We start from the raw sequence: 57,671 nt of genomic DNA on the forward strand, positions 1-57,671 counted from the left end.
ACCCGTCGCTGTCTCGAAGAACAGGAACACGCGCTCAACCTGGTTCCGAAACAGCATCAGAGCCTTGATAGCCTTCTGGGGTTAAACGGCAAGCTCAACCTGGTTCCGAAACAGCATCAGAGCCTTGATAGCCTTCTGGGGTTAAACGGCAAGCTAAGAGCTAGAGCAAGTACCAGAGCTAGAGCTAGTACCAGAGCTAGTGCCGCAGCAGGCAACGTTCGCCCCGTCGGCGCGCAACAATCGTCGTCGTGGATGACTCGACTCGTGACAGGCTCTCTCGTCTGTGGGACGAGCACCGACGTGCGCCCTTCCCTGCCCGGCTTCGCGGCAAGGACGTCGGCGAGATCGACTTCATCCTGGTGGACGCCGACATCGCCGGATGTGTCCAGACGCTGCTCTCGCGTGGGTTGCTGGGCGAGTGGCGTGAAGGCGTCCTGAACACTTGCATCGGGCATCTGTCCGTCGTACTTCCGCTGCTCGCCGATGCGGTCGAATTCGCGTACTACGAACGTCTGCGTGTCATGGCCGAGCTTGCGTTGAACTGGCAGCGCGAACAGACGAACCCGGCCTGATGGTGTTGAGGCCGGGTTCGGGCGGCGTTCGGTGGCGGCGAGCCAGGGTCGAGCACATGTAGGCAATCGCTGACGGCGAGGTGATACCCGAGCCCGGCGAGCCCGGCGTCGTGTTTCTGCCGGAGCTAGTACCAGAGCTAGAACCAGAGCCAGAGCCACAAAGTAGCGGCCCGCCATCGTCGTACGAAGGCGGGCCGCTGGCACTGCGGTGGGGTAACGGCCTCAGGGCGCGGTCATCGTCCGGGACTTGACCTCGGCGAGGACGCCGCTGAGGTCCGCCAGCAGTGCAGCCTGTTCGGCCCGGAGGTAGAAGTGCCCGCCGGGCATCACTACGAGCCGGAATGGGCCCCGGGTCAGCTCCGACCAGCGGTCCATCTGCTCCGGCGTTACCTCGGTGTCGACGTCGCCGGTGTAGCCGTAGATCGGGCAGTCCAGCAGGGGGCGCTCGCCGCCGTCGAAGGTGTCCACCAGGCGGTAGTCCGCTCGGATTGCGGGCAGCACGAGGTCGCGTAGGGCCTCGTCGGCGAAGACGGCGGCGCGGCTGTCGTCGAAGCCGACGATGTGGGCGATGATCTCCTCGTCGGTGCCGAAGATCAGCTTTCGGCCGGGTAGCAGGTGCGTCGGTCGGCGGCCGGACACGCACAGCGCCGCCGGCGGGTTCCCCTGTTCCTGGAGGCGCAGTGCGACCTCGTGTGCGACGGTGGCGCCCATGCTGTGGCCGAACAGGACCAGGCGGTAGGCGCTCAGGCCCTTGATGCCGTCGGCGATCTCGTCGGCGAGGTCCTCCAGGCGGGGCGGGATCGGATCGCGCAGGCGGTCCTCTCGGCCCGGGTATCGGACGGCGAGGAGGCCGACGTCTGATGGGAGTCCGCGGGCCCAGGTGTGGAAGGTGCTCGCGCCGGCGCCGGCGGGGGCGAAGCAGATCAGCTTCGTCGGGCAGCCGCCGTCGTCGCGGTAGCGGCGGATCAGTAGTTCGTCGTCCACTGGTGTCATCCTCCGAACTCGGCGAGGACCGGGCCCTGGGCGTCCTGTTCTGTGCGCCGGGCCACGATCGAGTCGATGATCTCTCCGCTGCGCAGTGCGATGTTCGACAGCAGGGAGGAGGCCAGGCCGTGGCTGTGCTCGGTGCCGCCTTGCAGGTAGATACCGCAGCCTAGCTCCGGAGTGGTGGCTATGCGGTAGTCGCGTTCCATCCGGTAGCGGCCCGAGTCGTCGCGCAGGCACAGCCGGTCCAGGTCGCCGAGCAGGCTCGAGGGGTTCATCGCGGCGTAGCCGGTCGCGCAGACCAGGGCGTCGACGTTGAGTTCGCGGATCTCGGCGCCGGGGCCTTCCTGGAGGGACACGCGGGTCTCGGCGCCGACCCGTTTGACGCCGGCGACCCGGGTCAGGTTGATGAACTCCAGGCGCTTGACGCCCTGGATCTCGTCGTCGTACCAGCGCTGGTACAGGGCCTTGATCACGTCCTCGTCGACGACCGAGTAGTTGGTGTTGCGGTGGTACCGCCAGAACGTGTCGCGCGTGCGGTCGCTGCCGAAGTAGTAGTCGTCGACGGCCTCGGGGTTGAAGACCTGGTTGGCGAACGGCGAGTCGTCCGAGATGGGGTAGCCGTACGCCGGGACGATCGCGTGCACCTGGGCGTGCGGCAGCTCGTCGTACAGGAACCGGACGATCTCCGCGGCGCTCTGGCCGGCTCCGGCGACCGCGACCCGGCGCAGTTCGCGCGGGTTCATCGTGCGGTACTTCTCCAGGAACTCCGAGCTGTGCCACACCCGCTCGTCCCGGCTCACGCCCTCGGGCATGCTGGGCACCAGGCCGGTCGAGATGACGACGTTGCGCGCCAGCACGGTCCGGCTGCCCCGGCCGCCGGTGTCGGCGACCTCCAGCTCCAGCACCGGCCGCTCCGGCGCGGCGTCCGGGGCCAGCCGGATCGACCGTACCTGCGAGCCGTAGGAGACCCGGTGCGCCACCCTGGCCTGGGCCCAGTCCAGGTACTGGTGGAACTCCTTGCGCGTGGGAAAGAAGTCCTGGTTGTTCACGAACTGCAGCAGCCGCCCCGACGCGTGCAGGAAGGAGATGAAGCTGAAGCTCGACGTCGGATTGCGGAAGGTCGCCAGATCCTTGAGGAAGGAAATCTGCATGGTGGTCGACGGCAACAGCATGTTGCGGTGCCATCCGAAAGCCGCCTGCCGTTCCAGGAAGAGACTGCTTATCCCATTCTCGGGACAATCCGTCCGCTGTTCCTCCAGGGCGATGGCAAGCGACAGGTTGGACGGACCGAAACCGACGCCGACCACGTCGTAGATAGCGTTTTCACTCTCACTCATCAAGAATTCTCCCGGTCGTCTGCCATGGGTTTTCCGCTCCCCGAAGGCTCAGATTAAGGCTGCCTGTTCAACTGTTCAAGAGTGCCGCGGATCCTTTCGCGGCATAGTCCCTCTCCCTATCATTGCCGGTGCGCTCGCATTGTTGCCCGGCCGATCGCTCGGCCGCCGTGGTGAGGAGATAAAAATGCACGCCCGACAACTCGATGTGGAAGGTGTCGTCGAGTTCTCCCCGGAGATCCACCGCGACGATCGCGGATTGTTCGTCTCCCCGTTCACCCGGGAGGCGCTCGCCGAGCACACCGGCCTGGGCGTCTTCTCCGTCACCCAGCTCAGCTACAGCACCTCGCAGCGCGGCACGATGCGCGGCATCCACTTCACCAAGTGCCCGCCGGGGAAGGCGAAGTTCGTGTGCTGTCTGGCCGGCGAGGCCCTGGATTTCGTCGTGGACCTGCGCAAGGGCTCACCCACGTTCGGCCGCTGGGACACCGCGGAGTTGAGCGGCGCCACCATGCGGGCGCTGTACGTGCCGGTCGGTGTGGGGCACGGCTTCGCCGCCCTCCGGGACGACACCCTCATCTCGTACATGATCGCCGGCGATTACGTCCCCTCCTTCGAGATCGCCCTTTCTCCGCTGGACCCGGACCTCGGCCTGCCGCTTCCGGCAGGGCTGGAGCTGCTGCTGTCCGACCGCGACCGCGCGGCACCCACCCTGAAGGAGCTCGACGAGCGGGGCCTGCTTCCCGACTACGCCGAGGCCCGGCGTCTCGACGCGTCGCTGTGATCCCCGCACCGGCGGTCAGCTGAGCCATGCGTCCGGAGCCGTCCCGCCGTTGCCGATCGGCGGGAACAGCTCCTCCAGAAGAGCGGTCTGCTCGTCCGACAGCGGCGATTCCAGTGCCTGGAGCGCGTCCTTGACGTGGTCGGGGGTGCGCGGCCCGATGACCGTGGACGTCACTCCGGGCCGGGCCGTTACCCAGGCCAGGCCGACCTGCGCCGGATCCCGTCCGAAGTCCGCGCACAGCTGCTCGTAGCGCTCGATCGTGCCGTGCATCCGCTCCAGCGCCGCGGCCGAGCGTCCCTGCCCCGACTTCACCGCCCGGCCTTCGGCGGTCTTGCGCAGGACGCCGCTGAGCAGTCCGCCGTGCAGCGGCGACCAGGGCATCACGGCCACTCCGTACGCGCGGGCCGCGGGGAGCAGTTCGAGTTCGGGATGGCGCACGGCGAGGTTGTAAAGACACTGCTCGGAGACGACGCCCACGAAGTGGCGCGCCTTCGCCGCCTCCTGGGCCGCGGCCAGATCCCACCCGGCGAAGTTCGACGAGCCCACGTAGCGGACCTTGCCCTGCCGCACCAGGATCTCCATGGCCTGCCACACCTCGTCCCAGCCGGCGTCCCGGTCGACGTGGTGCATCTGGAACAGGTCGATCCACTCGGTGCCCAGCCGGCGCAGCGAGGCCTCGCAGCCGGCGATGATGTGGCGGGCCGACAGCCCCCGGTCGTTGACGCCGCCGCCCATCGGGTTGCCCACCTTGGTGGCCAGCACCACCTGGTCGCGCAGCGCGGCCGAGGACACCAGCCACCTGCCGACGACCTCCTCGGTGTAGCCCTGGTACTCGCGCCAGCCGTACATGTCGGCGGTGTCCACGAAGTTGACGCCGCTGTCGACCGCGTGGTCCATCAGGGCCCTGGCTTCCGGCTCGGAGACCCGGCCGCCGAAGTTGACCGTGCCCAGGCAGATCCGGCTGACGCGCAGCGCGGTGCGGCCCAGCCGGGTGTGCAGTGTGTCGTCGGCGTGGACGGTGGTCACCGGTCGCCTCCGTCGTATCGGGACCGTAGGCAGGCCAGCACGCTGCGGGCCTGCATGTTGAGGTAGTGGCTGTGCTGGGCCAGGTCCTCCAGCTGGCCCGGGGTGAGCCAGCGGAACTCCGGCGGCTCCGGCTGCCACTCGGTCTCGACCACGAGGTGCCGGCTGCCGGTGTGGTAGAACCGGCCGCCCTCGTCGGACAGGACGGTGTCGAAGCGGATGTCGGCGGGCCGGGCGTTCTGGACCAGGTCCAGGAAGGGCGGCCGCTGCTCCGGCGGCAGGTGCGCGCAGTCGGCCGGGGTGCACTGCACGGTGGGCGCCAGCTCCGCGGTGTCCGTCAGCCCCGGCTCGATCCGCAGCTGCATCAGCACGTGGAGGACGCCGCGCAGCCGGGTGACGACGAGCGCCGCGAGCTCCGTGGACCGCGCGCGGATCATCGGCTGCCACCAGTGCCCCACCTCCCGGCCCACCGCCTCCACCTCGACCCCGATCACCTCGAAGTGCTTGCCGCCGCGGTGCCTGATGCGGCCGCCGGTGAACGCCCAGTCGGTCAGCGCGTCCAGCGGGACGGTGCGGGCGTGCAGCTCCGACAGCGTCCTGGTCTCGGTGATCCAGCTCAGGACGTCCACCAGCGGGTGCAGTGCCGGGCCGCCCGGGGCCAGGGATCGGGCCAGCGCGGTCGCGAAGCCGTCCTCCGCGGCGGCGTCGGTGTCCTCGCCCAGCGGCAGGCAGGCCAGCACCGACCGGGTGCTCATGTTCACCAGGTCGTCGACGGCCAGCAGCCGGTGCAGCTGTCCCAGCGTCAGCCACACGAAGCCGTCCCGCGCCGGGACCGGGTCCGAGGTCTCCACGATCATGTTCCGGTTGCGTTTGCGCAGGAACCTCGAGCCCTGCTCGGACTGGCGCACGTCGGCGATGACGTGCGCCGGCTCCTGGAAGTACTCCAGATACGGCACGGGCAGGCCGCCGTGGATGCCGGTGTAGTTGCTCCGGGTGGCCTGGACGGTGGGGGAGAGCTGCAGGCCGTTGCGATTGCCCGGTTCGGCCTTGAGCTGCATCAGGATGTGCAGGACCCCGTCGAACTCCTTCACCAGGAAGCCCAGGATCCCGGTCTCCGGCTGGTTGATGATGGGCTGTCCCCACGCCGCCGACGGGCTCTGCCGGCCGGCCCCGGGGCCCTGCTTGTCCACCTGGAGGCCCTCGATGGAGAAGAAGCGGCCGCTCTCGTGGGCGATGAAGCCGGTGCGGCGGTCGCGGTGCCAGCCGTGCAGGCGGTCCAGCGGCACCGTCTCGGTGATGGTGCGCACGTTCTCCTGGGTCCGCCCCACGAGCTTGTCGAACTCGGCCAGGCTCGGCGTCGTCCGTGCGGACTCGGCGAACCGCCGTGCCGCCGCCGAACGGGTGCGTGCTCCGGCCGTGGGCGCCGGTGGCCCAGCAGACGCAGTGCTCATGATGTCTCCTGTCTCGACCAGTGGCGGGGTCCGGCGCTGTGGGTGGAGCCGGAGCCGAATCGCCTTTTCGCTGAGCGGCGTGGGGGAATCCCGATCCGCGGGGCTTTTTCGGGGTGTCCGCCGAATGTCGTTCGCCGCGTTCCATCTCCGGTCCGCCGGAAATAAGTAATGGCTGGCTTCGGGTCAGAGAATTGAGAGACGGTGCGGTCTCCCATATGCATTGTCCGGGGCGGTTCTCATGCGGCATAGAGTGCGCTGTCCACTTGTCTGGCCTGTCCCGTCGGCGGGACACGAATGCCAGGCATGACAACGCGGGGCCGCCGGGCCGTCAGAGGTCTGCGATCAGGGACGTCGCCGCGGCCGGCGGCCGGCGCGCGGGCCGGGGCGGGCCCGGTGCGCCGGGCCTCGCGGGACCGTCGGGCACGATGGTGGAGCCGATCTCGCCGGGCAATCCACTAGATTCCACACGTCTGTCCGGCTGCTGTAAGTGTCGAACCCTTGACTGACTTATCGACACACAGCAGTTTTCCATGGTGTTTCGACAGCCTTGGCCCGGTCGAGAAGGGAAAACCACATGACCGATCCCGAGCACAAGAATCCACGGCTCCTGCCGCATGAGTCCGCGCAGGAGAAGGAGGTCCGCGAAAGGCTGACGAAACTCCTGACGGAGACGCCGATTCCGCCGGTGTATCTCATCGACAACCTTCCGGTCTATCTGCGCCGCCATCAGCTGGCCGACCTGCTGACGATGGACGCGCTCTACCGGATGCTGCCCGAGATCCCCGGCGTGATCATGGAGTTCGGCGTCCTGCACGGCCGCCACCTGGCCACCCTCGCCGCGCTGCGCGGAATCCACGAGCCCTACAACTCCTTCCGGCGGATCATCGGGTTCGACACCTTCACCGGATTTCCCGACGTCGCCGACATCGACCGGGTGAGCCCGAGCGCGACCCCGGGCCGGTTCGCGGTCCCCGCCGACGAGGTCGAGCACCTGCGCGAGGTGCTGGCCGCGCACGAGGCCGGCGATCCGATCCCGCACGTCCAGCGGACCTTCGTCGTGCAGGGCGACGTCCGCGAGACGGTTCCGCGGTACCTGGAGGAGAACCCGGAGACCGTCATCGGGATGGCCTTCTTCGACCTCGACCTCTACGCGCCGACCCGTGAAGTGCTCCAGGCGATCCGTCCGCACCTGGTGAAGGGCAGCATCGTCGCCTTCGACGAGCTCGGACATCCGAGGTGGCCGGGCGTGACCGCGGCGATCCGCGAGACGTTGGGCCTGGAGAACATGACGCTGCGCCAGCTGCCCTTCCGCGAGCAGCCCGTGATCTATGCGCGCTGGGGCGAGTGAGGGCGCCGGCTCGCGCGTGAAGCGGTCGTAACTAACGCCTTTCGCCCTCTCAGGGGTCGCCGACAGGCCGCCGACGGGCCGCCGACACGACGCGGCCCGTCGGGTGTGCGCCGGTACGCACCGGCGCGCGCCGACGGGCCGTCCGGGGTGCTGCTGACAGATGCCTGAGAAAAACCTGTGGATTTCCGTGGCATGTTCCGGCCACGAACTCGTACCAGCTTGTTCCGGTGGGAGCACTTAAGCCCTTTTGTCGGAATGTCCGGCCGACTACCGAGAGCCATCGGGCGGTCGCGCAGTCGTCGCAGGTCCCGGCCCGATTGCGGTTCCGCAGCGCGTCCGGCGGCACAGCGCAGCGTGACCGGATAACATCGGCCATTGACACGGTCCGCGTACCGGGGCGGTTCCTAAAGCCTTTTTGGTCATGCCTCCTTATGCTAGGTTGAATGTCAGTTCTCTGAGATGTATCTGCAGGTGAACCGAAACTGCAACCTAAGGAGACGCATGCTTCACGGGGACCCGTCTGTGCAGGACCGGAAAGACGTGGCCAGAGGCGACAGAGACCTCGGTGGTGCATTGGACACCTCGACGTTCATCACCAGAAGAGGTCTGCGGCTGCCCAGGCGGATGGCATTCGAAAAATGGGTGGGAATCGGCAACTACTTGTCCGGGGTGATGTCCGCCTCGTCGTGGTGCCTCGGGGATTGGCTGGTGTACGGGGAGGCGACTTTTACCGGTAGATACCGCGATGCCATCGAATTGACCTCGCTAGATTACCAGACGCTGCGGAATCACGCTTGGGTGGCCCGGAGTTTTCCGATGTCTCGTCGCCGGGACAGATTGAGTTTCACGCACCACGCCGAAGTGGCGGCCCTTCCTGAACCCGAACAGGACTTCTGGCTGCTGAAGGCCGAACAGCACGCGTGGTCGGTCAAGCGGCTGCGCCGCGAGGTGCGGGCCAGCCTGGTGGAACGGAACACCGGCGGCGAGAACCAGCTCTCCGAAGAAGCCCAGAACGTGCACCAGCTCCCGGTCCGGAGCGCGGAGTCGAAGGTCTCCACCTCGGTCGAGGACACCGTCTCGCTGAGCGTGTCGGTCCCCGCGGACTGCCTGGAGTTCTGTCGGGCCACGGCCACCAGACTCGGCCTCAACCTCGACGCGTGGGTGGCCCAGATCCTCGTGGCGGTCGCGGAATCCACCGGCGAGCGCAACGATCTGCATTTGCCGCAGATCGGCTGACCCACTCCACTTTTCCCGACCGGCCGTCGCCGGCCGTTCAGAGCCGCCCGCCTACTAGCACTATCAGTGGCGTGCGGCATCTTTTGTGATACCCGTGGTTCCGGCGCGCCGCTGTCTTGTCGGCGGGACGCCTATATGGCCCCACCTGCCAAGACGGCGGCGTCGGCCCGGGTAATGGAGTTCTCTTCGAAGAATGTGGTTTCTTGGCTGCCGGCAGCAATTCGCTTCTGGCAGCAATTTCGTTCCAGGGAACAGGGAGGGCACCGCCGTGAGGTTGACGCCCGGTACCGGCCAGGAAACCGACCTCGACCGCGTCGACTTGTTCGACCTGGACCTCTACAGCTCCGGCGATCCGCACCGCGTCTGGGACGTGATGCGCGCCGAGGCGCCGCTGCACCACCAGGTGCTGCCCGACGGCCGGGAGTTCTGGTCGGTGACCCGGTACGACGACGTCTGCCGCGTGCTCGGCGATCACCGCTTCTTCACCTCCGAACGCGGCACGGTGGTCACCCACCTCGGCGTGGACGACGTCGCCGCCGGCACGCTGCTGACCTCCACCGACCCGCCGCGGCACAGCCAGGTCCGCCGGGCCATCGGCACCGTGCTCACCGCGCGTGCCGTGGCGCCGTGGGAGGACCGGATCCGGGCCGCGGTCGTGCGCTTCCTGGAGCCGGCGCTCGACGGCGGCGTCTTCGACCTCGCCGAGCGGGCGCTGCGCCTGCCGATGATCGTTGCCGGCCCGGTGCTGGGCATCCCGGAGCCGGACTGGGACGAGCTGGTGCAGCTGACCGCGATGGTCACGGCGCCCTCGGACCCGCACTTCCAGCTCGGCACCGAGGCCGCGACGCTGGCCATCTCGCACCACGAGCTCGTCACCTACGTCACCGAGTGGGTCCGGGCGCGGCGCTCGGCCGGGGGCGGCCGGGACGGCAGTCTGCTGGACCACCTGACGAACGTCAGCGTGGGCGGCGTGCCGCTGACCGACGAGGAGATCGCGTTGGACGGCTACAGCATCCTGCTGGGCGCCAACGTGACCACCCCGCACACCGTCTCCGGCACGGTGCTCGCGCTGATCGAGCGCCCCGAGCAGTTCGCGAAGGTCAAGGCCGACCCCTCGCTGCTGCCCAACCTGGTCGAGGAAGGGCTGCGGTGGACGTCGGCCGCCTGTAACTTCATGCGGTACGCGGTGTCCGACACCCCGATCGGCGGGGGCGTGGTCCCGGCCCGCGGCGCGGTCGTCGCCTGGATCGGGTCGGCCAACCGGGACGAGTCGCAGTTCCCGGATCCGCACGAGTTCGACGCCACCCGCAACGCCGGCCGGCAGATCGCGTTCGGATTCGGCCCGCACTACTGCATCGGGGCCCCGCTGGCCCGGATGACCCTGCGGATCTTCTTCAGCGAGCTGTCGCGGAGGTTCGGATCCGTCGAGCTCGCCGGCGAGCCGGAGCACCTGCGCTCCTACTTCATCGCCGGCATGACCCACCTGCCCGTCGTCGCCAAGAAATGAATGACGTCATGACATCCGGTCCCACCCCCGCCCGGTCGCCGTGGTTCCTGCGGCCGCCGGCCCCGTCCGGCCTCGCCGCCCGGGTCTTCTGCTTCCCCCGGTCCGGAACCGGCGCCTCGGCCTTCAGTGCGTGGCCGGCCGCGATCGGCGCGGCGCAGGTCTGCCCGATCCAGTTCCCCGGCCGTGAGAACCGGCTGGCCGAGCCCCACTACGGCACGTACGAACAGCTCGCCGACAGCCTGGTCGAACCGCTGACGCCGCTGCTGGACCGTCCCTTCGCGTTCTTCGGCCACTGCGCCGGCGCGATGCCGGCCTTCGAGACCGTGCTCCGGCTCGCCGAGCGCTCGCTGCCCCTGCCGAGCTGCCTGATCGTGTCCGGCCAGCCGGCGCCGCGGTACGCCGGCAGCGACCGGATGCTCGCCCTGACCGAGGCCGAGCTGCGCGCCGAGCTGGAGGCGGTGGTCCGCGGCCGGGGGATCGAGCCGCGGCCCGACATGATCGATCTGGGCATGCTGACGCTGCGCGGCGACGTCGCGGCGGCGCGGGCCTACCGGCGGGACGAGCCGGTCGCGCTGGGCTGCCCCGTCGTGGTCCTGCAGTGGCGCGACGACCTCGACGTGCGCCCGGACCACATCCAGGAATGGCGGCGCTACGCGGACCCGGTCGAGATCCGGGTCGTCGACGGCGGTCCCCAGGACTTCGCGACACCGCCGGAAGAGCTGAGCAAGGTGCTGGCCGGATGGATGTGAGCGCCGCGCGCACCGATGTCGCCGTGGTCGGGATGGCGTGCCGGTTCCCCGGAGTGTCCGGCCTGGAGGAGTTCTGGAGGCTGCTCGTCGACGGCCGGTCGACCGTCGGGAGTTTTCCCGGGCAGCGCGGCGGCTTCCCGCAGAACACTGCCGATCCCGACGCCGCCACGCTGAGTTCGGGGTCGTTCTTCGAGGCCGTCGACGGGTTCGACGCGGGGTTCTTCGGAACCGGTCCGGCCGAGGCCGCCGCCATGGATCCGGTGCAGCGGCTGGGGTTGGAGCTGGCCTGGGAGGCTGTCGAGGACGCCCGGATGCCGGCGTCCGCGCTGGCCGGCCGCCAGGTCGACGTGGTGGTCGGCGCCGCGCCCTCCGGGTACGAGCAGCTGCGTGCGGCGTCCGGCAGCGACCGGGACGACCACTACGCCGCGCTCGGGTCCAGCGGCGCCCTGGTCGCCAACCGGATCTCGAACCTGTTCGACGTCCGGGGCATGAGCTTCTGCGCGGACTCCGGCCAGTCCTCCTCGCTGGTGGCGCTGGCGCTGGCGTGCGACCGGATCCGCGGCGGCGCGGTCGAGACGGTGCTCGCCGGCGGCGTGCAGTTGATCGTCGATCCGGCGTCCGGTGCCGGGCTGGCGAACCTGGGCGTCCTGTCGCCCGACGGCCGCTCCCACACTTTCGACGCGCGGGCCAACGGCTTCGTCCGGGGCGAGGGCGGGGCGTTCGTCGTGCTGAAGCGGCTCGACTTGGCGGTCGCCGACGGCGACCACGTCTACGCGGTGGTCCGCGGCTGGGGCGTCGGCGGGACCGGCGCCGCCGCGCGGATGCCGGATCCCAGCCCGAGTGCGCAGGCGGCAACCGTGCTGACGGCTCTGCGGAGCGCGGACGTCCCCTTCGACGGCGTCGACTATGTCGAGGCGCACGGCACCGGTACCCGGCGCGGCGATCCGGCGGAGATCGCCGGGCTGCGTGAGGTGTCCCGGCGCAGCGGCCGCGATCATGTGCTGGCGATCGGCTCGGTGAAGACGAACGTCGGGCACCTGGAGGCGGCCGCCGGGATCACCGGCTTCGTCAAGACGGCGCTGTGCCTGGACCGGGCGCGGCTGGTGCCGAGCCTGAACTTCGAGTCGCCGAACCCTGACATCCCGCGCTTGCTGGAGGACTTCGAGGTCGTCGTCCGCGCACGGCCCTGGCCCGGTGGGCCGGACCGGCCTCGGCGGGCCGGGGTGTCGTCGTTCGGGATGGGTGGTACGAACGCGCACGCGATCCTCGAACAGGCCCCGGAACCGCGGCGCACACCGGAATCCGACAGCGACAGCGCCACTGGCCCCGGCCCCGGCACCGGCCCCGACACCAGCGCCGAGCCGGTGCACGAGGCCGGCGGCGCTCCCGGGATGCTGCCGTGGGTGCTGTCGGCGCGGTCGGCGTCGGCGCTGCGGGAGCAGGCAGAGCGGCTGCGGGACTTCATGGCGGTCGAGTCCGCGCTGTCGGTGGCCGACATCGGGTACTCGCTGACGGCGACCCGTTCGTCGTTCGAGCATCGGGCGGTGGTGCTCGGCACGGACCGGGCCGAGTTGCTGGCCGGTCTCGACACTGTGGCCGCGGATCGCAATGCGGCGCGTTTGGTACGTGGTGTGGCCACGGCGCCGACCGGGCCGGTCGTCTTCGTGTTTCCGGGCCAGGGATCGCAGTGGCCTGGCATGGGGCGGCGGCTCTACGCCGAGTCGGAGGTCTTCGCGTCCTCGATCGACGAGTGCGCGCGGGCGCTGGCGCCGTGGGTGGACTGGTCGCTGGTCGACGTGGTGACCGGCGTGGAGTCCACGGCGTCGTTGGAAGGCCGCGACGACGTGATCCAGCCGGCGCTGTGGGCGATGATGGTGTCCCTGGCGCGGGTGTGGCAGTCGCTGGGGGTGGTCCCTCAGGCCGTGGTGGGGCACTCGCAGGGCGAGATCGCCGCGGCGTGCGTTTCCGGCGCGCTGTCCGTCGAGGACGCGGCGCGGGTCGTCGCCGTGCGCAGCAAGGCCCTGATCGAGCTGGCGGGCTCGGGCGGACTTCATGCGGTGGGCGCGTCCCGGGCCTGGGCCGAGGAGCGGCTGGAGCGGTGGCCGGGCCGGCTTTCCCTGGCCGCCGTCAACGGGCCGAGCTCGGTGCTGGTCTCCGGCGAGGTCGAGGCGCTGGAGGAATTCGCGGCCGGAGCCGAAGACGAAGGTGTTCGAGTACGGCGGGTCCGCGTGGACTACGCGGCGCATTCCCACCAGGTCGAGCGCATCCAGAAGCGGCTGTCGGCGGACACCGAGGGTCTGGACCCACGGCCGCCGACGGTGGAGTTCCACTCCACGGTGACCGGCGGACCGCTCGGTCCGCGCCTGCTCGACGGCTCCTACTGGTACGACAACCTGCGCTCGACGGTGCGCTTCGGCGAGGTGGCCGAGAACCTGATGCGGGCCGGAGCGGTGCTCGTCGAAGTCAGCCCGCATCCGGTGCTCGCCGTGGCGATGGCGGAGACGGCTGACGCGTCGCAGACCTCGCCGGTGCTGGCCGACACCCTGCACAAGGACGACGGGAGCGCCGGCCGGATCCTGGCGTCGCTGGCCGAGCTGCATGTGCGGGGCGTGCCGGTGGACTGGGACGCGGTGTTCGCCGCGCACCGGCCGCGCCGGGTCGCCCTGCCGACCTACGCGTTCCAACGCCAGAGGTTCTGGCTGACCGCCCCCGAGGCAACCGGCGATGCCGGTGCCAGCGGGTTCGCGGCTGCGGATCTGATCTCCGAGTCATCGGTCCTGGAGCTCGTGTGCGCCGAGGCCGCGGCGGTCCTGAACGAGCAGGACTCGGCGCTGACCGGCGGCGATCTGGCTTCCGGATCGACCCGGACGTTCAAGGACCTGGGCTTCGACTCCTCGATGGCGGTGCGGCTGCGCAACCGCCTCATCGCGGCCGGCGGAGTGCGGCTTCCGGCGACGGTGGCGTTCACCTATCCCACCCCGCATGCGCTCAGCCGGCACCTCTTCTCCGTTCTCGCACCGGCGGAACCCGCTGCTCCGGACCCGGTGGACACACCGTCGGAAGACCGCAGCGACGACGACATTTTCGAACTGATCGACCGCGGATACGTCTAGCCGCGCTTATTCGTTGGGGAGGTTCCGGTGGACGAAGTCGACAAGCTCCGGTCATATCTGCGCCGTGCCGTCGATGACGCGCAGGCCCTGCGCCGGCGTACCCAGGAGCTGGAGGAGGCGGCGCACGAGCCGCTGGCCATCGTGGGCATGGCGTGCCGCTACCCCGGAGACGTCCGCAGCCCGGAGGACCTGTGGCGGCTGGTCAGCGACGGCGTCGACGCCATCAGCGGCTTCCCGACCGACCGCGGCTGGGACCTGGCCAGGCTGCTGGATCCCGGTCCGGAGCGCTCCGGGACCTCCTCGGTGGCCGTCGGCGGCTTCCTGTCCGAGGCGGCGGCGTTCGACGCCGGCTTCTTCGGCATCAGCCCCCGCGAGGCGACGGCGATGGATCCGCAGCAGCGGGTGCTGCTGGAGACCGCCTGGGAGGCGTTCGAGCGGGCCGGCATCGACCCGGACGGACTGCGCGGCAGCAAGACGGGCGTCTTCGTCGGCGCCACGAATCTCGAGTACGGCGCGCGGCTGCAGGACGGCGCCGAGGGCTTCGACGGCTACCTGCTGACCGGCACCAGCGCCAGCGTCATCTCCGGGCGCGTCGCCTACACGCTCGGGTTGCAGGGCCCTGCGGTGACCGTGGACACCGCGTGCTCGTCGTCGCTGGTGGCGCTGCACCAGGCGGCGCAGGCGCTGCGGCGCGGGGAGTGCGATCTCGCGCTGGCCGGCGGGGTCGCGATCATGGCGACGCCGGGCATGTTCGTGGAGTTCAGCCGGCAGCACGGGCTGGCCGCCGACGGCCGGTGCAAGCCGTTCGCCGCGGCCGCGGACGGCACGGCGTGGGCCGAGGGCGCCGGGCTGCTCGTGCTGGAACGGCTCTCCGACGCCCGCGAGCGCGGGCACCGGGTGCTGGCCGTGATCCGCGGCTCGGCGATCAACCAGGACGGCGCCAGCAACGGTCTGACCGCGCCGAACGGGCTCGCGCAGGAGCAGGTGATCCGCGCGGCGCTGGCCGCCGCGGGGCTGTCTCCGGACGAGGTCGACGCGGTGGAGGCGCACGGCACCGGCACCACTCTCGGGGACCCGATCGAGGCGCAGGCGCTGATCGCCACGTATGGCCAGGACCGGCCCGAGGACCGGCCGCTGTGGCTGGGGTCGCTGAAGTCGAACATCGGCCACACCCAGGCCGCCTCCGGCGTCGGCGGCGTGATCAAGATGGTCATGGCCATGCGGCACGGCGTGTTGCCCCGGACCATCCACGTCGACGAGCCCTCGCCGCACGTCGACTGGGCTTCCGGGGCGGTGGAACTGCTCACCGAGGCGCAGACGTGGCCTGAGACAGGCCGTCCGCGTCGGGCCGGCATCTCGTCCTTCGGGATCAGCGGTACCAACGCCCACCTGATCGTCGAGTCGGCCCCGGACGCCGACGCTGGAGCAGACCCCGACATCTCGGCCCCGGACACGCCTGACGTGGTGCCGTGGGTAGTGTCCGCCACCGACCCGCAGGCGTTGCGCGCCCAAGCCGCGCGGTTGGCGTCGTGGGCCGCCGGCGACGTGCCGATCGGCGCGATCGGCGCGGCGTTGGCCGGCGGCCGGGCCACGCTGGAGCACCGCGCCGTGGTCGTCGGCGCCGACCGGGACGAGCTCATCGCGGGCCTGCGCGCGGTCGCCGAAGGCACAAGCGCTCCGGGCGTGGTCACCGGCAGCGGCACGGCCGGCCCGGTCGCGTTGCTGTTCGCGGGCCAGGGCAGCCAGCGCCCGGGCATGGGCGCCGGTCTGGCGGCGGCGTTCCCGGTGTTCGCCGAGGCGCTGGAGGAGATCTGCCGGGTCCTGGATCCCCTGCTGGAGCACCCGATCCGGCCGACCATGTTCAGCGACCCCGACGGCGTGCTCGACCAGACCGGGATGACGCAGCCCGCGCTGTTCGCCTTCGAGGTGGCCTTCCATCGGCTGCTCTCCTGGCTGGGCGTCGGCGGTGACGTGCTGGCCGGCCACTCAGTCGGCGAGATCGCGGCCGCGCACGTCGCCGGGGTGTTCTCGCTGACCGATGCCTGCACGCTGGTCGCCGCCCGGGCCCGGCTGATGCAGGCGCTGCCCGAAGGCGGGGCGATGCTCGCGGTCGAGGCGGCCGAGGCCGAGGTGCGATCGCTGCTCGCCGCGGGTCTGGACATCGCCGCCGTCAACGGCCCTTCGCAGGTCGTGGTCTCCGGGACGCAGGCCGCGGTCGAGGCGATGGCGGCGGACCTGGACGCCCGAGGCGTGCGGAACCGACGGCTGCGGGTCAGCCACGCGTTCCACTCGGAGCTGATGGAGCCGATGCTCGCGGAGTTCGCCTCGGTCGTCCGGGGCTTGACGGTCGCCGAGCCGCGGATCGCGCTGGTGTCGGCGTTGACCGGGCGTCCGGTGCGGGCCGGGGAGATGACCGACCCGGCGTACTGGGTGCGGCACGTGCGCGAGACCGTGCGGTTCGCCGACGCCGTGCAGGCGATGCGCGACGTCGGCGCGCGCACGTTCGTCGAGGTCGGGCCGAGCGGCGTGCTGACGGCCACGGCCACCGCCGCCGTCGAGCAGGACCCGGCCGCGGACGTGGCGTTGCTGGCGCTGCTGCGCGCGGACCAGGACGAGGCGCGGGCACTGGTGACCGGGCTGGGGCGGCTGCACGTCCGGGGCGTGCCGGTCGACTGGCGGAACTACCTGGCCGGCTGGGACGCGCATCGGGTCGAGCTGCCCACGTACGCCTTCCAGCACCGGCGCTACTGGCTGCCGACCCCGGCCGCCACCGACGCGGACGGACTGGGACAGAGCTCTGCAAAGCACGGCCTGTTGGGCGCCGCGGTCGCGCTCGCAGGCTCCGACGAGGTACTGCTGACCGGCCGGCTGTCGCTGGGCTCGCATGCCTGGCTCGGCGACCACCGGGTCGGCGGGGCGGCGGTGGTGCCGGGGACGGCGCTCGTGGAGCTGGCGATGCGAGCCGGCGACGAGGTCGGCGCCGCCGGGGTGGAGGAGTTGACGCTGCGGGCGCCGCTGGTGGTGCCGGAACGCGGCGGCGTGCAGATCCAGGTCGTGGTCGGGGCGCCGGACGAGTTGGGTCGCCGGGAGGTAAGCGTCCATTCGCAGCCCACGGGTTCCGCGGTGGGCGATCCGTGGATCCGGCACGCTGAGGGCACGCTGGCGCCCGAGCCGGTCGTGGGTGAGCCGGTCGTGCCCGAGCCGGTCGTCGGCGGGAGCCAGGGTCCTGATCTGAGCCAGTGGCCACCGGCGGGCGCCGTGCCGGTGGAGCCGGATGCGGAGTTCGAGGACCTGGCACCGGCCGGTCTGCACTACGGACCGGCGTTCCGCGGCCTGCGAGCGGTGTGGCGGCGCGACGGCGAGCTGTTCGCAGAGGTCGAACTGCCCGAGGACGTCGAACGCTCGGGCTTCGGTCTGCACCCCGCCCTGTTCGACGCCGCGCTGCACGCGATGTGGTTCGGCGACCTCGTGGCGCGCCCCGACGCTCCGCTGCTGCCGTTCTCCTGGCGCGGGGTCTCCCTGCTGGCCACGGGAGCCACGACACTGCGCGTGCGGCTGGCCGCGGCCGGCGCCGACACCATCAGCCTGGACATCGCCGACGGCACCGGCGCTCCGGTGGCGACGGTGAACGCCCTGCACCTGCGGGAAGCGTCCGTCGACCAGCTACAGCGCGCCTCCGCGGCGATCGACGACTCGCTGTTCCGCATGGAGTGGTCGCCGGTTCCGGCCGGAGCACCGGAACCCGCGACGGGCCGTGCGGAGGGCGCGGGTACCTGGGCTGTCCTCGGCGACGATCCAGGGCTCGGATTCAGCGGGAGGTTCCCGACGTATCCGGACCTTGAGGCGCTGGGCGCGGCGGTCGAGGCCGGCGCGACAATGCCCGACTACCTTCTGCTGAGCTGCCTACCCGCGGATTTCGGCGTCGGCGAGCAGGTCGCGCACGCCGCCCGGCAGGCCGCGCACCGGGTCCTGGACGTGGTCCGGAGCTGGCTGCACGACCAGCGGTTCGCCGAGGCGAGCCTGGTGGTCCTCACCCGGCGGGCCGTCGCGGCCGGCGACCCGGCGGGCTCCCTGGACCTGGCCGCCGCCCCGGTGTGGGGTCTGCTGCGCACCGCATGCTCGGAGCACCCCGGCCGGTTCGTGCTGGCCGACGTCGACGAGGTCGCCGGATCCGGCGACCTGATCCTGGCCGGTGCGAAGCTCGGCGAGTTCGTGGTCCGCGACGGTGAGCTGCGCGTCCCCGGGCTCGCGCGGGCGACGTCGTCCGGCGCGCTTCAGGTCCCGCCCGGGGTGTCCGCCTGGCGGCTGGACGTCGCGGAGCCCGGAACCCTCGACGCGCTGCGCGTCATCGAGCGCTCCGATGTGTCCGGGTCCGGACCGCTCGGCCCCGGCGAGGTCCGGGTCGGGATCCGGGCCGCCGGCGTGAACTTCCGAGACGCGCTGAACGTCCTCGGCATGTACCCCGGCGAGGCTGGCCTGCTCGGGCTGGAGGGCGCGGGCGTGGTCCTCCAGACCGGTCCCGGCGTCCCCGACCTGGCGCCCGGCGACCGGGTGATGGGCTTGTTCCCCGGCGCCTTCGGGCCGGTGGCCGTGGCCGACCGGCGGATGCTGACGCCGATCCCGGCCGGCTGGTCGTTCGCCGAGGCCGCGACCGCGCCGGTGGTCTACCTGACGGCCTACCACGGCCTGGTCGACCTGGCCGGCCTGCGCGCCGGCGAGTCGGTCCTGATCCACGCGGCCGCCGGCGGCGTCGGGATGGCGGCCACACAGCTGGCCCGGCACCTCGGCGCCGAGGTCTACGGGACGGCCAGCCCCGGCAAGTGGGACGCGCTGCGGTCCTGGGGACTTCAGGGGGCGCACGTGGCCTCGTCCCGGACCCTGGACTTCGAGCCCGCGTTCCTGACCGCCACCGGCGGCCGCGGCGTCGACGTGGTCCTGGACTCCCTGGCGCGCGAGTTCGTGGACGCCTCGCTGCGGCTGCTGCCGCGCGGCGGACGCTTCCTGGAGATGGGCAAGACCGACATCCGCGACGCCGATCAGGTCGCCGCCGACCATCCGGGCGTCCGGTATCAGGCGTTCGACCTGATGGACGTGGGCCCGGACCGGATCGCCGAGATGTTCCGGGACCTGGCGGGGCTCTTCGAAAGCGGCAGCCTGCGTCCGCTGCCCTTCGCCACCTGGGACGTGCGGCGCGCGCCGGACGCGCTGCGGCACCTGAACCAGGCGCGCAACGTCGGGAAGGTCGTCCTGACCGTGCCCTCGGCGCCGGACCCGGACGGGACCGTGCTGGTCACCGGAGCCTCCGGTGCGCTGGGCGGGCTGCTGGCCCGGCATCTGGTCGCCGCGCGGGGTGTGCGCCGGCTGGTGCTGCTGAGCCGGCGCGGTGCCGCCGCCCCGGGTGCCGCCGAGCTGGTCGCCGAGCTGGAAGCGCTCGGTGCCACGGCGCGGTTCGAGGCCTGCGACGCCGCCGACCGGCCGGCGCTGGCCGCGGTGATCGCCGCGATCGGGCCGGACCATCCGCTGACCGGGGTGGTGCACGCCGCCGGGGTGGTGGACGACGGAGTGATCGGCTCGCTGTCCGCGCCGCGCCTGGACGCCGTGCTGCGGCCGAAGGTGGACGCCGCGTGGCATCTCCACGAGCTGACCCGCTGGCTCGACCTGTCGATGTTCGTGCTGTTCTCGTCGGTGTCGGGAACCTTCGGCAGCGCGGGGCAGGCGAACTACGCGGCGGCGAACGCGTTCCTGGACGCGCTGGCCGCTCACCGGCGCGGCCTCGGCCTGCCCGCCACCTCGCTGGCGTGGGGACCGTGGGCGCAGACCAGCGCCCTGATGGCCGCGATGAGCGGTGTCGACCACGAGCGCCTGGCGCGCGGAGGCATGATCCCGCTGTCCGCCGAGCACGGCATGGCGCTGTTCGACGCCGCCGACGCTTCTGGCGAAGCGCTCCTGCTGCCGGTCCACCTGGACCTCGCTCGGCTGCGAGCCGAGGGCGAGGCGGTGCGGCCGTTGTTGCGTCGGCTGGTCCGAGTGCCGGGCCGCCGACGGGCCGAGCAGGTGGTGCGCGCGGGACGTGCCGGTGGTGCCGGCACCGGTACTGAGGACTTGGCCGGCCGGCTGGCCGGACTGTCCGCCGAGCAGGCGACCGCCGAGGTCCTGGAGGTGGTGCGCGCGAGTGTCGCGGCCGTGCTGGGCCATGCCCGCGGCGACGCCCTGGATCCGCGACGCACCTTCCGCGAGTCGGGCTTCGACTCGCTGACCGCCGTCGAGCTGCGCAACCGGCTGGCCGCCGAGACCGGGCTCCGGCTGCCGGCCACGCTGGTCTTCGACTACCCGACTCCGGCGGAGCTCGGCGAGTTCCTGCGCGTGGAGCTGGTGGGTGACACGGTCGAGGTGGACGCGGCTGTGTCGCAGAACACGGCGTCATCCGTCGCCGCCGCTGATGCTTCCGCCGACACCGACCCTGATCCGATCGCGATCGTGGGCATGAGCTGCCGCTTCGCCGGCGGCGTCGAGTCGCCGGAAGGGTTGTGGGAGCTGGTGGCGCGCGGCGGCGACGCCATCGGTGCCTTCCCCGCCGACCGCGGTTGGGCCGAGGACCTGTACGACCCGGACCCCGGCGCGGCGGGCAAGAGCTATGCGCGTGAGGGCGGGTTCCTGTACGGCGCCGGAGACTTCGACGCGGCGTTCTTCGGGATCAGCCCGCGCGAGGCGGTGGCGATGGACCCGCAGCAGCGGCTGCTGCTGGAGGCGTCGTGGGAGGCGTTCGAGGACGCCGGCATCGATCCTGCGGGCCTGCGGGGGAGCCGGACCGGGGTGTTCACGGGGCTGATCTACCACGACTACGCGCAGGGTGGCGCCGCCACTCCGGGCACCGAGGGCTATCTCAGCACCGGTGGATCCGGCGGCGTCGCCTCGGGACGGGTGTCGTACACGTTCGGCCTGGAAGGCCCCGCGGTGACGGTGGACACCGCGTGTTCGTCGTCGCTGGTGGCGCTGCACTGGGCGGTGCAGGCGCTGCGCTCCGGCGAGTGCGATCTGGCGCTGGCCGGCGGGGTGACCGTGATGGCCACCCCCGACACGTTCGTCGACTTCTCGCGGCAGCGGGGCCTGGCGCGCGACGGCCGGTGCAAGGCGTTCTCCGACGACGCGGACGGCACCGGCTGGGGCGAGGGCGTCGGCGTGCTGCTGGTCGAGCGGCTGTCCGAGGCCGAACGCCGGGGCCACCGGGTGCTGGCCCTGGTGCGGGGCAGCGCGATCAACCAGGACGGCGCCTCCAACGGCCTGACCGCCCCGAACGGACCCGCGCAGCAGCGGGTGATCCGGCAGGCGTTGGCCAACGCCGGCCTGACCACCGCCGACGTGGACGTGGTGGAGGCGCACGGCACCGGCACCACGCTCGGCGACCCGATCGAGGCGCAGGCCCTGCTGGCCACCTACGGCCGCGGCCGGCCCGCGGACCGGCCGCTGCTGGTCGGCTCGGTGAAGTCGAACATCGGCCACACCCAGGCCGCCGCCGGGGTGGCTGGCCTGATCAAGATGGTCCAGGCCATGCGGCACGGCGTGGTGCCCGAGTCGCTGCACGTCGGCGAGCCGTCCTCGCACGTGGACTGGTCGGCCGGGGCGGTGGAGCCGGTCCGCGCGGCCACGCCGTGGCCGGCGGCGGGGCGGCCGCGCCGGGCGGGCGTGTCGTCGTTCGGGTTCAGCGGGACCAACGCGCACGTGATCGTCGAGCAGGCGCCGCAGGGCGCTGGTTCGGCCGCTGTGCCGGAGCCGGAGGCCGTGCCCGGGCCGGTGACGACGACCGACGGGGCGCTGCCGTGGGTGGTGTCGGCGAAGTTGCCGGGGGCGCTGGCGGAGCAGGCGCCGCAGGGTGCTGGTTCGGCCGCTGCTTCCGAGTCAGAACCCGTGCCCGGGCCGGTGACGACGACCGACGGGGTGCTGCCGTGGGTGGTGTCGGCGAAGTCGCCGGAGGCGCTGGCCGAGCAGGCGCGGCGGCTGCTGGCGCACCTTGACCGGTATCCGGAGGTCGCGCCGTCGGAGGTCGGGCACGCGCTGTTGGGGCGTTCGGTGTTCGAGCGGCGGGCGGTGGTGGTCGGTCGGGAGTCGGCTGATTTCCGGGGTGGGCTGGCGGCGTTGGCTGCCGGTGATCCTTCCGCGCATGTGGTGACCGGTGCTGCTCCTGGTCAGTCGAGCAAGACGGTGTTCGTCTTCCCGGGGCAGGGTTCGCAGTGGGTGGGCATGGGTGTCGGGCTGATGGGCTCGTCGTCGGTGTTCGCGGAGTCGATGCGGGCTTGTGCGGCGGCTTTGGAGCCGTTCACGGGCTGGGATCTGATCGAGGTGCTGTCTGGTGATCTTGATCGGGTTGATGTGGTGCAGCCTGCGTTGTGGGCGGTGATGGTGTCGTTGGCGCGGCTGTGGGAGTCGGTGGGCGTCACGCCGGATGCGGTGGTTGGCCATTCCCAGGGCGAGATCGCAGCTGCGCACATCGCCGGCGTGTTGTCGCTGGAGGATTCCGCTCGGATTGTGGCGCTGCGGTCGAAGTCACTTGCGGGTATTGCCGGACAGGGTGGGATGGTGTCGGTGCCGCTCCCGGCTGTCAATGCCGAGGAGCTGATCGCTCGCTGGTCGGGGCGGTTGGCGGTGGCCACGGTGAACGGGCCGTCGTCGACGGTCGTGGCCGGCGAGATCGCGGCCGTCGACGAGTTGCTGATCCACTGCGAGGCAGAAGGCATTCGGGCCCGGCGCATCCCGGTGGACTATGCCTCGCACACCGCACAGGTTCAGGCGTTGCGTGGCGAGTTGCTGGAGGTTTTGGCTCCGGTCGCGCCTCAGCAGGCGCGGGTGGCGTTCTACTCCACGATGGCCGGCCATGTCGGTGGTTCGATGGCTGACACCACGGTGATGGGTGCCGAGTACTGGTACGACAACTTGGCCAGTACGGTCGACTTCCACGCTGCTACTCGTGCTCTGCTCGATGACGGCCACTTGCTGTTCGTCGAGGCCAGCCCGCATCCGGTGTTGACCGGTGCGGTGCAGGAGACGGCTGAGGAGTATTCGGTCGCTGTCACCGGCACATTGCGCCGCGACGACGACAGCTGGGAGCGGCTGCTGGCATCGCTGGCCACGGCCGCGACCCACACCGCCGTCGACTGGGCCGCCTTCTACCCCGCGACCCGGCCGAGCCACCTCGGCCTGCCGACCTACCCCTTCCAGCGTCAGCGCTACTGGATCGAGCGCACCTCCGGCTCCGCCGACCCGCACAGCATGGGCCTGCGCGCCGCCGGACACGGTCTGCTCGGTGCGGCCGTGGTGCTCGCGGACGGCGAGGGACGCGTGTTCACCGGGCGCCTGTCGCTGCGCAGCCATCCCTGGCTGGCCGACCACGCCGTCCACGGCCCGCTGCTGCCCGGGACCGCGCTGGCCGAACTGGCTCTGCACGCCGGCGACGCCGTGGAAGCGCCGTGGCTGGAAGACCTCGTCCTGGAAGCGCCCCTCCTCATCCCGGCTTCCGGAGGCGTGCACCTCCAGGTGCACGTGGCAGCGGCCGACGACGAGGGTCGTCGAGTCTTGACCATCCACTCCCAGCCCGACGGCGGCGCTCCCGAGGACGCCTGGACGCGTCATGCCACCGGTGTCCTGACGTCGCAGGCGGCTGCCGTCCCGGACTGGGACGAGTGGGCCGGACCGGCGGTCTGGCCTCCGGCCGGTACCACCTCCGTATCCGTCGCCGACCTCTACGACCGCCTCGCCGACCTCGGCTATCACTACGGCCCGGCCTTCCAGGGCCTGACCGCGGCCTGGCGGGACGGCGACACCCTCTACGCCGAGGTGGCTCTCCCGGCCGACCTCGCCGACGCCGACCGCTACGGCATCCACCCGGCGCTGTTCGACGCCGCGCTCCATCCGATCGCCGCCACGGGGCCCGATCCGGACGCGGGCCAGGTCCTGCTTCCGTTCGCGTGGTCGGACGTGCGACTCCACGCCGTCGGCGCGCGCACCCTGCGCGTCCAGATCACTCCCGCCGACGCCGGCGCGGTGCGGGTCCGGCTCGCGGATCCGGCTGGACAACCGGTCGCCGAGGTGGCGGCGCTGGCGATGCGGCCGCTTCCGGTCGACGAGCCGGCGACGGCCGACGCTTCCGCGGTGACCGAGAACCTGTTCCGACTGGCGTGGACGCCGGCGTCCGCCACCGGTTCGCTCGGTGCGGGTCGGGTCGTGTTCCTCGGTCGGGATGTGCCCGAGGCACTGGTCGACGTGTGGCCCGACGCTGTCGTGGTCGCGAGCCGTTCCGAACTCACGGCGCTCGCCGCTGACGATGCCGTCGGCGTGCCGGACCTGGTCATCGCAACCGACCTGGTGGCGAATCCGGGCCTTGCCGAAGACGATGTCCCCGGCTCCGCGCGCGAGACTGCTGAGTACGCCCTGGAAACAGTGCAGGCGTGGCTGGCCGACGAGGCCTTCGCGGACAGCAGACTGCTGATGCTCACCCGGGGTGCGGTGACCGTCGGCGCCGAGCAGCGCACGGACCTCGCCTCGGCGCCGGTCTGGGGTCTGCTGCGCAGTGCGCAGACGGAGAACCCGGACCGCCTCGTGCTCGCCGACATCGACGAGGACCCACGCTCTCTGCAAGCCCTGTCCGCCGCGCTCGCAGGTGGCGAGGCGCAGTTCGCGGTGCGGGGCGGCGCGGTGCTGGTGCCACGGCTGGTCCGGGCCGATGGGTCGGGTGGCGTGGGTGGCGTGGGTGGTGCGGGTGGTGCGCTCATGCCGCCGCAGGGCGGCCGTACGCCGTGGCGTCTCGACGTGACCAGCCGTGGAACCCTGGACGCGCTGTCCCTGGTCCCGGCCCCGGAGTCGGCGGAGCCGCTGCTGCCGCACCAGATCCGGGTGTCCGTGCGCGCGGCCGGGCTGAACTTCCGGGACGTGTTGATCGCGCTCGGCGTCTACCCGGGCGCCGCCTCCATGGGCATGGAGGGGGCCGGGGTGGTCACCGAGGTTGGCGCGGACGTGGCCGGACTGCGGCCCGGCGACCGGGTGACGGGGCTGATGGCCGGGGCGTTCGGCCCGGTGGCGGTCACCGATCACCGGCTGGTCGTGCGGATCCCGGACGCGTGGTCGTTTCAGGACGCGGCGTCGGTGCCGACGGTGTTCGTCACCGCGTACCACGGCCTGGTGAACCTGGCCGGGCTGCGGCCGGGCGAGTCAGTGCTCGTGCACGCGGCGGCCGGCGGGGTCGGCATGGCCGCCGTGCAGCTGGCGCGGCATCTGGGCGCCGAGGTCTACGGCACGGCGAGCGCCGGCAAGTGGGATGCGCTGCGCGCGGCCGGGTTCGACGAGGACCACATCGCCTCCTCGCGGACGGTCGAGTTCGAGCAGCGGGTCCTGGCGGCGACCGGTGGCCGGGGCGTGGACGTGGTGCTGGACAGCCTGGCCGGGGAGTTCGTGGACGCCTCGCTGCGGCTGCTGCCGCGCGGCGGACGCTTCATCGAGATGGGCAAGACCGACCTGCGCGATCCGCAGGCCGTGGCCCAGGCCCATCCCGGGGTTGAGTACCAGGCATTCGACCTGGCCGCGGCGGCGCTCGCCGACCCGGAGTCGTTCCAGGGGATGCTGGCCGAGATCGTCGCGCTCTTCGAGCGTGCCGCGCTGACGCTCTCGCCGGTGCGGACCTGGGACATCCGGCGCGCCCCCGACGCCTTCCGCGTGCTCAGCCAGGCGCAGCACGTCGGGAAGCTGGTCCTGACCATGCCGCCGGAGTGGGACCCGCGCGGCACGGTCCTGATCACCGGCGGCACCGGGACGCTCGGCGCGCAGATCGCCCGGCACGTCGCGGCGACCGGCCGGGCCGGGCACCTGGTCCTGCTCGGCCGGCGCGGCCTGGAGGCCCCGGGCGCCGCGGAACTGGCCGCCGAGCTGACCGCGTCGGGCGTGGCGGTGACCGTCGCCGCGTGCGACGTCGCCGACCGCGACGCGCTGGCGGCGGTGCTGGACGCGATACCGGCCGAGCACCCGCTGACCGCGGTCGTGCACGCGGCGGGCGTCCTCGACGACGGCTTGGTCGGCGGGTTGACGGCGGAGCGGTTGCGGACCGTGTTCCGGCCCAAGGTCGACGCGGCCTGGAACCTGCACGAGCTCACCCGGGACCGGGGGCTGGCCGAGTTCGTCCTGTTTTCCTCGATGGCCGGTGTTCTGGGCAGTCCAGGCCAGGGGAATTATGCGGCGGCGAACGTCTTCCTCGACGCGCTGGCGGAGTATCGGCACGCTCAGGGTCTTGCGGCCACCTCGCTTGCCTGGGGTTTGTGGGAGCAGCGCAGTGCCATGACCGGGGACGTGGGCCGGGAGGACCTGGTTCGGTTCGGTCGGTTCGGGCTGCTGCCGTTGCCGTCGCAGGACGGCGTGGCCTTGTTCGACGCGGCCGTCACGCTCGCTGAGCCGACCCTGGTCCCGGCGCGCGTCGACGTGGCCCGGTTGGGGCGGGCCCAGGGCTCGGGTGCCGCTTCGGGTGCTGCCTCGGGCGTGGGCTCGGTGCCCGCGGTGCTCAGGGCACTGATGCCGTCGCGGGCGGTGCGGCGGGTCGCGGCGGTCGGCGGTTCGGTGGCCAGTCGGCGGTTCGCCGGGATGTCGGCGGCGGATGTCGAGCGTGAGCTGCTGGACGTGGTGCGAGCTCATGCCGCTGCGGTGTTGGGACATGCGGCGGTGGATCAGATCCGTCCGGACAGTGCGTTCCGGGAGCTGGGGTTCGACTCGTTGTCGGCGGTGGAGCTGCGCAACCGGCTGACCTCGGCCTTCGACGTGCGGTTGTCCGCGACGGCGGTGTTCGACTACCCGACTCCGGTCGCCTTGGCCCGGTTCCTGCGCAGCGAGTTGTCGGGTGAGCCGGTGTCGGTGGCCGGTCCGGTGGCGGCCGCCACTGCTTTGGACGAGCCGATCGCGATCGTGGGCATCGGGGTTCGGCTTCCCGGCGGTGTCAGCTCCCCGGAGGAACTGTGGGACCTGGTCGTGTCCGGCCGTGAGGCGATCGGCGGGATGCCGACCGACCGGGGCTGGGATGTGGAGGGGTTGTACGACCCCGATCCCGATCGGCCGGGCAAGACTTACGCCCGAGAGGGCGGGTTCCTGTATGACGCGGCGGAGTTCGACGCCGGATTCTTCGGGATCAGTCCGCGTGAGGCGACGGCGATGGATCCGCAGCAGCGGTTGCTGTTGGAGGTCGCCTGGGACGCGTTCGAGCGGGCCGGTATCCGTCCGGAGTCGGTGCGCGGCAGCCAGACCGGAGTGTTCGTCGGCGCGATAGCGCAGGACTACGGGTCGATGACGACGCCGGGCTTCGACGGCTATCTGCTGACCGGCAGGACGACCAGCGTCATCTCCGGACGGCTGGCCTACGCGCTGGGTCTGGAGGGGCCCGCGATCACGGTCGACACGGCGTGTTCGTCGTCGCTGGTGGCGCTGCACCAGGCGTCGCAGGCGCTGCGCCAGGGGGAGTGCTCGCTGGCGGTGGCCGGCGGCGTGTCGGTGATGGCGACGCCCGGGTTGTTCACGGAGTTCAGTCGGCAGAGAGGGCTGGCGGCCGATGGCCGGATCAAGGCGTTCGCGGAGGCGGCGGATGGCACGGGTTGGGGCGAAGGTGTCGGTGTTCTACTGCTGGAGCGCCTTTCGGATGCTCGTGAAAAGGGCCATCAGATATACGCGGTGGTTCAGGGTTCTGCGGTCAATCAGGATGGTGCCAGCAATGGTCTTACCGCGCCTAACGGGCCGTCGCAGGAGCGGGTGATCCGGCAGGCGCTGGCCAACTCCCGGCTGGCGCCGGACGAGGTCGACGCCGTCGAAGGACACGGCACCGGCACGACACTCGGGGACCCGATCGAGGCCCAGGCGCTGCTCGCGACCTACGGTCAGGGGCGGCCCGAGGACCGGCCGTTGTGGCTGGGGTCGCTGAAGTCGAACATCGGCCACACGATGGCGGCCGCGGGTGTGGCCGGCGTGATCAAGATGGTGATGGCGCTCCAGCACGAGACGTTGCCGATGACGCTGCGCGTGGACGCGCCGACGTCGCATGTGGACTGGTCGGCCGGTGCGGTGGAGCTGCTGACCGAGAGTCGGGCGTGGCCGGATCTCGGACGTCCGCGGCGTGCCGGGGTGTCGTCGTTCGGCATCAGCGGGACCAACGCGCACCTGATTCTGGAGCAGGCCCCTGAGCCCGCGAGCGCGGGGACGTCGGGACCGGCGACGAGCACGGACGGGACGGTGCCGTGGGTGCTGTCGGCGAAGTCGGCGGAGGCGCTAGCGGAGCAGGCGCGGCAGCTGCTGGACCATCTCGATGTCCGGGCGGAGCTGACGCCGTCGGAGGTCGGGCATGCGCTGCTGGGGCGTTCGGTGTTCGAGCGGCGGGCGGTGGTGGTCGGTCGGGAGTCGGCTGATTTCCGGGGTGGGCTGGCGGCGTTGGCTGCCGGTGAACCTGCTGCGCAGGTGGTGACCGGTAGGGCGGTTACCGAGTCTGGCAAGACGGTGTTCGTGTTCCCCGGTCAGGGTTCGCAGTGGGTGGGCATGGGTGTCGGGCTGATGCGCTCGTCCTCGGTGTTCGCCGAGTCGATGCGGGACTGCGCATCGGCTCTGAAGCCGTTCACCGGCTGGGATCTGATCGAGGTGCTGTCTGGTGATCTTGATCGGGTTGATGTGGTGCAGCCTGCGTTGTGGGCGGTGATGGTGTCGTTGGCACGCCTGTGGGAGTCGCTGGGCGTGACGCCGGATGCGGTGGTCGGTCATTCGCAGGGCGAGATCGCGGCTGCGCACATCGCCGGAGTGTTGTCGCTGGAGGATTCCGCTCGGATTGTGGCGCTGCGGTCGAGGTCGCTTGCCGGGATTGCCGGGCGGGGCGGGATGGTGTCGGTGCCGGTTTCGGCAGCCGATGCCGAGGACCTGATCGCTCGCTGGTCGGGGCGGTTGGCTGTCGCGACGGTGAACGGGCCGTCGTCGACGGTCGTGGCCGGTGAGATGGCGGCGGTCGACGAGCTGCTGATGCACTGCGAGGCCGAGGGCGTTCGCGCTCGGCGCATTCCAGTGGACTATGCCTCGCACACCTCGCATGTGCGGGAGCTGCGGCAGGAACTGCTGGAGGTTTTGGCTCCGGTCGCGCCTCAGCAGGCGCGGGTTGCGTTCTACTCCACGGTGGTTGGTCATGTCGGTGGTTCGATGGCTGACACCACGGTGATGGGTGCCGACTACTGGTACGACAACCTGGCCGGCACGGTCGACTTCCACGCTGCTACTCGTGCTCTGCTCGATGACGGCCATCTGTTGTTCGTCGAGGCCAGCCCGCATCCGGTGCTGACCGGTGCGGTGCAGGAGACCGCCGAAGAGTTCGCGGTCGCGGTCACCGGCACTTTGCGCCGCGACGACGACAGCTGGGAGCGGCTGCTGGCATCGCTGGCCACGGCCGCGACCCACACCGCCGTGGACTGGGCCGGCTTCTACCCCGGTACTCACCCCGACGCTCTCGGCCTGCCGACGTATCCGTTCCAGCGTGAGCGCTTCTGGCTGCCGGCGTCGGAGGGTGTCGGGTCGGCGGTGGCGACCGGCCAGGCCGCGGGCGAGCATCCGCTGCTCGGTGCGGTGGTGGAGCTGGCGGGTTCCGACGGTGTGGTGCTGACCGGCCGGTTGGCGCTTTCTTCGCAGGCGTGGCTGGCCGATCACGCGGTGGCCGGTAGCGTTCTGTTGCCGGGGACGGCCTTCGTGGAGCTGGCGCTGCGCGCGGGTGACGAGGTCGGCGCCGACCTGGTGGAGGAGCTGACGCTGCAGGCGCCGCTGGCGCTGGCCGCGGCCGGCGAGGTGCAGCTGCGGGTCGAGGTCGGAGAGCCCGACGAGGCCGGCCGGCGCGTGGTGGGGATTCACTCGCGGCCCGGCGGTGCGGTGGCTGGTTCGCCTTGGACATGTCACGCCACCGGTGTGCTGGCCGCCGGTGGCGCGGAGCGGCCGTGGGACGCGCGCGAGTGGCCGTTGACCGGGGCGACCGGGGTTCCGGTGCCGCCCGCCACTGGTGTGCTGGCCGCCGGTGCTTCGAAGTCGCCGTGGGACGCGCGCGAGTGGCCGTTGACCGGGGCGACCGGGGTATCGGTGCCGCACGCCACCGGTGTGCTGGCCGCCGGCGGCACGGAGTCGCCGTGGGACGCGCGCCAGTGGCCGCCGAGCGGGGCGACTGTGGTTCCGGTGCCGGATGGCGGTTGGTATCCGTGGCTGGCTGCGGCCGGCTATGAGTACGGTCCGGCGTTCCAGGGCTTGCAGGCGGTGTGGCGTCGGGGCGATGAGGTGTTCGCCGAGGTGCGGCTGGCGGCGGATCGGCATGCCGAGGCGGCTGCTTTCGGGATCCATCCCGCAGTGCTCGATGCTGCTTTGCACGCGGCGTTGGTGACCGGCGGCGAGGATGAGCCGCTGCGGCTGCCGTTCTCCTGGACGGATGTGCGGCTGCATGCGACCGGCGCGACGAGCGTGCGGGTACGGCTGGCCGCCAGGGGCCGCGACGCGCTCCGGGTGGACGTCGCCGATGCCGATGGTGCGCCGGTCGCCTCGGTCGGGTCGCTGGCGCTGCGGCCGGTCGAGGCCGATCGGCTCGGCGGTATGCGCGATGCGCTGTTCCGGATGGAGTGGGTGGGGCGGCCGGTGCCGGAGGCGGCCGAGGTCTCGGTGGCGCTGGTCGGCGAGGACGGGCTCGGTCTTGGCGGCGTCGCGGCGATCCGGTACGCGGACCTGGCCGAGCTCGATGCCGCCGCCGGACACGACTTCGTCCTGGCCGCCTTCTCCGGCGACTCGGCGCACGGCGAGCTGCTCAAGGCCCTGGCACTGGTCCAGGCGTGGCTCGGCGACGAGCGGTTCGAGGGCATGCGCCTGGCGGTGGTCACCCGCGGTGCCGTGGCGGCCGGTGACACCCGCCAGCCCGATCTGAGCACCGCGCCGCTGTGGGGTCTGCTGCGCTCGGCCCAGGCCGAGAATCCGGGGCGGTTCGTTCTCGTCGATCTCGACGCGGACGAGCGCTCCCTCCAGGCTCTGCCGACCGTGCTGGCCGGCGGTGAGCCGCAGTTCGCGATCCGCGCCGGCGAGCTGCTGGTGCCGCGGCTGGCCCGGGCCGCGTCCGGCAGCGTGCTGACACCGCCGTCCGGGCAGGCGCCCTGGCGGCTGGACGCGGCGGCGCCCGGCACCTTGGACGCGCTGTCGCTGGTCCCCGCGCCCGACGCGGTCCGGCCGCTGCTGCCGCACGAGGTCCGGGTCGCGGTGCGCGCGGCCGGGCTGAACTTCCGCGACGTGCTCATCGCCCTCGGTATGTATCCGGGCGCCGCGTCGATGGGCAACGAGGGCGCGGGCACCGTCGTGGAGGCCGGGTCGGCGGTCGCGGACCTGGCGGTCGGCGACCGGGTCATGGGCCTGATCCCCGGCTCCTTCGGGCCGCTGGCGGTGGTGGACCGCCGCCTGGTCGCGCCGGTCCCCGCCGCCTGGGACTTCGAACAGGCCGCCTCGGCTACCACGGTCTTCCTCACCGCGCTGTACGCGCTCACCGACCTGGCCGGGCTGCGGTCCGGCGAGCGGCTGCTGGTGCACGCGGCGGCCGGCGGCGTGGGCATGGCCGCCGTGCAGCTGGCGCGGCATCTGGGTGCCGACGTCTACGGCACCGCGAGCGAGGGAAAGTGGGACGTGCTGCGCGCGGCCGGACTTGACGACGAGCACATCGCCTCCTCGCGCACGGCCGAGTTCGAGAGCCGCTTCGGCGCCGCCACCGCGGGCGCCGGGATGGACGTCGTCCTGGACTCGCTCAGCGGCGAGCTGGTGGACGCCTCGCTGCGGCTGCTGCCGCGCGGCGGGCGGTTCATCGAGATGGGCAAGACCGACGTCCGCGACCCCGGGCAGATCGCGCAGCAGCACGCCGGAGTGCACTACCGCGCCTTCGACCTGATGGAGGCCGGTCCGGACCGGATCGCCGAGATGCTTCGCGAGCTGCTGGCGCTGTTCGAGGCGGGGACGCTGCGGTCGTTGCCGGTCCGCGCGTCCGACATCCGGCGCGCGCCCGAGGCGTTCCGCTTCATGAGCCAGGCCCGGCACGTCGGCAAGCTGGTGCTGACCATGCCGCCGGCGCCGGACCCGCGGGGCACGGTGCTGATCACCGGTGGCACCGGGACGCTCGGTGGGCTGCTCGCGCGGCACTACGCCGAGACCGGTCGGGCCGGTCATGTCGTGCTGGTCAGCCGGCGTGGCGCTGATGCGCCCGGCGCGTCGGAGCTGGCCGTCGAACTGGCCGGACTCGGCGTGGGCACGACGTTCGCCGCCTGCGACGCGGCGGACCGTGACGCGTTGGCGGCCGTGGTGGCCGCGATTCCGAGCGGGCATCCGCTGACGGCGGTCGTGCACGCCGCGGGCGTGCTGGACGACGGCCTGCTGACGTCGCTGACGGCTGAGCGCGTCGACCGGGTGTTCCGTCCGAAGGCGGACGCGGCCTGGAACCTGCACGAGGTGACTCGGGACGCTGATCTGGCGGAGTTCGTGCTGTTCTCCTCGATGGCCGGTGTTCTTGGCAGCCCCGGCCAGGGGAATTACGCCGCGGCGAACGTCTACCTGGACGCCCTGGCCGAGTATCGGCGCGGGCAAGGGCTGGCGGCCACCTCGCTCGCTTGGGGTTTGTGGGAGCAGCGCAGTGCTATGACCGGGGACGTGGACCGGGAGGACCTGGCTCGGTTCGGCCGGTTCGGGCTGCTGCCGTTGCCGTCGCAGGACGGCCTGGCGCTGTTCGACGCGGCCGTCGCGCTTGACGAGCCGACGGTGGTCCCGGCGCGGGTCGACGTGGCGCGGTTGGCCCGGGCTCAGGGTTCGGATGCGGGCTCGGTGCCGGTGGTGCTTAGGGCGCTGGTGCCGTCGCGGGCGGTGCGGCGGGTCGCGGCTGCCGGCGGTGGTGCGGCGGCGGGTCGCAAGTACGCCGGGAAGTCGGCGGCGGATGTCGAGCGTGAGTTGCTGGATCTGGTGCGGGCCCATGCGGCGACGGTGCTGGGGCACGCGGTGCCGGATCAGATCCGGCCGGACAGTGCGTTCCGGGAGCTGGGGTTCGACTCGTTGTCGGCGGTGGAGCTGCGCAACCGGCTGACCGCGGTGATCGATGTGCGGATGTCGGCGACGGCGGTGTTCGACTACCCCACGCCGGCGCTGATGGCCCGGTATCTGCGCGGCGAGGTGCTTGGCGATACGACGCCTGTCGCGGAGCCGACGGCGGCTGCCGTCGCGCTCGACGAGCCGGTGGCGATCGTGGGTGTCGGGGTGCGGCTGCCCGGCGGCGTCGGGTCGCCCGAGCAGCTGTGGGACCTCGTGGTGTCCGGCACTGAGGCGATCGGAGAGATGCCGACCGACCGGGGCTGGGATGTGGAGGGGTTGTACGACCCTGATCCCGACCGGCCGGGTAAGACGTATGCGCGTGAGGGCGGCTTCCTCTACGACGCGGCCGATTTCGACGCGGGCTTCTTCGGGATCAGTCCGCGTGAGGCGACGGCGATGGATCCGCAGCAGCGGCTGTTGCTGGAGGTCGCGTGGGAGGCGTTCGAACGCGCGGGAATCCGTCCAGAGTCGGTGCGCGGCAGCCAGGCCGGTGTGTTCATCGGCGCGGTGGCGCAGGACTACGGGTCGATGACCACGCCCGGGTTCGACGGCTACGTGCTGACCGGCAGGACGACCAGCGTGATCTCGGGGCGGCTGGCCTACTTCCTGGGGTTGGAGGGGCCTGCGATCACGGTGGACACGGCGTGTTCGTCGTCGTTGGTGGCGCTGCACCAGGCGTCGCAGGCGCTGCGCCAGGGAGAGTGTTCCCTGGCGGTGGCCGGTGGCGTGTCGGTGATGGCCACACCGGGGCTGTTCACCGAGTTCAGCCGGCAGCGCGGGCTGGCTGCCGACGGCCGGATCAAAGCGTTCGCCGAGGCGGCCGACGGAACCGGCTGGGGTGAAGGCGTCGGCGTTCTGCTGCTGGAACGCCTGTCCGACGCACGGAAGAACGGCCACCAGGTGCTGGCCGTGGTGCGGGGGAGCGCGGTCAACCAGGACGGCGCCAGCAATGGTCTGACCGCGCCTAACGGCCCGTCGCAGGAGCGGGTGATCCGGCAGGCGCTGGCCAACTCCCGGCTCACCCCGGACGAAGTCGACGCTGTTGAAGGACACGGCACCGGCACGACACTCGGGGACCCGATCGAGGCCCAGGCGCTGCTCGCCACCTACGGCCAGAACCGACCCGAGGACCGGCCGCTGTGGCTGGGGTCGCTGAAGTCGAACATCGGCCACACGATGGCGGCCGCGGGTGTGGCCGGCGTGATCAAGATGGTGATGGCGCTCCAGCACGAGACGTTGCCGATGACGCTGCGCGTGGACGCCCCGAGCTCGCACGTCGACTGGTCGGCGGGCGCTGTGGAGCTGCTGACCGAGAGTCGGGCGTGGCCCGATTCCGGCCACCCGCGCCGTGCCGGGATCTCCTCGTTCGGCATCAGCGGCACCAACGCGCACGTGATCGTCGAGCAGGCGCCGCAGGACGCTGAGCTGCCGGAGGTGCCCGTACCGCGGGTGGCGACCGGCGGGGTGCTGCCGTGGGTGGTGTCGGCGAAGTCGCCGGCGGCGCTGGCGGAGCAGGCGCGGCAGCTGCTGGACCATCTCGATGCCCGTCCGGAGCTGGCGCCGTCGCAGGTGGGGCATGCGCTGCTGGGGCGTTCGGTATTCGAGCACCTAGCGGTCGTGGTCGGTCGGGAGCCGGGAGAGTTCCGCGGTGGGCTGGCGGCGCTGGCCATCGGTGACCCTGCCGTCAACGTCGTGACCGGCAAGGCGCTCGCGGAGCCCGGCAAGACGGTCTTTGTCTTCCCGGGGCAGGGTTCGCAGTGGGTGGGCATGGGTGTCGAGCTGATGCGCTCGTCGTCGGTGTTCGCGGAATCGATGCGGGCTTGTGCGGCGGCTCTGGAGCCGTTTACCGGCTGGGAGCTGATCGAGGCGCTGTCTGGCGATCTTGATCGCGTCGATGTGGTGCAGCCTGCGTTGTGGGCGGTGATGGTGTCGCTGGCACGCCTGTGGGAGTCGCTGGGCATCACGCCGGACGCGGTGGTCGGTCACTCGCAGGGAGAGATCGCCGCCGCGCACATCGCCGGTGTCTTGTCGCTGGAGGATTCCGCTCGTATCGTGGCGCTGCGGTCGAAGTCACTTGCGGGTATTGCCGGACAGGGCGGGATGGTGTCGGTGCCGCTCCCGGCTGTCGATGCCGAGGAGCTGATCGCTCGCTGGTCGGCGCGGTTTGCTGTCGCGACGGTGAACGGGCCGTCGTCGACTGTCGTGGCCGGCGAGATCGCGGCCGTCGACGAGTTGCTGATCCACTGCGAGGCAGAAGGCATTCGGGCCCGGCGCATCCCGGTGGACTATGCCTCGCACACCTCGCAGGTGCAGGTCCTGCATGACGAGTTGCTGGACCTGCTGGCTCCGGTCCAGGCGCGTCCGGCGACGATGGCGTTCTACTCCACGGTGGCCGGCCATGTCGGTGAACCGGTGGCCGACTCGACGGTGATGAACGCCGAGTACTGGTACGACAACCTGGCCAGCACGGTCGACTTCCACGCTGCGACGCGCGCTCTGCTCGATGACGGCCACACCTTGTTCATCGAAGCCAGCCCGCATCCGGTGCTGACCGGTGTGGTGCAGGAAACCGCTGAGGAGTATTCGGTCGCGGTGACCGGCACTTTGCGCCGCGACGACGACAGCTGGCAGCGCGTGCTGGGCTCGCTCGCCACCGCCGGAACGCACACCGCCGTGGACTGGGCCGCCTTCTACCCCGGCACCCACCCCGACGCCCTGGACCTGCCCACCTACCCCTTCCAGCGCGAGCGCTACTGGATCCGGCCCACCGCCGGCACGGACCCCGAGGCCGTCGGGCTGCACTCGGCCGGCCACGGTCTGCTCGGTGCGGCCGTCGACCTCGCCGACGGCGAGGGCCACCTGTTCACCGGCCGCCTGTCGCCGCGCGACCAGCCCTGGCTGACCGACCACGCCGTCCACGGCACCGTGCTGCTGCCCGGCACGGCGTTCGTCGAGCTGGCCCTGCACGCCGGCCAGGCCTCCGGCGCCCCGTGCGTGGCAGACCTCGCCATCGAGGCGCCGCTCACGCTTCCCGCCGGCGGCGGTCTCCAGCTCCAGGTGCACGTGGCCGCCGCCGACGGCGACGGCCGCCGGACCCTGGCCATCCACTCCCGTCTGAGCGACGCCGAATCCGACGCGCCGTGGTCCCGTCATGCCACCGGTGCGCTCACGTCGCAGGAAGCTGCTGCGCCGGACTGGGACGCGTGGGCCGGGACGTCGGTCTGGCCTCCGGCCGGTGCGGCCCCGGTGTCCGTCGCAGACCTCTACGACCACCTCGCCGACCTCGGCTACCACTACGGCCCGGCCTTCCGGGGCCTGACCGCGGCTTGGCGGCTCGGCGACTCGGACACCGGAACCCTCTTCGCCGAGGTGAGCCTGCCGGCCGACCTCGCCGACACCGACGCCGGCACCGACGCCTACGGCATCCATCCGGTGCTGTTCGACGCCGCGCTCCACCCGATCGCGGTCGCCGGAGCCGAGGAGGTGCTGCTGCCCTTCGCCTGGTCCGACGTCCGGCTCCACGCCGTCGGTGCCCGGTCCTTGCGCGTGCGGATCGCCCGCCCCGACGCCGGGACGCTGAGCGTGCAGCTCGCCGATCCGGACGGGCGCGCGGTCGCCGAGGTGGGGTCGCTGGCCGTGCGGCCGCTTCCCGCCGGGCAGCTGACGGTCGCGCTGGCGACGGATGATCGCCTGTTCCGGGTGGCTTGGACGGCTACTCCGGTCGTGGAAGGCGACCTGCCCGACCACGCTGCGATCACGAGCCACCAGGACCTGGCCGCGCTGCTGGCCGACGCCACCGCCGGCGTTCCCGACCTGGTCGTTGCCACGGGTTTGCTGGAGTTGTCCGACGCTGACGGGGACGTTCCGGCCGCCACACGTGCCGCCGTCCAGTATGCGTTGGACCTGTCGCAGAGCTGGCTGGCCGAGGAGCGGCTGGCTGGCAGCCGTCTGGTGTTTCTCACCAAGGGAGCGGTCGCGGTCGATCCCGATGCCGAGTCACCCGGCCTTGCCGGTGCCGCTGCTTGGGGCCTGCTGCGTGCGGCACAGAGTGAGAACCCTGACCGCTTCACCCTGATCGACCTCGACGACGCCTCCATGCCTCTTGGAGCGGCGTTGGCGAGCGCCGAGCCACAGCTGGCTGTGCGCAGTGGTGACAGCCAGCGGCTCTACGTTCCCCGCCTTGTTCGGGCGGCCCGGCCCGGCTCTGACTCCAACACCGACTCCAACACCGACTCTGAGCCGAGCGCACCGGAGCTGATCGAGGGCGGCACGGTACTGATCACCGGCGGCACCGGAACCCTCGGCGGCTTACTCGCACGCCACTACGCCGAGGCCGGCCGCATCGGCCATGTCGTGCTGGTCAGTCGGCGGGGTGCGGATGCCCCCGGTGCGTCGGAGCTGGCCGCCGGGCTGGCCGGGCTCGGCGTCGGAGTGACGCTCGCCGCCTGCGATGCCGCCGACCGCGACGCCTTGGCCGCGGTCGTGGCCGCGATTCCGAGCGAGCATCCGCTGACCGCCGTGGTGCACGCCGCCGGGGTGCTGGACGACGGTGTCCTGACATCGTTGACCGCCGAGCGCGTGGACCGGGTGCTGCGTCCGAAGGCGGACGCGGCCTGGAACCTGCACGAGCTGACCCGGGACAGCGATCTGACCGAGTTCGTGATGTTCTCGTCGCTGGCCGGTGTGCTCGGCAATCCGGGTCAGGCCAACTACGCGGCGGCGAACGTCTTCCTGGACGCGCTGGCCGAGCGCCGCCGCGCCGAAGGGCTGCCGGCTGTTTCGCTGGCCTGGGGTCAGTGGTCTGAGCGCAGCGGCATGACCGGGCACCTGGACGACGCGCAGGTGGCGCGTCTGTCCCGGCTGGGCGTCGAGCCGGTCACCGCGCAGGAAGGCCTGGCGCTGTTCGACGCCGCGCGGCGCGCGGGTGCCGCTTGCCTGGTCCCGGCGCGGATCGTCCCGGCGATGCTGCGCACGCAGTCGGAGAACGGCACTCTTCCGACCCTGCTGCGAGGCCTCGTCCGCGCGCCGATGCGCCGTGCTGCCGAGGCCGGGTCCGGTGGCGGTGGCGTCCGCGACCGTCTGGCGGGGCTGTCTCCCGCCGAGGCCGAAGACGCTCTGCTGACCATCGTTCGCACCACCGTCGCCGTCGTCCTGGGCCACTCCACCCCGGACACCGTCCCGACCGACCAGGCGTTCCGGGACTTCGGGTTCGACTCGCTCACCGCGGTCGAGCTGCGCAACCGGCTCAACGCCGCCACCGGCCTGCGGCTGTCCGCGACGCTGATCTTCGACCATCCGACCCCGCGGCAGGTGGCCGCCCATCTCGCCAGCATGATCGGCCCGGCAGCCGGCTCGGCGCCGAAGGCCCTGCCGGCCGTTGCCGCGGCTGCGGCCGATGAGCCGATCGCCATCGTGGCGCTGGGATGCCGGTACCCGGGAGGCGTGCGCTCCGCGGAAGACCTGTGGAGCCTGGTGGCCTCCGAGACCGACGCCGTCGCGGAGTTCCCGGCTGATCGAGGCTGGGACATCGAGGCGCTGTATGACCCGGAGCCGGGGAAGCCGGGCAAGTCCTACACCTCGCGCGGCGCGTTCCTCTACGACGCGGCCGCCTTTGACCCGGCCTTCTTCGGCATCAGCCCGCGCGAGGCCCTGGCCATGGACCCCCAGCAGCGCCTCCTGCTCGAAGTCGCCTGGGAAACCCTCGAACACGCCGGTATCGACCCGGCGAGCCTCCGGGCGACCCCGACCGGGGTCTTCGCCGGCGTCATGTACGGCGACTACGGCAGCCGCCTGAGCTCCGTGCCGGAGGAACTCCAGGGCTACGTCGGCAACGGCAGCGCGGGCAGCGTCGCCTCCGGCCGCGTCTCCTACACCTTCGGGTTCGAAGGCCCGGCCGTGACCGTCGACACCGCCTGCTCCTCCTCACTGGTGGCGATCCACCTGGCCGCGCAGGCGCTGCGCAGCGGCGAGTGCTCGCTGGCGCTGGCCGGCGGCGTCACCGTCATGGCGACGCCGGGCCTGTTCACCGAGATGAGCCGGCAGCGCGGCCTGTCCGCCGACGGCCGGTGCAAGTCCTTCGCGGCCGCCGCCGACGGTGCCGGCTGGGGCGAGGGCGTCGGGCTGCTTTTGCTGGAGCGTCTGTCCGACGCGCGCAAGAACGGCCACGAGGTGCTGGCCGTGGTGCGGGGTTCGGCGGTGAACCAGGACGGCGCCAGCAACGGTCTGACAGCGCCGAACGGTCCTTCGCAGGAGCGAGTGATCCGCCAGGCCCTGGCCAACTCCGGGCTGGCCGCCGACGAGATCGACGCGGTCGAGGGGCACGGCACCGGGACCACCCTAGGGGACCCGATCGAGGCGCAGGCGCTGATCGCCACGTATGGCCAGGACCGTCCCGAGGACCGGCCGCTGTGGCTGGGGTCGCTGAAGTCGAACATCGGCCACACCCAGGCCGCCTCCGGCGTCGGCGGCGTGATCAAGATGGTCATGGCCATGCGGCACGGGCAGCTGCCCAGGACGCTGCACGTCGACGCCCCGACCCCGCACGTCGACTGGGAGGCCGGCGCCGTCGAGCTGCTGACGGGCTCGCGCGACTGGCCGGACACCGGTCGGCCGCGCCGCGCCGGGGTGTCCTCGTTCGGCGTCAGCGGCACCAACGCGCACGTGATCATCGAGCAGGGCCCGGATCCGGCGGACGCGGACGCGGCCGACCGGCGCGCGCCGGAGCTGCCGGTCGCGGTGGCCGCGGTGGCGACCGACGGGGCGCTGCCGTGGCCGGTGTCGGCGAAGTCGTCGGCGGCGCTGGCCGACCAGGCACGGCGGTTGCTGGACCACCTCGACGCGCACCCGGAGTCGACACCCGCGCAGGTCGGTCACGCGCTGGTGCGGCGGTCGGCCTTCGACCACCGGGCCGTGGTGATCGGGCGGGAGCCGGCGGACTTCCGCGGCGGCCTGGCGGCGCTGGCCGCCGGTGATCCTTCGGCCCACGTGGTGACCGGTACGGTCCCGGCCCGGTCGGGCAAGACGGTGTTCGTGTTCCCCGGTCAGGGATCGCAGTGGGTCGGCATGGGTGTCGAGCTGATGGATTCCTCGCCGGTGTTCGCCGAGTCGATGCGGGCTTGTGCGGCGGCTTTGGAACCGTTCACCGGCTGGGACCTGATCGAGGCCCTGTCGCAGGCGGCTGAGTTGGAACGGGTCGATGTCGTGCAGCCCGCGCTGTGGGCGGTCATGGTGTCGCTGGCCCGGCTCTGGGAGTCGCTGGGTGTGACGCCGGATGCGGTGGTGGGTCACTCGCAGGGGGAGATCGCCGCCGCGCACATCGCCGGGGTGCTGTCGTTGGAGGACGCGGCGCGGCTCGTCGCACTGCGCAGCAGGGCCCTGATCCGGCTGCGCGGGCTCGGCCGGATGCTGACCGTGCTCGCGCCCGAGGAGCGGGTGCGGGCGATGCTCGACGCCGGGGACGGCAGCCTGTCGATGGCCGCGGTCAACGGCCCGGCCACGGTGACGGTGTCCGGCTCGGTGTCCGCGATGGCCGAGTTGAACGCCGCGCTCCGCAAGGCCCGGATGATGCGCTGGGAGCTGCCGGGCGTGGACTTCGCCGCGCACTCCGCGCAGGTGCGGGAGCTGCGCGAGGAACTGCTGGAGGTGCTGGCCCCGATCCGGCCGCGTCCGGCGGCGGTCGCGTTCTACTCCACGGTGGCCGGCCTGGTCGGCGCGCCGATGGCCGACACGACGGTGATGGACGCCGAGTACTGGTACGAGAACCTGGCCAACACGGTCGACTTCCAGGGCGCCACCCACGCCCTGCTCGACACCGGACACACGCTGTTCGTCGAGGTCAGCCCGCATCCGGTGCTCACCAGCGCGGTGGAGGAGACGCTCGAGCGGCACGCCGACGGCGTCGAGACCGCTGTCACCGGCACGCTGCGCCGTGACGACGACAGCTGGGAGCGCGTGCTCACCTCGCTGGCCACCGCCGGAACCCACGCCGCCGTGGACTGGTCCGGCTTCTATCCCGCGACCCGGCCGGTCCGCCTCGACCTGCCGACCTACGCCTTCCAGCACCAGCGTTACTGGCTGCTCGAAAGCAGCGGCCGGGCCACCATTGCTGCGGCCGGAGGCGCTGCGGACCCGGCCGAGGCAGAGTTCTGGCACGCGGTCGAGAGCGAGGACCTGGACGCGCTGACCGCCACCCTGGGGCTCGGCGCCGTGGACGGCAAGCACGAGGCCGCGGACTCCGGTCTTCCGGCCGTGCTCACGGCCATGTCCGGGTGGCGGCGACGGCGGCTGGAGCGTTCCCGGATGGAAACGTGGCGCTACCGCATGACGTGGAAACCGTTGACCGGCCTGGGGAACGGCGCCGCGCCGGACCTGGACGGCGGTACCTGGTTGGTGGTCGTCCCGCAGGACGTCGCCTCCGGCTCCGTGGCGGCGACGCTGCTCGAAGCACTGGAACGGCGCGGTGCGCGGGTGATCACCCGGCGACTCGATGCTCTGATCGCCGAGGGCGTGGGCGAGGCCGTGGACGGGCTCACCGGTGTGCTGTCCCTGGTGGCGCTCACCGACGAGGGCCTGAGGGATGCGTACGAACCCGTCTCGGCGGGATTGGCCGGAACGCTCGCCCTGGTGCAGGCGCTGGACCGGATGGACGTCCAAGCCCCGCTGTGGTGTCTGACGAGCGAGGCGGTGGCCATCGGGACCGCCGACTCCGTCGCCAACCCGCTGCAGGCCCAGATCTGGGGCCTGGGCCAGGTGGTGGCGCTGGAGCGGCCGGAGAGCTGGGGCGGGCTGGTGGACGTGCCCGCCGGGCTGGACGCGCGGGCCGCGGACCTGGTGTGCGCGGTGCTCGCCGGGGCCGGCGCCGGAACCGATCGCCTGGGGGAGGACCAGGTGGCGGTGCGCACCTCAGGGGTCTTCGGCCGACGGCTGGCCCGGGCCCCCCTGGGCGAGGCGCCGGTGCCGGACTGGCGCCCCACCGGGACGGTGCTGGTGACCGGCGGCGCCGGCGCGGTCGGTGCGCACGTCAGCCGCTGGCTGGCCCGGGCCGGGGCGCCGCACCTGCTGCTGGCCGGCCGGCGCGGCGAGGACACGCCCGGCATCACCGAGCTGAAGGCGGAGCTGACGGCGCTCGGGTCGCGGGTGACCGTGGCGGCGGTCGACGTCGCCGACCGGGACGCGCTGCGGGAACTGCTGGCGTCGGTCCCGCCGGAGCATCCGCTGACCGCCGTGTTCCATGGCGCCGGCGCGCTGGCGGACCGGACGCTGGACGCCCTGACCGTCGAGGACCTGGAGTTGGTGCTCAGGCCCAAGGTGGCCGCCGCCACGGCGCTGCACGAGGCCACCGCGGATCTGGATCTGGACGCCTTCGTGCTGTTCTCCTCCGCCGTCGGCGTCCTGGGCAACGGCGGGCAGGCCGGCTACGCCGCCGCCAACGCCTTCCTCGACGCGCTGGCCCGGACCCGGCGCGCGGCCGGGCTGGCCGCGACCGCCGTGGCCTGGGGCTCCTGGGGCGGCGGCGGCCTGGTCACCGACGAGGTCGACGACCGCCTGCGGCGCAGAGGGCTGCCGCCGATGGCGCCGCGGACGGCGGTGGCGGCGCTGGCCGCCGCGCTGGCCCGGCAGGAGACCCAGGTCATGGTCGCCGAGGTCCGGTGGGAGGACTTCGCGCCGGCCTTCGTCGCGGCTCGTCCCAGCCGGCTCATCGCCGACCTGCCCGAGACCGCCTTCCTGGCCGGGGGCACCGCGGACGGCGAGGCCGACGGCGCGCCGGAGGGCGACCTGACGGCCCGTCTGAAGGAACTGCCCGAACGCAAGGTGGCGGACGCCCTCGTCGGGGCGGTCCGCGCGCACGCCGCGGCGGTCCTGGGCTTGGCCGGGCCGGACGAGATCGGCGCCGAGCAGGCGTTCAGCCTGGCCGGCTTCGACTCCCTGACCTCGGTGGAGCTGCGCAACCGGCTGCGCCGGGCGACCGGGCTGCCGCTGCCGGCCACGCTGCTGTTCGACCACCCGACGCCGGTGGCCGCCGCGCGCTACCTGCGGGCCGAGCTGTTCCCGCAGCAGGGCGCCGTTGGCGGCGACCTCGGCGCGGCGGCCCCGGAGGTGGACGACGCCGAACTGCGGGCCCTGATGCTGTCGATCCCGCCGGCCCGGCTGCGGGCGGCGGGGCTGCTGGAGCCGCTGCTGAGCCTGGCCGGGCGCGCTCCGGCCGACGGCTCCGAGGCGTCGTCCGGCCCGGCCCCGGCGCCGGCCGACGACGGTCCCTCGCTGGACGACATGGGCGTCGAGGACCTGGTGCGCATGGCGATGAAGAACGACGTTCCCGACGAGACGCGGAGGTCATGATGGCGGAGTCGAACGATGCTGTCGTTGAGGCGTTGCGCGCGTCTCTGAAGGAGAACGAACGCCTGCGCAGAGCGAACGCCGACCTGTCCGCGCTCGCTGAGAGCTCCCGCGAGCCGATCGCGATCGTCGGCATGAGCTGCCGCTATCCCGGCGGCGTGCGCTCGCCGGAGGATCTGTGGGAGCTGCTGCTCGCCGAGCGCGACGCGATCTCCGGCTTCCCGCGCAACCGCGGCTGGGACGTCGAGGAGCTCTACGCGCCGGAGCCGGGCGCGCACGGCAAGACCTACGTGCGCGAGGGCGGCTTCCTGCACGACGCCGACGAGTTCGACCCGGCCTTCTTCGAGATCAGCCCGCGCGAGGCGACGGCGCTGGATCCGCAGCAGCGGCTGCTGCTGGAGACGTCGTGGGAGGCGATCGAGCGGGCCGGGATCGATCCGTCGGCGCTGCGCGGCAGCCGCACGGGGGTCTTCGTGGGCATCGCGCACCAGGACTACGGCCTGCGTTTGCACGAGGCGCCGGAAGCGCTGGAGGGCTACCTGGGGACCGGGACCTCGACCGCGATCGCCTCCGGGCGCGTCTCCTACGTGCTGGGTCTTGAGGGACCGGCCGTCACGGTGGACACCGCGTGCTCGTCGTCGCTGGTGACCATGCACCTGGCGGCCCGGGCGCTGCGCGCCGGCGAGTGCTCGCTGGCCCTGGCCGGCGGCGTGACGGTGATGGCCCGGCCGGACGTGTTCGTCGAGTTCAGCCGCCAGCGCGGGCTGGCGCCGGATGCCCGCTGCAAGCCCTTTGCGAACGCCGCCAACGGCACGAGCTGGGGCGAGGGCGTGGGCTTGGTGCTGCTGGAACGCCTGTCGGACGCGCGCGCCAACGGGCACCCGGTGCTCGCGCTGGTCCGGGGCTCGGCGGTGAACCAGGACGGCGCCAGCAACGGCCTGACCGCCCCCAACGGCCCCTCCCAGCAGCGCGTCATCCGCAGGGCCCTGATCAACGCCCGCCTCTCGGCGGCCGAGGTGGACGCGGTCGAGGCGCACGGCACCGGGACCACGCTGGGCGACCCCATCGAGGCGCAGGCACTGATCGCCGCCTACGGCCAGGGCCGGCCGGCCGACCGGCCGCTGTGGGTGGGCGCGATCAAGTCCAACATCGGGCACCCCCAGTGCGCGGCGGGCGTGGCGGGCGTCATCAAGATGGTCATGGCCATGCGGCACGGCACCCTGCCCAGAACGCTGCACCTGGACGCGCCGACGCCGCACGTGGACTGGACCGCCGGCGCGGTGCGCCTGCTCGGACAGGCACGCGACTGGCCGCGGACCGACGGCCGGCCGCGGCGGGCCGGGGTGTCCTCGTTCGGGGTGAGCGGCACGAACGCGCACCTGATTCTGGAGGAGGCTCCCGAGCAGACGGCGCCGGCGCCGGTGTCCGCCGGGTCCGCCGGGCCCGCCGCCGCGGATCCGGTGTCGGACCGGTCCGGCCGGCCGGTGCCCTGGGTCGTGTCGGCGCGGTCGGAGGACTCCCTGCGTGCGCAGGCGGCCGGGCTGGCGAGGCCGGCCGCTGATCCCGGATCAGACCTCGCCGACGTCGGATGGTCCCTGGCGTCGGGCCGGGCCCGGCTCGAACACCGCGCCGTGGTGCTGGGGCGTGACCGCGACGAGATGGTCAGCGCTCTGGCGTCGCTGCGCGACGGCGCCGAGTCCGCCGGGGTGGTGCGCGGTGTCGCCGGCCGGCTTGGGGACTCCGTCTTTCTGTTCCCCGGGCAGGGAACGCCGTGGGGCGGCCTGGCCCGGCAGCTGTACGACGAGTTCCCGATCTTCGCGCGGAGCCTCGACGAGGTCTGCGAAAGCTTCGACGCCCACCTGCCCTTCGCGCTGAGGCCGCTGCTCCTGGCCGACGAGCTCGCGGACGCCGACCGCGAGCGGACCGACATCGCGCAGCCGGCGCTGTTCGCGCTCCAGGCCGCCCTGTTCCGGCTGGTGACGTCCTACGGTCCGCAGCCGGACTGCCTGATCGGCCACTCCATCGGCGAGATCGCGGCCTGCCACGTGTCCGGGGTCCTCGACCTGGCCTCCGCCACCCGGCTCGTGTCCGTCCGGGGCCGGCTCATGCAGGGGATCGGCGAGCCGGGCGCGATGCTGGCGGTGCGGGCCTCGGAGCAGGTCGTGGCCGCCGTGATCGAATCCGGCGAGCAGATCGGCCTGGCCGCCGTCAACGGTCCGGAGTCGGTGGTGGTCTCAGGGGCGCGCGAGGAAATCGCCGACCTGCGGGAACGGCTGGTCGCCGAGGGCATCACGGCGACCCCGCTCAAGGTCGCCCACGCCTTCCACTCCCCGCTCATGGACCGGATCGTGGATGATTTCGCGGCTTCGGTCGGCAGTCTCCAGGCCGGGGAGATGGCGATCCCGATCGTCTCGACACTGCTCGGCCGGGAGGCCACGGCCGAGGAGCTGACCTCCGTCGAGCACTGGGTGCGCCACCTGCGCGAACCGGTGCGCTTCTTCGACGCGCTGGAATCGGCGCGTGCCGACGGGGCGCAGGTGTTCCTCGAAGTGGGTCCGGGCTCGACGCTCGCGAGCCTCGCCACCGAGGCCTTCGCCGCCGTCGGCGTCGAGGGCGCGGAGGTCCTGTCGGCCTCGCGGCGAGACCGTCCGGCCGCTGACGCCCTGCTCAACGCGCTGGCCCGGGTGTACGTCAGGGGCGTGTCAGTGGACTGGCCCGCGCTCTTCCCGGCGGCCCGGCGGGTCGGCCTGCCGACCTACCCGTTCCAGCGGCAGCGCTTCTGGCTGGACGCCTCGGCGCGCAGAGGCGGCGCTGACGTGGCCTCGGCCGGTCTGTCGGCTCCGGAGCACCCGCTGCTCGGTGCCGTGGTCGACCACCCCGACTCCGACGCGGTGGTGTTCACCGGCCTGTGGTCCGTGCGGACCCACGGCTGGCTGGCCGACCACGCCGTGTTCGGCGCCGTCGTCGTGCCGGCCACGGCCTACCTCGACCTGGCGCTGTGGGCGAGCGACTTCGTCGGGTGCGGCGGCGTCGAAGAACTCTCCCTGGCCGTTCCGTTGATCCTGCCGGACTCGGGCGATGTGCGGGTTCGGGTCGTCGTCGGCGCTCCGGACGAGGCAGGACGCCGATCCCTGGAGGTGTACTCGCGCTCCGGCCAGGACGGTCCGGCCGTGGGCGGCTGGATCCGGCACGCGTCCGGAAGCCTGTCGCCGAGCGCACCGCCGGCGACCGTGCTGATCGACGCGTCGAGACCGCTGGCGACCTGGCCCCCGGCCGGTGCCGAACAGCTCGACATCGACGGCTTCTACGACTCTCTCGCCGACAAGGGCTTCGTCTATGGCCCGGGCTTCCGCGGACTGCGCGAAGCCTGGCGCGACCGCGACGACGTGTACGCGCTGGCCACCTTGCCCCCGGTCGAGGACAGCCCGAGGGCCGACGGGTTCGCGCTGCATCCGGCGCTGATCGACGCGATGCTGCACGCGGTGGCGTTCAGCGGCGTCGTCGGCGCCGACGGCCAGGCCTGGATGCCGTTCTCGTGGTCGGGGGTGCGGCTGACGGGGCGCGGCGGAGCGAGCGTGCGGACCCGGATCACTCCGGTCCGCGAAGGCGTCGTGGCGGTGCTGATCGCCGACGAGCACGGCCGCGAGATCGCCCGGATCAAGGCCTTGACGTTCCGGCCGGCCAGTGCCGCGCAGGTGCGCTCGGCTCGCGACGGGCACGAACGATCGCTGTTCGAGGTGCTGTGGCGGCCGCTTGAGGGTGGCGGCCAGGAACCTCGCGCCGGGGAATGGGGAGTCGTCGGCAAGCAGGACGGCCTGGCCGCCCGGCTCAGCGCGGCAGCCGGCGGGATGGTCCCGGTGCACGGGGCCATCGACGAACTCCTCGCGGTTACCGCACCGCGTTTTGTCGTCCTGTGCCTGGACGGCTTCACCACTGCCGCCGCCGACACGCTTACCGAGGTCGGCGCGGCGGACACCCGGGTACTGGAATGGGTCCAGCGCTTCCTCGCCGAAGACCGGCTCGCCGCATCCACCCTGGTGGTTCTCACGCGGCTCGCCCTAGACACCGGGGGAGAGGAGGTTGTCGAGAGCCTTGCCGGCGCGTCGGTATGGGGCCTGATCCGCTCGGCGCAGACCGAGCATCCCGGCCGGTTCCGGCTGCTGGACATCGACGATCAGGACACTTCGCTGTCCCGGGTGCCCGAAGCGCTCGCCGGCGGTGAATCCCAGCTCGCGGTGCGCGCCGGGGAGTTCCTCGTGCCCCGGATGATGCCGGCCGCACCTGCGGCGTCCCGCATCGAGCCGCCGGCCGCCGGCGCCTACCGGCTGGGCATCCCGGACAAGGGCACCCTGGAGAACCTGACCTGGGTCGCCTGCCCCGAGGTGGAGGCGCCGCTGGAGAGCGGGCAGGTGCGCATCGCCGTGCAGGCCGCCGGGCTCAACTTCCGGGACGTCACGATCGCCCTGGGCCTGGTGGACCGGACGGCCTTCGACGCCGGGATCGGCAGCGAGGGCTCCGGAACGATCCTGGAGGTCGGCCCCGGCGTCACCGGGTTTGTGCCCGGCGACCGGGTGATGGGCGCGTTCACCGGTGCCTTCGGCCGGGTCGCGGTGGCCGATCACCGGATGCTGCATCCGGTCCCCGACGGCTGGAACCACGCCGAGGCGGCGTCCGTGCCGACCGCTTTCCTCACCGCGTACTACGCGCTCTTCCGCGCGATGCGTCTTGAGAAGGGCCAACGGATTCTGATCCACGCCGCGGCCAGCGGCGTCGGGATGGCCGCCGTGCAACTGGCGAAGCACGCCGGCGCCGAGGTCTACGCGACTGCGAGCCCGGCGAAGTGGCCCATCCTGCGCGGCCTCGGGCTGGACGACACGCATCTGGCGTCCTCGCGGGATCTGGGCTTCGCGGCCGCGTTCCTGGACGCCACCGACAGCCACGGCGTCGACGTCGTCCTGAACTCCCTCGCGCACGACTACGTCGACGCCTCGCTCGGGCTGCTCGCCGAGGGCGGCGACTTCATCGAGATGGGCAAGACCGACATCCGCGACGCCGACCGGGTGGCCGCCGATCATCCGGGCGTCCGGTACCAGGCCTTCGACCTCTTCGAAGCGGGCCCGGACGCGTTGCGTGAGCTGTTCTCCGAGCTGATGGAGCTGTTCGCCGACGGCCGGGTGCAGCTGAACCCGATCACCATCCGGGACGCCGCCGACGCCCGCGCGGCGTTCCGCGAGATGAGCCGGGGCCGGCACGTCGGCAAGCTCGTGCTCGAGGTCGGCGGGCGCTTCGGCGGCGGGTCCGTCCTGGTCACCGGCGGAACCGGGGCGGTGGGCTCGCTGGTGGCGCGGCACCTCGTCGCAGAGCACGGAGTGCGTTCTCTGATACTGACGAGCCGCCGCGGGGCCGCCGCCGAGGGTGTCGCGCAGCTTGTGGCGGACCTGGAGGCCGCAGGCGCGGCCGTGCACGTGGCGGCGTGCGACGTCGCCGACCGGGACGCCGTGGCCGCGCTGCTCGCGGACCTGCCCGGCCGGTGGCCGCTGACGGCGGTCGTGCACGCGGCCGGCGAGGTGGCCGACGCGATGATCGAGTCGCAGAGCGCTGAGAGCCTGGAGCAGGCGCTGCGCGCCAAGGTCGGCGGCGCTGCCCATCTGCACGAGCTGACTCGCGACCGCCACTTGTCGGCGTTCGTCCTGTTCTCGGCGCTCGCCGGCACCCTCGGCGGTGCGGGCCAGGCGAACTACGCGGCGGCGAACGCCTTCCTGGACGGATTGGCGGCCCAGCGCCGGGCCTCCGGCCTGGCCGGCACGTCGCTGTGCTGGGGCTGGTGGGAGCAGCCCGGCGGTATGTCCGCGCGGCTGAGCCAGGCCGACCAGGCGCGGATCCGGCGGCTCGGTGTCGGCGCGATGCCCGGCCCCGAGGCCCTGGCGCTGTTCGACGCGGCCTGCGCGGTCGGCAAGCCGGTGCTCGTCCCGGCGCGGCTAGACCTGTCCGTGCTCCGGGGCCGGACCGGCGACGAGCTCCCGCCGCTGCTGCGCGACCTGGCCGAGCTCGCCGACCGCGGCGGTCCGCGCGCGGCGGCGGCCCCGGCCGACCGCACCGGCGACCTGCCGGCCCGGCTGTCCGGACTGGCCCCGGCCGAGGCGGAGGCGTTCGCGCTGGAGTGGATCCGCGAACAGACCGCCATCGTCCTCGGACACCCCTCCAGCGCCTCGGTCGAGGCCGACCAGGCGTTCTACCAACTCGGGTTCGACTCGCTGACCTCGGTCGAACTCGGCAACCGGCTCGCGGCCTCGACCGGACTGCACCTGCCGTCCACGCTGGTCTTCAGCTATCCGACACCGCGCGAGCTGGGCCGGCACGTCCTGGATCTGCTGCGCCCGCGAGGCGGAGACGGCCCGGCGCAGGACGCGCCGATCCCCGAGCAGGCGGCCGGCGCCGAGACCGGCGCGCAGGAGTTCGCGGACCTCGACCTGGACGCACTGGTCGATCTGGCTCTGGACGAGAAAGGCAACTGACATGGACCGATCCGCGGACGGCGCGGCGGGCGGCGGGAGCCGGGTCGAACAGGCGCTTCGCACGCTGTTGGAGGAGCGCGACCGGCTCCGGCGGGAGAACGAGGCGCTGAAGGCCGGGCACGGCGAGCCGATCGCCGTGGTCGCCATGGCCTGCCGCTTCCCCGGCGGCGTGGAGTCGCCCGAGGAACTGTGGGACGCCGTGCGCGACGGCCGGGACCTGGTCCAGGAGTTCCCGGCCGACCGCGGCTGGCCGGACGTGTTCGACGCGGACCCTGACACGCTCGGCACTTCGTACGTGCGGCACGGAGGTTTCCTGGCGGACGTGGCCGGGTTCGACGCGGACTTCTTCGGCATCAGCCCGCGCGAGGCGCTGGCGATGGACCCGCAGCAGCGGCTGCTGCTGGAGACGTCGTGGGAGGTGTTCGAGCGCGCGGGCATCGTGCCCGGCGAGCTGCGCGACACCGAGGTCGGCGTGTTCTCCGGCGTCAGCTCGCCGGAGTACGGGCTGCGGTTCCTGGAGATCCGGCACGAGCTGGAGGGCCACCTGTCCTTCGGCAGCGCCCTGAGCGTCGCGGCCGGCCGGGTGGCCTACCAGCTGGGGCTCACCGGGCCGGCGATGACCGTGGACACCGCGTGCTCGTCGTCGTTGGTGGCGCTGCACCTGGCGGTGCGGTCGCTGCGCTCCGGGGAGTGCGCGCTGGCGCTCGCCGGCGGGGCGGCGGTGATGTCGACTCCGGCGGCGTTCGTCTCGTTCTCCCGGCAGCGCGGCCTGTCCGCCGACGGCCGGTGCAAGGCCTTCGCCGACACCGCCGACGGGACCGGGTGGGCCGAGGGGGTCGGCGTCCTGTTGCTGGAGCGGCTGTCCGACGCGCGCCGCGCGGGTCATCCCGTCCTGGCCGTGCTCCGCGGGTCCGCGGTGAACCAGGACGGCGCCAGCAACGGGCTGACCGCCCCCAGCGGCCGGGCCCAGAAGCAGGTGATCCGCAAGGCGCTGGCCGACGCCGGAGTGAGCGCCGCCGGGGTGGACCTGGTCGAGGCGCACGGCACCGGAACCGTGCTGGGGGACCCGATCGAGGCGGACGCGCTGTTGGCGACCTACGGGCAGGGCCGGGCCGAGGGCAGACCTCTGTGGCTGGGGTCCTTGAAGTCGAACCTCGGCCACGCCCAGGCCGCGGCCGGGGTCGCGGGGGTCATCAAGGCCGTGCTGGCCGTGCGGCACGGGTTCCTGCCGAAGACCCTGCACGTCCAGACCGCCTCGCGGCATGTCGACTGGTCCTCCGGCGCGGTCGAGCTGCTGGTGGAGGGGCGGGAGTGGCCGGCGGCGGACGGCCCGAGGCGCGCCGGGGTGTCGTCGTTCGGCTTCAGCGGGACCAACGCGCACGTGGTGCTGGAGCAGGCGCCGGCGGCGGACCAGGATGCTGATTCGGACCGGCGACAGGTCGCCGCCGCCACCGCCGGGCTGGTGCCGTGGGTGGTCTCGGCCAAGAAGGCCTCGGCGCTGCGGCGGCAGGCGGACCGGCTGCGCGCCTTCGTCGCCGCCGATCCGGACGCCGATCCCGCCGACATCGGCTTCTCGCTGGTTTCCAGCCGTACTGCTTTCGGCCATCGCGCGGTGGTGCTGGGCCGGGACCGGGACGAGCTGCTCGGCGGCCTGGCCGCGCTCGGCGACGGGACCGAGGCCGCCGGGGTGGTGCGCGGGATCGCCGGGCCGCTCGGCGGCGTGGTCTTCGTGTTCCCGGGACAGGGGTCGCAGTGGGTCGGCATGGGACGGCAGTTGTCTGACGCCTTCCCGGTCTTCGCCGCCGCCCTCGACGAGTGCGCGACCGCGTTGGCCGAGTGGGTCGACTGGTCGCTGCTGGACGTGCTGCGCGGGGTGCCGGGGGCGGCTTCGCTGGACCGGGTGGACGTCGTCCAGCCGGCCCTGTTCGCCGTGATGGTGTCCATGGCCGCGCTGTGGCGGTCCTGGGGTGTGGAGCCGGCCGCGGTGGTCGGGCACAGCCAGGGGGAGATCGCCGCCGCGTACGTGTGCGGCGCGCTGTCGCTGCGCGATGCCGCCCGGACCGTGGCGCTGCGGAGCAAGGCCCTGGTGGAACTGATCGGGCACGGCACGATGGCCTCGGTCGCGGCGTCCGCGGATCATGTGGCGGCGAGCGTGGCGGCGTGGGGCGAGCGGCTGAGCGTCGCCGTCGTCAACGGACCCCGCTCGGTCGTGGTCTCCGGAGAGCCGGACGCGATCGAGGAGTTCGTCGAGAAGATGACCGCCGAGGGTGTTCAGGCCCGCAGGATCTCAGTGGACTACGCCTCCCATTCGCACCAGGTGAGCCGGGTCCGCGATCAGGTGCTCGACTCGCTGTCCGGCCTGAGTCCTCAGAAATCGAAGCTGCCGTTCTACTCCACGCGCCACGGCGCGGTGATCGACACCGCAGAGCTGGACGCCACGTACTGGTACGAGAACCTGCGGGAGAAGGTGCTCTTCGAGTCCTGCGTCCGGCGGTTGGTGGACGACGGTTTCCGGGTGTTCGCCGAGATGAGCCCGCACCCGGTGCTCGCCGTGCCGGTGCAGGAGATCGTCGAGGAGCTTCCCGACGCGGTGGTGCTCGCCTCGGGGCGGCGGGACCGCGACGAGGTGGAGTCGGTGCTCGGGTCGCTGGCCCAGCTGCACGTCCGGGGCGGGACGGTGGACTTCAGCGCCCTGTTCGGGGCGGCTCGGCGGGTCGACCTGCCGACGTACGCGTTCCAGCGGCGGCAGTACTGGCTGCGCTCCCCGGACCGGACCGCTGCCGCGGCGCAGTCGTTGGTGGCGGCGGCCGCGGACGAGGACGAGCCGGTGGTGCTGCCGGGCCTGGTCGCCGGCCTGCCGCCGGAGCAGGCCGCGGCGCTGGTGCTGGAGCACGTGCTCGCCACGGTCGCGGTCGTGCTCGGCCAGCCCGACGGCGGCAGCGTCGATCCCGATCAGGAGTTCAAGGAGCTGGGATTCGACTCGCTGCTCGCGGTCGAGCTGTCGAAACGGCTGACCGCCATGACCGACATCAAGTTCAGGCCGAGCCTGGCGCTGAAGCACCCGACGCCGCGCCTTGCCGCCGGGTACATCGCGGCGGCGCTTCGCGGCCGCCCGGAAGGTGAAACGGAGTGATCATGCAAACGCCTTCGGCCGCCGTGTTCGGCGCGGGAGTCATGGGCATCGGGATCGCCACGCTGCTGGTCGGGCGGGGCGTCCCGGTCACGCTGGTGGACGTGGACCCGGAGCGCCGGGACTCGGCGCCCCGGCGGCTGCGCGACGAGCTCCGGCTGGCGCAGATGACCGGGGCCCTGCCGCGCGGCGGGCCGGCCGGCGAGCTGCGGATCGCCGATTCGGTCGGGGCCGCCGCCGGGGCGGCCTGGGTGATCGAGGCGGTCAGCGAGGACTCCGAGCTCAAGGCCCGGCTGCACGAGGAGATCGCGGCGGCGGTCGCGCCCGGGACGCCGCGGATCACCAACACCTCCTCGATCCCGGTCGACGAGTTGGCCGCCCGGGTGCCCGATCCGCAGGACCTGGTCGGCGTGCACTTCATGAACCCGCCGTACCTGATCGGCACGTTCGAGGTGATCCGCGGGAAGCAGACCGGCGAGCCGGCGATGGCCGCGGTGCGGGATCTGCTGGCGGCGCTGGACCGCGTGGGCATCGTGGTGGGCGACGGCCCCGGCTTCGTCACCAGCCGGCTGCTGCACCGCATGATCAACGACGCGGCGAACGTGGTCGAGGAGGGCCGGGCCGGGGTCGAGGACGTGGACGCGCTGATGACCGGCTGCCTCGGGCACCGGACCGGGCCGCTGCGCACCGCCGACCTGATCGGGATCGACAACCTCGTCGACTCCCTGACGGTGCTCTACGAGCGCACCGGCGATCCCGGCTGCCGTCCCAGCCCCCTGCTGCTGCGCAAAGTCGCCGAGGGCCACCACGGACGCAAGAGCGGCCGGGGCTTCTACGAGTACGGGACCCGCTGATGGCCGGCCAGGTGGAGCTGAGCGAGGGGCTGCTCGACTATGTGCGGTCGGTGTCGCTGCGCGACGACGAGATCCTGCGCGATCTGGTCGCCGAGACGGCGCTGATGCCCGCGCTCAGCGCGATGGTCACGTCGCCGGAGGAGGGGCAGCTGCTCGCTCTGCTGGTCGGGCTGACCGGTGCCGTCCGGGTGTTGGAGATCGGCACGTTCACCGGCTACAGCGCGCTGTGCATGGCGCGGGCGCTGCCGCCCGGCGGGCGGATCGTCACCTGCGACATCAGCGAGCGCTGGACCCGGGTCGCGCGGCGGTACTGGGCGCGCGCCGGGGTGGCCGACCGGGTCGAGCTGCGGCTCGGGGACGCCTCGGCGACCCTGGCCGGGTTGCTCCAGGAGTGCGGGCCGGAGACCTTCGACCTGGTCTTCGTCGACGCCGACAAGGCCGGCTACACCGGGTACTACGAGCAGGCGCTGGCGCATCTGCGGCCCGGCGGGCTGGTGGTGCTCGACAACACGCTGTTCTTCGGGCGGGTCGCGGACCCCGCCGCGGACGATCCCGAGACCGAGGCGGTCCGCGCGCTCAACGCCTCGCTGTACGACGACAAGAGGGTCGACCTGTCCATGCTCGTGATGGCGGACGGGATCACGCTGGCCCGCAAGAGGAATCCGAGTGGAGAAGGGGCGGTCCGATGACGGACGCGGCGACCGGGGCATCGGTCGAGCAGATTGATCAGGTAGAGCAGATCGAGCGGCAGATCGGCGATTTCCTGGAGGCGAAGACCAAGGCCGTCTGGGAGCCGGAGACGGACTTGTTCGCCTCCGGTGTGGTGTCCTCGCTGTTCGCGATGGAGCTGGTGGTGTTCGTGGAGGGGACGTTCGACGTCGCGGTGGAGGGTGCCGATCTGGCGATGGACAACTTCCGGACGGTGCGGGCGATGAGCTCGCTCGTGACGCGGCTGCGCGGCGCCGGTGCTTGAGACGTTGACCGCCGTGGTCACCGAGACCGTCGGGGACAGCGCGGGCGGCTGGGACACCGCGGGTGCGATTCCGCTCGACGTTCTGCGAGGCCTGGGGGCGAAAGGCGTGTTGTGCGCCGAGGTCGCCTCCGATTTCGGCGGCCTCGGGCTGTCCGGGACGGACAACGGGGCCTTGACCGCGCACACCGGCGCGCTGTGCAGTTCGCTGCGCAGCGTGATGACCTCGCAGGGGATGGCCGCGTGGGCGATCCAGCGGTTCGGGGACCGGGCGCAGCGTGCTGAGTTCATCGGGCGGCTCACCGGCGGGGAACTGGCCGCGGTGGCGTTCAGCGAGCCCGGCGCCGGCAGCGATCTGGCGGCGATGAGCACGGAGATCCGGCGCGAGGGCGACGAGATCGTCGTCGACGGGGCCAAGACGTGGATCACGGTCGCCGCGTACGCGGACTGGATCGTGGTGTTCGGCCGGTACGCGGGCGGCGGCGGCGTGGTCGTGGTGCCGGCTTCGGCGCCCGGGGTGCGGGTGCGGCCGGTGGAGCATCCGCTCGGCTGCCGGGCCGCCGGGCACGCCTCCGTCACGCTCGACAACGTGCGGCTGCCTGCCGCCAACTTGCTGGCGGCGGCGGGACAGCCGGTCGTGATGCTGACCACCATCGCCCTGACCTACGGCCGGCTGTCGGTGGCCTGGGGGTGTGTCGGCATCCTGCGGGCCTGTCTGGCCGCGGCCGCCGAGCACGCCGGGCGCAGGGAGCAGTTCGGCAAGCCGCTGCTCCGGCACCAGCTCGTCGCCCGGCACCTCGCCGAGCTCTACACCGCCGAGCGCACGGCGACCTTCGCGTGCGAGAACGCGAGCCGGGCCTGGGACGCGAGGTCGCCGGACCAGGTACCGGCGGCGGTTCTGGCCAAGTACGTCGCGGCCGGCAACGCGGCCCGGGGCGCGGCCTCGGCGCTGCAGGTCCTCGCCTCCGCGGGCGCGGCGGGCGGGCACGTGGTGGAGCGCGCGTACCGGGACGCGAAGCTGATGGAAGTCATCGAGGGCAGCAACGAGATCTGCCAGCTGATTCTGGCCGAGCACGCCGCCGCACTGGCCGGCTGACGGACCGGACGGTTGGGACAGCTCGGACAGCTCGGACGAAGCACACAGGGGAGCGGGATATGGCGCAAGAGCAGTCGATCGTGAAATGCCTGGTCTGGGACCTGGACAACACTTTGTGGAACGGCACGCTGGCCGAGGACGGCCGGGTGGAGGTCGACGACGGGGTGCGCGCGGTGGTGGAGGGCCTGGACGCGCGCGGCGTGCTCCAGGCCGTCTCCAGCCGCAACGACCACGACCCGGCCTGGGCCCGGCTGGAGGAGCTGGGCCTGGCCGAGTACTTCGTGGCGGCGCACATCGACTGGGGCCCGAAGTCGGACTCGGTCCGCAAGATCGCCGAGCGCCTGGACTTCGCGCTCACCACGATCGCCTTCATCGACGACCAGCCGGCCGAGCGCGCCGAGGTCGCCCACCACCTGCCCGACGTCCGCTGCTACCCGGCCGACCAGGCCCGCGACCTGCTCGACCGCCCGGAGTTCAGCCCCCCGGCGGTCACCGCCGACGCGCGCCGCCGCCGGCAGATGTACCAGGCCGCCGCCGAACGCGAGGAGCACCGCGAGCGCTTCGACGGCGCCGACGAGGACTTCCTGCGCTCGCTGCGCATCGAGACGCACATCGCCGAGGCCTGCGACGAGGACCTGACCCGCGTCGAGGAGCTGACCCGCCGGACCAGCCAGATGAACGCCACCGGCGTGCACTACTCGCAGGAGGCGCTCCGCTCCCTGCTGGGCGCGCCGGACCACGACGTCCTGGTGGTCTCGATGGCCGACCGCTTCGGCCCGCACGGCGCGGTGGGCGTGCTGCTGATCGAGAAGCTGCCGCGGGTCTGGCGCATCAAACTCCTGGCCACCTCCTGCCGCGTGGTTTCCTTCGGCGCGGGCACCGTGTTGCTGCGCTGGCTCACCGACGCCGCCGCCCGCGCCGGCGTGCACCTGGCCGCCGACTTCCGGCGCACCGACCGCAACCGGATCATGGAGGTGGCGTACCGCTTCGCGGGCTTCGGCACCGGAGGCTGCGACTGCCTGGGCGCCTTCACGGTGCCGGAGGGCACGGAGTGCCTGCACCTGGAGCCGACACGGCAGGAGGCGCCGACGACGATGCGCGTGGTCGCGCCGGTGCTGGGCGGGGGTGGGGGCGCGGCTGCGGTGGAGTGGGAGTAGGCGGCTTGGGCCGCGCCGGCGGGCTGATGCCTGGCGGCGCGGCTGGGCTGCCGGTTCCGGTAAGAACGGTGCCGGTACTACATAAGTTGGGCTCTGTCGGCGATCTTGTTGCGGCCTGGCGAGCAGGTGATGATCTCAGGACTGCTGGGTCAGGCTTCGTCGCAAGGGGCGTCTAGCCCCAGGATAAGGCGAGCCCCGCGGTCGACGATGATCGGGAAGTCATCCTCCGCCGCGTCGATCCACGTCTGAACGGCCTCAGAAGAGGATCGGATTGCGTCGATCAGCGCTTCGATCGCGCTGAGTTTCGGTTCGTGGACGTGTTCCCGCAGCTGTTCGAGAGTGACCTCGGTGTACGACATCGACAGCTGCCACCAGAATCTCATGATGT

General features: G+C 72.4%; 20 protein-coding genes (1 of these 20 running past the window's edge). 15 read left to right on the plus strand and 5 right to left on the minus strand.

Translation table 11 applies throughout. The annotated features are described in order from the left end of the window. Positions 1-248: 248 nt before the first annotated feature. Positions 249-572: a hypothetical protein gene (locus tag ABH920_RS47925; protein WP_370356154.1), complete on the plus strand. Its 324-nt coding sequence runs from the start codon at positions 249-251 to the stop codon at positions 570-572. Between the two features lie 222 nt (positions 573-794). On the opposite strand, the gene ABH920_RS47930 is transcribed toward ABH920_RS47925, so the two are convergent. Both ABH920_RS47930 and ABH920_RS47935 read right to left on the minus strand, forming a co-directional pair. Beyond that, complete coding sequence (locus tag ABH920_RS47930; RefSeq protein ID WP_370356156.1) at positions 795-1,556, minus strand: thioesterase II family protein; 762 nt, start codon at positions 1,554-1,556, stop codon at positions 795-797. Positions 1,557-1,561: 5 nt separating this feature from the next. After that, entirely contained in the window at positions 1,562-2,896 is a 1,335-nt protein-coding gene (locus ABH920_RS47935; RefSeq protein WP_370356158.1) for a lysine N(6)-hydroxylase/L-ornithine N(5)-oxygenase family protein, read from the minus strand. A gap of 184 nt (positions 2,897-3,080) precedes the next feature. Here ABH920_RS47935 and ABH920_RS47940 point away from each other — a divergent pair, with 184 nt between their 5' ends. Further along, complete coding sequence (locus ABH920_RS47940; RefSeq protein WP_370356160.1) at positions 3,081-3,677, plus strand: dTDP-4-dehydrorhamnose 3,5-epimerase family protein; 597 nt, start codon at positions 3,081-3,083, stop codon at positions 3,675-3,677. A gap of 15 nt (positions 3,678-3,692) precedes the next feature. Here the strand turns inward: ABH920_RS47940 and ABH920_RS47945 are convergent, their stop codons facing one another. Together ABH920_RS47945 and ABH920_RS47950 are read right to left on the minus strand one after the other, a co-directional pair. Beyond that, positions 3,693-4,703 carry an aldo/keto reductase gene (locus ABH920_RS47945; protein ID WP_370356162.1) on the minus strand — a complete coding sequence of 337 codons (1,011 nt, stop codon included), beginning with the start codon at positions 4,701-4,703 and terminating at the stop codon, positions 3,693-3,695. Then, positions 4,700-6,151, minus strand: coding sequence for an NDP-hexose 2,3-dehydratase family protein (locus tag ABH920_RS47950; protein ID WP_370356164.1), 1,452 nt, complete (start codon positions 6,149-6,151; stop codon positions 4,700-4,702). Before ABH920_RS47950 ends, ABH920_RS47945 begins: the two co-directional genes overlap by 4 nt. Positions 6,152-6,725: 574 nt before the next feature. Here ABH920_RS47950 and ABH920_RS47955 point away from each other — a divergent pair. The 13 genes from ABH920_RS47955 to ABH920_RS48015 all read left to right on the plus strand — a co-directional run bounded on the left by ABH920_RS47955 (position 6,726) and on the right by ABH920_RS48015 (position 57,283). Beyond that, on the plus strand, positions 6,726-7,499 hold the full coding sequence (locus ABH920_RS47955; protein ID WP_370356166.1) for a class I SAM-dependent methyltransferase: 774 nt from the start codon (positions 6,726-6,728) through the stop codon (positions 7,497-7,499). Between the two features lie 501 nt (positions 7,500-8,000). Then, positions 8,001-8,735, plus strand: coding sequence for an LmbU family transcriptional regulator (locus ABH920_RS47960; RefSeq protein WP_370356168.1), 735 nt, complete (start codon positions 8,001-8,003; stop codon positions 8,733-8,735). Between the two features lie 268 nt (positions 8,736-9,003). After that, positions 9,004-10,242 (plus strand): cytochrome P450, encoded by a 1,239-nt coding sequence (locus ABH920_RS47965; RefSeq protein ID WP_370356170.1) that lies wholly within the window; start codon positions 9,004-9,006, stop codon positions 10,240-10,242. 8 nt (positions 10,243-10,250) lie between these two features. Then, entirely contained in the window at positions 10,251-10,991 is a 741-nt protein-coding gene (locus ABH920_RS47970) for a thioesterase II family protein (RefSeq protein ID WP_370356172.1), read from the plus strand. Then, positions 10,982-14,104, plus strand: a complete 3,123-nt coding sequence (locus ABH920_RS47975) for a type I polyketide synthase (protein ID WP_370356174.1) — start codon at positions 10,982-10,984, stop codon at positions 14,102-14,104. The genes ABH920_RS47970 and ABH920_RS47975 overlap by 10 nt, the downstream gene beginning before the upstream one ends. A gap of 27 nt (positions 14,105-14,131) precedes the next feature. Next, positions 14,132-43,564, plus strand: coding sequence for a type I polyketide synthase (locus ABH920_RS47980; protein ID WP_370356176.1), 29,433 nt, complete (start codon positions 14,132-14,134; stop codon positions 43,562-43,564). A 32-nt stretch (positions 43,565-43,596) separates the two neighbouring features. Then, positions 43,597-50,076: a type I polyketide synthase gene (locus ABH920_RS47985; RefSeq protein WP_370356203.1), complete on the plus strand. Its 6,480-nt coding sequence runs from the start codon at positions 43,597-43,599 to the stop codon at positions 50,074-50,076. A 1-nt stretch (position 50,077) separates the two neighbouring features. After that, a complete protein-coding gene (locus ABH920_RS47990) occupies positions 50,078-53,209 on the plus strand; it encodes a type I polyketide synthase (RefSeq protein ID WP_370356178.1) in 3,132 nt (1,043 codons plus the stop codon). Between the two features lie 2 nt (positions 53,210-53,211). Next, complete coding sequence (locus ABH920_RS47995) at positions 53,212-54,060, plus strand: 3-hydroxyacyl-CoA dehydrogenase family protein (protein ID WP_370356180.1); 849 nt, start codon at positions 53,212-53,214, stop codon at positions 54,058-54,060. Beyond that, positions 54,060-54,749, plus strand: coding sequence for an O-methyltransferase (locus ABH920_RS48000; protein WP_370356182.1), 690 nt, complete (start codon positions 54,060-54,062; stop codon positions 54,747-54,749). Before ABH920_RS47995 ends, ABH920_RS48000 begins: the two co-directional genes overlap by 1 nt. Further along, positions 54,746-55,033 carry an acyl carrier protein gene (locus ABH920_RS48005; RefSeq protein ID WP_370356184.1) on the plus strand — a complete coding sequence of 96 codons (288 nt, stop codon included), beginning with the start codon at positions 54,746-54,748 and terminating at the stop codon, positions 55,031-55,033. The genes ABH920_RS48000 and ABH920_RS48005 overlap by 4 nt, the downstream gene beginning before the upstream one ends. Next, positions 55,026-56,126, plus strand: a complete 1,101-nt coding sequence (locus ABH920_RS48010; protein WP_370356186.1) for an acyl-CoA dehydrogenase family protein — start codon at positions 55,026-55,028, stop codon at positions 56,124-56,126. The genes ABH920_RS48005 and ABH920_RS48010 overlap by 8 nt, the downstream gene beginning before the upstream one ends. Positions 56,127-56,185: 59 nt before the next feature. Continuing rightward, positions 56,186-57,283 carry an HAD-IIIC family phosphatase gene (locus tag ABH920_RS48015; protein ID WP_370356188.1) on the plus strand — a complete coding sequence of 366 codons (1,098 nt, stop codon included), beginning with the start codon at positions 56,186-56,188 and terminating at the stop codon, positions 57,281-57,283. 149 nt (positions 57,284-57,432) lie between these two features. Here the strand turns inward: ABH920_RS48015 and ABH920_RS48020 are convergent, their stop codons facing one another. Continuing rightward, positions 57,433-57,671, minus strand: partial view of a hypothetical protein gene (locus tag ABH920_RS48020; protein WP_370356190.1) — the 3' portion only. 109 nt of this gene lie beyond the right edge of the window; the window shows 239 of its 348 coding nt (coding positions 110-348); its start codon lies off the right edge, out of view; the stop codon is at positions 57,433-57,435.

It is taken from the genome of Catenulispora sp. EB89 (genome assembly GCF_041261445.1).
In the GTDB taxonomy this organism is placed as follows: Bacteria; Actinomycetota; Actinomycetes; order Streptomycetales; family Catenulisporaceae; genus Catenulispora.

Coding starts and splice junctions, on each gene's coding strand:
- ABH920_RS47935 (WP_370356158.1), bottom strand. CDS start 2,896: ATGAGTGAGAGTGAAAACGCTATCTACGACGTGGTCGGCGTCGGTTTC.
- ABH920_RS47940 (WP_370356160.1), top strand. CDS start 3,081: ATGCACGCCCGACAACTCGATGTGGAAGGTGTCGTCGAGTTCTCCCCG.
- ABH920_RS47950 (WP_370356164.1), bottom strand. CDS start 6,151: ATGAGCACTGCGTCTGCTGGGCCACCGGCGCCCACGGCCGGAGCACGC.
- ABH920_RS47955 (WP_370356166.1), top strand. CDS start 6,726: ATGACCGATCCCGAGCACAAGAATCCACGGCTCCTGCCGCATGAGTCC.
- ABH920_RS47960 (WP_370356168.1), top strand. CDS start 8,001: ATGCTTCACGGGGACCCGTCTGTGCAGGACCGGAAAGACGTGGCCAGA.
- ABH920_RS47970 (WP_370356172.1), top strand. CDS start 10,251: ATGACATCCGGTCCCACCCCCGCCCGGTCGCCGTGGTTCCTGCGGCCG.
- ABH920_RS47975 (WP_370356174.1), top strand. CDS start 10,982: ATGGATGTGAGCGCCGCGCGCACCGATGTCGCCGTGGTCGGGATGGCG.
- ABH920_RS47990 (WP_370356178.1), top strand. CDS start 50,078: ATGGACCGATCCGCGGACGGCGCGGCGGGCGGCGGGAGCCGGGTCGAA.
- ABH920_RS47995 (WP_370356180.1), top strand. CDS start 53,212: ATGCAAACGCCTTCGGCCGCCGTGTTCGGCGCGGGAGTCATGGGCATC.
- ABH920_RS48000 (WP_370356182.1), top strand. CDS start 54,060: ATGGCCGGCCAGGTGGAGCTGAGCGAGGGGCTGCTCGACTATGTGCGG.
- ABH920_RS48005 (WP_370356184.1), top strand. CDS start 54,746: ATGACGGACGCGGCGACCGGGGCATCGGTCGAGCAGATTGATCAGGTA.
- ABH920_RS48015 (WP_370356188.1), top strand. CDS start 56,186: ATGGCGCAAGAGCAGTCGATCGTGAAATGCCTGGTCTGGGACCTGGAC.